At 41.5% G+C, this 57,671-nt stretch carries 44 protein-coding genes (1 of these 44 only partly in view); 22 read left to right on the forward strand and 22 right to left on the reverse strand.

The features are described 5' to 3' along the window. Positions 1–25: 25 nt before the first annotated feature. From uxuA to uxaC, 3 genes are all read left to right on the forward strand, one after another. Positions 26–1,213 (forward strand): mannonate dehydratase, encoded by a 1,188-nt coding sequence (gene uxuA, locus ACLPIE_RS13660; protein WP_430262348.1) that lies wholly within the window; start codon positions 26–28, stop codon positions 1,211–1,213. 64 nt (positions 1,214–1,277) lie between these two features. Next, a complete protein-coding gene (locus tag ACLPIE_RS13665) occupies positions 1,278–2,744 on the forward strand; it encodes a fructuronate reductase (protein WP_430262349.1) in 1,467 nt (488 codons plus the stop codon). A 13-nt stretch (positions 2,745–2,757) separates the two neighbouring features. Continuing rightward, positions 2,758–4,170, forward strand: coding sequence for a glucuronate isomerase (gene uxaC / locus ACLPIE_RS13670; protein WP_430262350.1), 1,413 nt, complete (start codon positions 2,758–2,760; stop codon positions 4,168–4,170). A 128-nt stretch (positions 4,171–4,298) separates the two neighbouring features. On the opposite strand, the gene fdoI is transcribed toward uxaC, so the two are convergent. From fdoI to fdnG, 3 genes are read right to left on the reverse strand one after another with little or no spacing between them, the layout of a single operon-like run. Next, positions 4,299–4,955, reverse strand: a complete 657-nt coding sequence (fdoI, locus tag ACLPIE_RS13675) for a formate dehydrogenase cytochrome b556 subunit (RefSeq protein ID WP_430262351.1) — start codon at positions 4,953–4,955, stop codon at positions 4,299–4,301. Next, positions 4,952–5,899 (reverse strand): formate dehydrogenase subunit beta, encoded by a 948-nt coding sequence (fdxH, locus tag ACLPIE_RS13680; protein WP_430262352.1) that lies wholly within the window; start codon positions 5,897–5,899, stop codon positions 4,952–4,954. The genes fdoI and fdxH overlap by 4 nt, the downstream gene beginning before the upstream one ends. Before the next feature lie 11 nt (positions 5,900–5,910). Further along, complete coding sequence (gene fdnG / locus ACLPIE_RS13685) at positions 5,911–8,958, reverse strand: formate dehydrogenase-N subunit alpha (RefSeq protein WP_430262353.1); 3,048 nt, start codon at positions 8,956–8,958, stop codon at positions 5,911–5,913. A gap of 174 nt (positions 8,959–9,132) precedes the next feature. On the opposite strand from fdnG, the gene fdhD reads away from it, so the two are divergent. Beyond that, complete coding sequence (fdhD, locus tag ACLPIE_RS13690; RefSeq protein ID WP_430262354.1) at positions 9,133–9,963, forward strand: formate dehydrogenase accessory sulfurtransferase FdhD; 831 nt, start codon at positions 9,133–9,135, stop codon at positions 9,961–9,963. A 127-nt stretch (positions 9,964–10,090) separates the two neighbouring features. On the opposite strand, the gene mnmE is transcribed toward fdhD, so the two are convergent. From mnmE to rpmH, 5 genes are all read right to left on the reverse strand, one after another. Then, positions 10,091–11,455 (reverse strand): tRNA uridine-5-carboxymethylaminomethyl(34) synthesis GTPase MnmE, encoded by a 1,365-nt coding sequence (gene mnmE, locus ACLPIE_RS13695; protein ID WP_430262355.1) that lies wholly within the window; start codon positions 11,453–11,455, stop codon positions 10,091–10,093. 126 nt (positions 11,456–11,581) lie between these two features. Continuing rightward, on the reverse strand, positions 11,582–13,231 hold the full coding sequence (gene yidC / locus ACLPIE_RS13700) for a membrane protein insertase YidC (protein WP_430262356.1): 1,650 nt from the start codon (positions 13,229–13,231) through the stop codon (positions 11,582–11,584). 2 nt (positions 13,232–13,233) lie between these two features. Then, positions 13,234–13,494 carry a membrane protein insertion efficiency factor YidD gene (gene yidD, locus ACLPIE_RS13705; RefSeq protein WP_036959180.1) on the reverse strand — a complete coding sequence of 87 codons (261 nt, stop codon included), beginning with the start codon at positions 13,492–13,494 and terminating at the stop codon, positions 13,234–13,236. Further along, entirely contained in the window at positions 13,458–13,817 is a 360-nt protein-coding gene (rnpA, locus tag ACLPIE_RS13710) for a ribonuclease P protein component (protein ID WP_004906229.1), read from the reverse strand. The genes yidD and rnpA overlap by 37 nt, the downstream gene beginning before the upstream one ends. A 21-nt stretch (positions 13,818–13,838) precedes the next feature. After that, positions 13,839–13,982 (reverse strand): 50S ribosomal protein L34, encoded by a 144-nt coding sequence (gene rpmH, locus ACLPIE_RS13715; RefSeq protein WP_004906236.1) that lies wholly within the window; start codon positions 13,980–13,982, stop codon positions 13,839–13,841. 771 nt (positions 13,983–14,753) lie between these two features. Here rpmH and dnaA point away from each other — a divergent pair. The 7 genes from dnaA (at position 14,754) to ACLPIE_RS13750 (ending at position 26,304) form a co-directional block, all read left to right on the forward strand. After that, positions 14,754–16,145 carry a chromosomal replication initiator protein DnaA gene (gene dnaA / locus ACLPIE_RS13720; protein WP_430262357.1) on the forward strand — a complete coding sequence of 464 codons (1,392 nt, stop codon included), beginning with the start codon at positions 14,754–14,756 and terminating at the stop codon, positions 16,143–16,145. A 5-nt stretch (positions 16,146–16,150) separates the two neighbouring features. After that, on the forward strand, positions 16,151–17,251 hold the full coding sequence (gene dnaN / locus ACLPIE_RS13725; RefSeq protein WP_430262358.1) for a DNA polymerase III subunit beta: 1,101 nt from the start codon (positions 16,151–16,153) through the stop codon (positions 17,249–17,251). A gap of 9 nt (positions 17,252–17,260) precedes the next feature. Then, the gene (recF, locus tag ACLPIE_RS13730) at positions 17,261–18,355 is read left to right on the forward strand and encodes a DNA replication/repair protein RecF (protein ID WP_430262359.1); all 1,095 of its coding nucleotides are present in this window, start codon (positions 17,261–17,263) and stop codon (positions 18,353–18,355) included. Between the two features lie 18 nt (positions 18,356–18,373). After that, complete coding sequence (gyrB, locus tag ACLPIE_RS13735; protein ID WP_430262360.1) at positions 18,374–20,788, forward strand: DNA topoisomerase (ATP-hydrolyzing) subunit B; 2,415 nt, start codon at positions 18,374–18,376, stop codon at positions 20,786–20,788. A 387-nt stretch (positions 20,789–21,175) separates the two neighbouring features. Beyond that, a complete protein-coding gene (locus ACLPIE_RS13740; protein WP_430262361.1) occupies positions 21,176–24,082 on the forward strand; it encodes an autotransporter domain-containing protein in 2,907 nt (968 codons plus the stop codon). Positions 24,083–24,301: 219 nt separating this feature from the next. After that, positions 24,302–25,888 (forward strand): phosphoethanolamine transferase, encoded by a 1,587-nt coding sequence (locus ACLPIE_RS13745; RefSeq protein WP_430262362.1) that lies wholly within the window; start codon positions 24,302–24,304, stop codon positions 25,886–25,888. Positions 25,889–25,956: 68 nt separating this feature from the next. Then, complete coding sequence (locus ACLPIE_RS13750; protein WP_430262363.1) at positions 25,957–26,304, forward strand: DUF1622 domain-containing protein; 348 nt, start codon at positions 25,957–25,959, stop codon at positions 26,302–26,304. Positions 26,305–26,371: 67 nt separating this feature from the next. Here ACLPIE_RS13750 and asd read toward each other — a convergent pair whose 3' ends face one another. From asd to ACLPIE_RS13770, 4 genes are all read right to left on the reverse strand, one after another. Next, positions 26,372–27,478 carry an aspartate-semialdehyde dehydrogenase gene (gene asd, locus ACLPIE_RS13755; RefSeq protein ID WP_430262364.1) on the reverse strand — a complete coding sequence of 369 codons (1,107 nt, stop codon included), beginning with the start codon at positions 27,476–27,478 and terminating at the stop codon, positions 26,372–26,374. A 341-nt stretch (positions 27,479–27,819) separates the two neighbouring features. Continuing rightward, a complete protein-coding gene (gene ykgO, locus ACLPIE_RS13760; protein WP_430262365.1) occupies positions 27,820–27,960 on the reverse strand; it encodes a type B 50S ribosomal protein L36 in 141 nt (46 codons plus the stop codon). Positions 27,961–27,962: 2 nt separating this feature from the next. After that, the gene (locus ACLPIE_RS13765) at positions 27,963–28,223 is read right to left on the reverse strand and encodes a type B 50S ribosomal protein L31 (RefSeq protein ID WP_430262366.1); all 261 of its coding nucleotides are present in this window, start codon (positions 28,221–28,223) and stop codon (positions 27,963–27,965) included. A gap of 162 nt (positions 28,224–28,385) precedes the next feature. Continuing rightward, positions 28,386–29,009, reverse strand: coding sequence for a YagU family protein (locus ACLPIE_RS13770; protein WP_430262367.1), 624 nt, complete (start codon positions 29,007–29,009; stop codon positions 28,386–28,388). Between the two features lie 268 nt (positions 29,010–29,277). Between ACLPIE_RS13770 and nagK the strand changes: the two genes are divergently transcribed. The 5 genes from nagK to ACLPIE_RS13795 all read left to right on the forward strand — a co-directional run bounded on the left by nagK (position 29,278) and on the right by ACLPIE_RS13795 (position 39,088). Then, positions 29,278–30,189 (forward strand): N-acetylglucosamine kinase, encoded by a 912-nt coding sequence (nagK, locus tag ACLPIE_RS13775; RefSeq protein WP_430262407.1) that lies wholly within the window; start codon positions 29,278–29,280, stop codon positions 30,187–30,189. Positions 30,190–30,588: 399 nt separating this feature from the next. Next, on the forward strand, positions 30,589–31,227 hold the full coding sequence (locus ACLPIE_RS13780; protein ID WP_430262368.1) for a ubiquinone biosynthesis protein UbiH: 639 nt from the start codon (positions 30,589–30,591) through the stop codon (positions 31,225–31,227). Between the two features lie 75 nt (positions 31,228–31,302). Then, positions 31,303–33,504 carry a flotillin family protein gene (locus ACLPIE_RS13785; RefSeq protein ID WP_430262369.1) on the forward strand — a complete coding sequence of 734 codons (2,202 nt, stop codon included), beginning with the start codon at positions 31,303–31,305 and terminating at the stop codon, positions 33,502–33,504. A gap of 73 nt (positions 33,505–33,577) precedes the next feature. Beyond that, positions 33,578–38,518, forward strand: a complete 4,941-nt coding sequence (locus ACLPIE_RS13790) for a DNA repair ATPase (RefSeq protein WP_430262370.1) — start codon at positions 33,578–33,580, stop codon at positions 38,516–38,518. Between the two features lie 3 nt (positions 38,519–38,521). Beyond that, positions 38,522–39,088, forward strand: coding sequence for a rhomboid family intramembrane serine protease (locus ACLPIE_RS13795; protein WP_430262371.1), 567 nt, complete (start codon positions 38,522–38,524; stop codon positions 39,086–39,088). 6 nt (positions 39,089–39,094) lie between these two features. On the opposite strand, the gene ACLPIE_RS13800 is transcribed toward ACLPIE_RS13795, so the two are convergent. After that, positions 39,095–39,757, reverse strand: coding sequence for a helix-turn-helix transcriptional regulator (locus tag ACLPIE_RS13800; protein WP_430262372.1), 663 nt, complete (start codon positions 39,755–39,757; stop codon positions 39,095–39,097). A 73-nt stretch (positions 39,758–39,830) separates the two neighbouring features. Here ACLPIE_RS13800 and ACLPIE_RS13805 point away from each other — a divergent pair, with 73 nt between their 5' ends. Then, positions 39,831–41,240: an MFS transporter gene (locus ACLPIE_RS13805; protein ID WP_430262373.1), complete on the forward strand. Its 1,410-nt coding sequence runs from the start codon at positions 39,831–39,833 to the stop codon at positions 41,238–41,240. 184 nt (positions 41,241–41,424) lie between these two features. Here ACLPIE_RS13805 and ACLPIE_RS13810 read toward each other — a convergent pair whose 3' ends face one another. Beyond that, positions 41,425–42,924, reverse strand: a complete 1,500-nt coding sequence (locus tag ACLPIE_RS13810) for an MFS transporter (protein WP_430262374.1) — start codon at positions 42,922–42,924, stop codon at positions 41,425–41,427. A gap of 94 nt (positions 42,925–43,018) precedes the next feature. On the opposite strand from ACLPIE_RS13810, the gene ACLPIE_RS13815 reads away from it, so the two are divergent. The 5 genes from ACLPIE_RS13815 (at position 43,019) to ACLPIE_RS13835 (ending at position 48,758) form a co-directional block, all read left to right on the forward strand. Next, the gene (locus ACLPIE_RS13815) at positions 43,019–43,564 is read left to right on the forward strand and encodes a TetR/AcrR family transcriptional regulator (protein WP_430262375.1); all 546 of its coding nucleotides are present in this window, start codon (positions 43,019–43,021) and stop codon (positions 43,562–43,564) included. 87 nt (positions 43,565–43,651) lie between these two features. Next, positions 43,652–44,494, forward strand: a complete 843-nt coding sequence (locus tag ACLPIE_RS13820; protein WP_430262376.1) for a helix-turn-helix domain-containing protein — start codon at positions 43,652–43,654, stop codon at positions 44,492–44,494. Positions 44,495–44,629: 135 nt separating this feature from the next. Beyond that, positions 44,630–46,774 (forward strand): TonB-dependent siderophore receptor, encoded by a 2,145-nt coding sequence (locus ACLPIE_RS13825; RefSeq protein WP_430262377.1) that lies wholly within the window; start codon positions 44,630–44,632, stop codon positions 46,772–46,774. 5 nt (positions 46,775–46,779) lie between these two features. Beyond that, on the forward strand, positions 46,780–47,649 hold the full coding sequence (locus tag ACLPIE_RS13830) for a PepSY-associated TM helix domain-containing protein (RefSeq protein WP_430262378.1): 870 nt from the start codon (positions 46,780–46,782) through the stop codon (positions 47,647–47,649). Beyond that, positions 47,649–48,758: an ABC transporter substrate-binding protein gene (locus tag ACLPIE_RS13835; RefSeq protein ID WP_430262379.1), complete on the forward strand. Its 1,110-nt coding sequence runs from the start codon at positions 47,649–47,651 to the stop codon at positions 48,756–48,758. Before ACLPIE_RS13830 ends, ACLPIE_RS13835 begins: the two co-directional genes overlap by 1 nt. A 194-nt stretch (positions 48,759–48,952) precedes the next feature. Here the strand turns inward: ACLPIE_RS13835 and glmS are convergent, their stop codons facing one another. The 8 genes from glmS to atpF form a co-directional block, all read right to left on the reverse strand. Next, a complete protein-coding gene (glmS, locus tag ACLPIE_RS13840) occupies positions 48,953–50,785 on the reverse strand; it encodes a glutamine--fructose-6-phosphate transaminase (isomerizing) (RefSeq protein ID WP_430262380.1) in 1,833 nt (610 codons plus the stop codon). Between the two features lie 210 nt (positions 50,786–50,995). Then, a complete protein-coding gene (gene glmU / locus ACLPIE_RS13845) occupies positions 50,996–52,369 on the reverse strand; it encodes a bifunctional UDP-N-acetylglucosamine diphosphorylase/glucosamine-1-phosphate N-acetyltransferase GlmU (protein WP_430262381.1) in 1,374 nt (457 codons plus the stop codon). A gap of 126 nt (positions 52,370–52,495) precedes the next feature. Beyond that, a complete protein-coding gene (locus ACLPIE_RS13850; RefSeq protein WP_430262382.1) occupies positions 52,496–52,921 on the reverse strand; it encodes a F0F1 ATP synthase subunit epsilon in 426 nt (141 codons plus the stop codon). A gap of 21 nt (positions 52,922–52,942) precedes the next feature. Continuing rightward, entirely contained in the window at positions 52,943–54,325 is a 1,383-nt protein-coding gene (gene atpD, locus ACLPIE_RS13855) for a F0F1 ATP synthase subunit beta (RefSeq protein ID WP_430262383.1), read from the reverse strand. Positions 54,326–54,359: 34 nt separating this feature from the next. After that, entirely contained in the window at positions 54,360–55,223 is an 864-nt protein-coding gene (gene atpG, locus ACLPIE_RS13860) for a F0F1 ATP synthase subunit gamma (RefSeq protein WP_430262384.1), read from the reverse strand. Positions 55,224–55,275: 52 nt separating this feature from the next. Beyond that, a complete protein-coding gene (atpA, locus tag ACLPIE_RS13865; protein ID WP_430262385.1) occupies positions 55,276–56,817 on the reverse strand; it encodes a F0F1 ATP synthase subunit alpha in 1,542 nt (513 codons plus the stop codon). Positions 56,818–56,831: 14 nt separating this feature from the next. Next, entirely contained in the window at positions 56,832–57,365 is a 534-nt protein-coding gene (atpH, locus tag ACLPIE_RS13870; protein ID WP_125893831.1) for a F0F1 ATP synthase subunit delta, read from the reverse strand. Between the two features lie 12 nt (positions 57,366–57,377). After that, positions 57,378–57,671 carry the 3' portion of a F0F1 ATP synthase subunit B gene (atpF, locus tag ACLPIE_RS13875; RefSeq protein WP_042846802.1) on the reverse strand. It continues 177 nt past the right edge of the window, so only the last 294 of its 471 coding nucleotides appear in the window; its start codon lies beyond the right edge, outside the window — the gene reads right to left on this strand; it ends in the stop codon at positions 57,378–57,380.

Here is a 57,671-nt window from a genome sequence, read left to right on the forward strand (position 1 = left end):
CAGTGAAATATAAACGAGGTTAAGTATGAAACAAACTTGGCGCTGGTATGGACCTACTGATCCGGTTTCTCTATCTGATATTCGTCAGGCAGGCGCAACAGGAATTGTTACGGCACTTCACCATATCCCAAATGGTGAGGTATGGAGTATTGACGAAATACAAAAACGCAAAGATTTAATTGAGGCCAACCAGTTAGAGTGGTCGGTAGTGGAAAGTATTCCTATTCATGAAGATATCAAAACACACACGGGTGACTATGATAAGTGGATAGCAAACTACCAGCAATCAATGCGCAATCTCGCAACCTGTGGTATCCACACTGTTTGTTATAACTTCATGCCAATACTTGATTGGACTCGTACTGACTTAGAATATGAGCTTCCAGATGGTTCAAAAGCATTACGCTTCGACCAAATCGCATTTGCTGTATTTGAGATTTACTTATTACAGCGAGAGAATGCCGAGCAAGATTATACGGCTGAAGAACAAGTTCAGGCAAAACAACGTTTTGAGTCCATGAGCGATGAAGCAAAGCAAAAACTTATCAATAATATCATTGCAGGTTTACCCGGCGCAGAAGAAGGGTATACCCTTGAGCAATTCCGCCAACACTTAAAGCGCTACGAAAATATAGATAGAAATCAATTACGTGAACATTTCGCTTATTTCCTAAAAAAAATAATTCCCATTGCTGAAGAAATTGGAATGAAAATGGCAGTTCACCCAGATGATCCGCCTCGACCAATTTTAGGTTTGCCCCGTATTGTCTCAACAATTGAAGATATGCAGTGGATGGCAAACACCGTTGATAGTGATGCAAACGGCTATACCATGTGTACAGGTTCTTACGGTGTAAGAGCAGACAACGATTTAGTGAATATGATCCGTGAATTTGGCCCACGCATTTATTTTCTGCATTTGCGCTCAACATTACGAGAAGAAAACCCAAATACATTCCACGAAGCGGCACATTTAGCTGGTGACGTTGATATGTATAATGTGATTTGTGCTGTTGCAGAAGAAGAACATCGCCGACTACAAAGCGGTTCAGGCGAATTGATCCCTATGCGTCCAGATCATGGGCACCAAATGCTCGATGACTTAAAAAAGAAAACAAATCCTGGTTACTCTGCGATTGGCCGCCTTAAAGGGCTGGCTGAACTTAGAGGGCTAGAATTAGGTATTCATCGCGCATTCTACCCAAAAAAATAATCCCTCACCATTGAACCTGACAGGCGGTCAACCAATCTTGACCGCCAGCTAACAGGGAGTCATCATGGAAAAGAATATCGTTACTACAGCAATCAATGCTACCCGTCCGAACTGGACAACTGACCGCCTAACTACCCGTATCGTTCACATTGGTTGTGGTGCATTCCACCGTGCACACCAAGCACTCTATACCCATCACGTATTAGAAAAAACAGACAGTGATTGGGGGTATTGTGAAGTTAATTTAATGTCTAAACAGAGTGCTACTTTGATAGACAACCTTAAACAACAATCCATGATTTATACGGTGGCTGAAAAAGGTGAAGCACATACCGAATTAAAAATTATTGGCTCAATGAAAGAGGCTTTACACCCTTTGATTGATGGCGTTGATGCCATTATTGAAAAAATGGCTTCGCCTTCTGTTAGCATTGTTTCTCTTACTATCACTGAAAAAGGCTATTGCACCGACCCTGCAACCGGAAAACTAGATAAAAATCATCCACTCATTAAGCAAGACTTGGCAACACCAAATACCCCTGCCTCAGCAATCGGTTACATCACAGCAGCGCTAAAACGAAGAGCTGAACGTCAATTACCCCCATTTACTGTGCTCTCTTGTGACAATGTTCGAGAAAATGGTCATGTGGCTCAAGAAGCCGTTTTAGGGTTAGCACAACTACAAAGTACCGAATTAGCCCAATGGATAGAGAACCATGTTACATTCCCCTGCACCATGGTTGACCGAATCGTTCCTGCTGCAACAGAAGAAACCTTAGCTGAAATCGCAGAACTCTTGGGCGTTAAGGACGACTGTGCCATTGCTTGTGAACCTTTCCGTCAATGGGTTATTGAAGACAATTTTGTGAATAGTCGGCCTGAATGGGATTGTGCAGGGGCACAATTTGTAAAAGACGTTGTGCCATTTGAGCTCATGAAATTAAGAATGTTAAACGGCAGCCACTCTTTCTTAGCTTACCTTGGTTACTTAGGTGGATATGCACATATTTCTGATACGATGACTAACCCCGATTACCGTCGTGCCGCACATGCATTAATGTTAAATGAGCAAGCACCAACTCTGATCATGCCAGAAGAGACTAACTTAACAGCCTACGCTGATAATTTAATCGACCGCTTTACAAATCCATCGTTAAAACACCAGACATGGCAAATCGCGATGGACGGTAGTCAAAAACTTCCACAACGTTTATTAGACCCTGTCGCATGGCATATCAAAAACCAATCTGATTATCGTCATTTGGCATTAGGTATTGCCGGCTGGATGCGTTATGTCGCGGGTAGTGATGAACAGGGGCAAAAAATTGATGTACGAGATCCTCTTGTTGATACTTATGCCGCCATTTATGCGAAACATGGGTTAACTGTTTCAGTTGTGGATGATTTGCTCGCCATTGACACTATTTTTGGCACTGACCTTCCTCAAAACCCACACTTTGTGGCAACCATTAAATCGGCCTATCAACAGTTACTTGATATCGGTGCTCGTCAAGCAGTTGCTAAGCTTTAAATTGGATACTGATATGAAAACATTTCTTTGTGAAGATTTTTTGCTAAATAATGAAATAGCTCGCCGCCTTTATCATGACTATGCTGCGGCAATGCCCATTTATGACTATCACTGTCACTTAAACCCTCGTGAAATTGCAGAGAATCGCCAATTTGAAAACCTCGGGCAAATATGGCTAGAAGGCGATCATTATAAATGGCGTGGAATGCGCTCAGCGGGGATCCCTGAGTCTCTCATTACAGGTAGTGAGACGGATCATTACGAAAAATATCAGGCTTGGGCAAAAACCGTTCCTATGACACTAGGTAACCCTCTGTATCATTGGACCCATCTTGAGCTCCGTCGACCTTTCGGAATTACGGGTAAGCTATTTTCTCCTGCCACTTCAGAAGCCATTTGGCACGAAGCAAATGAAAAATTGGCACAACCCCAATTTTCAGCTCGCGGAATTATGCAGCAAATGAACGTGCATATGGTAGGCACGACAGATGACCCAACGGACTCGTTAGAATATCATCAACAAATTGCCCAAGATGATACCTTCAAAATTGAGGTTCGCCCAAGCTGGCGTCCAGATAAAGCCTTTAAAATTGAACTTGATGGTTTCATCGATTACATGGATAAACTAGGGCAATCGGCAGATATTAAGATTAGTCGTTTTAGTGATCTGTTATCAGCCTTAGAGGTGCGCTTAAATCACTTTGATAAGCAAGGCTGTGTTGCCTCTGATCATGGCATTGAAATCTTACGTTATGCTCCAATTCCAGATGAAAGCATCTTAGATACTATTTTACAAAATAGGCTTAATGGTAAGTCAATCAATGAGTTATCTATCGCACAATTCTCTACTGCAGTGCTCGTTTGGCTAGGTAAACAATATGCTAAGAGAAACTGGGCTATGCAGTTACATATTGGTGCATTACGTAATAATAACAGCCGCATGTTTGCACTTCTAGGCCCAGACAGTGGATTTGACTCTATTGGTGATAACCCTATTGCTTATCCTCTTTCTCGCTTGTTAGATGAAATGGATAAAAGTAATGAGCTACCAAAAACTATTCTATATTGCTTAAATCCCCGCGATAATGAAGTATTAGCCACCATGATGGGTAATTTTCAAGGGGGTGGTATTGCCGGAAAAATTCAGTTCGGCTCAGGTTGGTGGTTTAACGACCAAAAAGACGGTATGTTACGTCAACTTGAACAACTTTCACAATTGGGCTTATTAAGCCAGTTTGTCGGTATGTTAACTGATTCACGTAGCTTCCTGTCTTATACTCGCCATGAATATTTCCGTCGTATTCTATGTAATATGTTAGGTACATGGGTAATCAATGGTGAAGCTCCCCATGATGAAGCTATGCTAGGCAAGCTTGTGCAAGATATCTGTTTTAATAACGCAGTTAATTATTTTTCCCACAAATAGTCCAAACCACGCTTTATTACTCAAACCTGATACACGCGCGTGTCAGGTTTTTTATTAGGGTTTTAGCCCTAAATAAAAAAGCCCATTTCACAATGTGGAATGGGCTTCTCAAACTGACTAAATAAAACTTAGTTTTTCTCTTGCTGCTGTTTTTCCTGCTTTTCTTTTTCAAGCAGTTGGCGGTACCACAGCGGATGGTGCTTTCTTGCCCAACCACGGGTTACCCAACCTTCAACCATCGCCCGTACTGAACCTTTCACCCAAATCGCTGCATAAGCGTGAACCACAATCATGATGATCAACGCAATTGCAGAGAGCGAATGAATAAGAATCGCCGCACGATAAACAGGAATAGGGAAGTAATCTGCGAAATAAGGACGCCACATAATCACTCCCGTGATCACCAACGCTAATAAGCAGATAGTGACCACCCAATACACCCCTTTTTGACCGAGGTTATATTGACCAACATCGCCAGCTTCTTCGTTTTTCAGCACTTTACCGATATTTTTCGCCCACTTAATATCTTCTTTATTAATGAAGTTATGGTGGAAATAGCGGAAGAACATAAACACGAACAGCAAGAACATTGCCGTACCCACAAATGGATGCAAAATTCGTGACAGTTGTGGTGTACCTAAAATGTTCATAAACCAATTTAGGGATGGGAAGAAAAACCCTAATCCACTGATTGCTGTGAATAAAAAGCAAATCACAACCGCCCAGTGATTGACTCTTTCAATCGGTTTATGGCGGATAATTTTGTCGTTATCATCTGGCATCATTTCTGATCCTCCCCTTCTTTTGATTTAGAAGCGTCATCAGATGACATTGCGTTATGCAAATCTTCTAAAGCCTCTTCTTCATCTTTTTTGGAGACGCGGTTTGGACCAATACCCACATAGTGGAAGATGGCCGCCGCAAATGTTGCAGCAAAACCAACCGCAGCTAACGGCTTCCAGATACCTTTCCAGAAAGTGACTGTTGGGCTGATTGTCGGGTTCTCCGGCAACCCGTGATACAACTGAGGTTTGTCAGCATGGTGCAGAACGTACATCACATGCGTACCGCCAACACCTTCAGGGTCGTATAAACCTGCGTTCGCATAACCACGGGTTTTCAGCTCATCAACACGCTCACCAGCCATGTTAATCATGTCTTCTTTGCTACCAAAATGGATAGCACCCGTCGGACACGTTTTCACACAAGCAGGCTCTTGACCGACTTCAACACGGTCAACACATAGCGTACATTTGTATGCACGGTTATCTTCTTTGTTGATGCGTGGTACGTTAAACGGGCAACCCGCAATACAGTAACCACAACCAATACAGTGTTCTGATTGGAAATCAACAATACCGTTTTTGTACTGAACTATCGCGCCTTCTGAAGGACACGCTTTCAAACAACCCGGATCAGCACAGTGCATACAGCCATCTTTACGGATCAGCCATTCAAATTTATCGTTCTCTTCAACTTCAGAGAAACGCATCACCGTCCATGACTTAGCGGTTAAATCTGTTGGGTTATCATATACCCCAACGTTAGTCCCGATTTTGTCACGAATATCGTTCCATTCGGAGCACGCGACCTGACAGGCTTTACAACCGATACAAGTCGTCACATCGATAAGCTTTGCAACTTCTTCCTTATAGTCCCGCACCTGAGGTGCGGGAGTCAGGGAATTGGTGGCAGAGCGACGAATAATGTCCTGAGATTGCATTGACATAATTTATCTCCTTACACCTTTTCCACATTGACAAGGAACGATTTAAATTCCGGTGTCTGAGTATTTGCATCGCCCACAAACGGCGTTAACGTATTAGCAATAAAACCTTTCACCGCTAAACCTTCAAAGCCCCAGTGAATTGGAATACCGATAGTATCGATATCTTTCCCTGCCACTTTCAGCGTATGAATACGTTTGGTCACCACAGCTTTCGCTTTGATGTAACCACGTTTAGAGCTGACTTTCACCGTATCACCTTGTTTGATACCTTTTTCATTCGCCAGACGTTCACCAATTTCAATGAATTGTTGTGGCTGAATGATGGCATTTAACAATGCGTGTTTTGTCCAATAGTGGAAATGTTCGGTCAAGCGATAAGTCGTTCCCACATAAGGGAATTCTGTCGCTTTACCCATCTGCGCCCAGTCATCTTTAAACACACGAGCAGCTGGGTTTGATACCACATTTGGATGCAATGGGTTAGTATCCAGCGGTGTTTCAATAGGCTCATAGTGCTCAGGGAATGGGCCTTCGGCCATTTTATCCAGTGCGAACAGGCGTCCCATACCTTCTGGTTGCATGATGAACGGCCCCACACCACTACCCGGTGCAGCATTGCTATAGTCAGGAATATCCATTCCTATCCATTTGCTGCCATTCCACTCAAGAATTTGGCGTTTTGGGTCCCAAGGTTTACCCATCGGGTCCGCAGATGCACGGTTATAAATTACACGGCGGTTCAGCGGCCACGCCCATGCCCAGCCCAATGTATTACCTAGTCCTGTTGGGTCAGAGTTATCACGGTTAGCCATTTGGTTGCCTTTTGGCGTCCAACTGCCGGTGAAAATCCAGCAACCACTTGATGTCGTTCCGTCGTCACGTAATTGAGCAAATGAGCTAAGCAGTTCACCTTTTTTCGCAATAACGTTGCCATCCGCATCTTTCAAGTCAACTAAAGCATAGCCATTGTTTTCTTGAGCAACTTCTTCTGGCGTTGGGTTATCACGGTCAAAGTAATTCCAAGTCATACTGAGAACTTGTTCAGGTACCGCACCGCCTTCAGAGGCATACAGTTGACGTAGACGATGGAAAATACCAGACAGAATTTCACCATCACTGATAGCCTCACCCGGGGCATCCGCACCTTTCCAATGCCACTGCAACCAACGTGCCGAGTTAACAATCGAGCCATTTTCTTCAGCAAAACAGCAAGATGGTAAACGGAATACCGTAGTTTGAATTTCTGCTGGATTTACATCATTCATTTCACCGTGGTTTTGCCAGAAATTCGACGTTTCGGTGTTCAGCGGGTCAACCGTGATTAAATATTTCAACTTGGAAAGCGATTTAATCACTTTGTTTTTATTCGGGAACGACGCGACAGGATTAAAGCCTTGGCAGATATAGCCATTCACTTCTCCTTTATCCATCATTTCGAAATAACGCAACACATCGTAGCCTTGATCCCATTTCGGTAATAAATCAAAGCCCCAGTTATTTTCTTTTTGCGCTTTATCACCATAAAACGTCTTCATTAAACTGACAAAGAATTTCGGGTAATTCCCCCAATAGTTCACTTGGCCTTCGACGGTCGCTTTTGGCGTATTTGCAGCTAAGTAACTTTCTAATGTAGTTTGTTTTTCTGATGGTAAGGTTAAATAACCAGGCAAGCTTTGAGATAACAAGCCTAAGTCAGTTAAACCTTGGATATTGGAGTGTCCGCGTAGTGCGTTAACACCACCACCTAACATCCCCATATTACCCAGAAGTAACTGGATCATCGCCATGGTACGGATGTTTTGCGCACCGATGGTATGTTGTGTCCAACCTAACGCATATAAGAATGATGCCGTTTTATCTTTAGCGCTCGTTTCTGCGAGGTACTCACAAACTTGCAAGAAATCTTTGATTGGCGTACCACAGATATTATTCACCACTTCAGGCGTATAACGGCTAACGTGCTCTTTCAACAAGTTCAAGACACAGCGTGGATGTTTGAGCGTAGGATCACGCAGCGCAAGGCCGTTTTCATCCATCTCATAGTTCCACGTGGTTTTGTCATATTGACGTTTTTCTTCGTCATAACCTGTAAACAAGCCATCATCAAAACCATAATCTTCACGGATAACCAGACTGGCGTTAGTGTACGCTTCTACGTATTCACGCTGAATTTTTTCATTATCCAGTAAATATTTGATAACACCTGATAAAAACGCGATATCAGTACCAGAACGAATAGGCGTATAAAAATCCGCCACTGCCGCAGTACGGGTAAAGCGTGGGTCAATAACAATTAATTTGGCTTTATTATGGATTTTAGCTTCCATCGCCCAGCGGAAACCAACTGGATGCGCTTCTGCCGCATTACCACCCATAACGACAACTAGGTTTGCATTTTTAATGTCAACCCAGTGATTGGTCATCGCACCGCGACCAAATGTTGGAGCAAGACTTGCTACCGTTGGTCCGTGTCAGACACGCGCTTGGTTATCGACGGCAAGCATGCCGAGAGCGCGGGTGAATTTTTGCGTTACAAATCCGCTTTCGTTACTACCAGCCGATGCACACAGCATACCGGTAGTCAGCCAACGGTTAACGGTCACACCGTCTTTATTTTTCTCAATAAAGTTTGCATCGCGGTCTTCTTTCATTAGCTTAGCGATACGATCAAACGCGTCATTCCAAGTGATACGTTTCCACTCATTGGTACCCGGCTCACGCACTTCAGGGTATTTTAAACGGCTTTCACTGTGGATGAAATCGATAAGTCCAGCACCTTTCGGACAAAGTGCACCACGGTTTACCGGATGATCCGGGTCCCCCTCAATATGGAAAATGCTTTCTTTTGCATTTTTCGCGCCATCACCTAGGCTGTACATTAACAGCCCACAGCCGACAGAACAGTAGGTACAGGTATTTCTGGTCTCTTTCGCACGCAGTAATTTATACTGGCGCGTTGACGCTAACGCAGTGGCAGGCGCAAAACCCAAAGCCGCTGCCGTCGTACCTGCCATACCGCCAGCGCAGATCTTAAAGAACTGCCTTCTGCTGACTTGCATGGGGATCTCCTCATTTACATTGCTCATGTTTACCTAACGCCAATTGTGATAATCAGGTAAACTGTTTTTATTCAACGTCTTCCTTACGTATCCAGGTTCATTGCCTGGCAAATGGTGTAAATTCTTTTTACCCATAATTAATATTATGTATCATTAATGCTAGGAATTCACCTAATGTATGAAACAAATACTACAAATACCCCCAAAATAATCAAAATGATTGGCTTAAACCACACAACAGTGCAACAAAAAAACAACCTGAATTCCCCCGTAACTGACTATGTTGCCGAAGAATATCCTGTCGCTTTAGTCTTCAATGGTATTTCCCATGTAGTCATGATGGCAACACCAAAAGATCTTGAGGATTTCGCTGTTGGGTTCGCTATTTCTGAAGGGATAATACAATCAGGTGCAGAAATTCGTGGAATTGATATCGTGGAAGGTTGTAACCGCGGAATTGAGGTACATGTTGAATTATCTAGCCGTCGGTTTATGGAGCTCAAGGAACGCCGTCGTAATTTAGCAGGGCGTACTGGGTGTGGTATTTGTGGTACTGAGCAGCTTGAAGAAATTTTCAAACCCATTGCACCATTACCTTTTACACAAACATTTTCCCTGTCTTATTTAGACAGCGCCTTGCACGAACTCAAAAAAGTACAAGAAATTGGTGCATTAACGGGCTGTACCCATGCTGCCGCATGGATATCACCAGAAGGGCAATTAGTCGGTGGATGTGAAGATGTCGGTCGCCATGTGGCTCTTGATAAGCTACTGGGTATGAAAAGCCGTAATCAATGGCAACAAGGTGCGGTACTAGTTTCCAGCCGTGCCAGCTATGAAATGGTGCAAAAAACCGCCAATTGTGGTGTAGAAATCCTATTGGCAGTCTCGGCAGCGACAGCACTTGCAATCGAAGTGGCGGAAAAAGCCAATTTAACCTTAGTCGGTTTTTGCCGACAGGGAAAAGCGACGGTATTTACTCATGGTAGCCGTATCACGAATTAACAATATTGTTGTACAGAATACGTTGTACAGAATACAAAGTGCTTAGCGTTAGATTAAGAAGATTAAGAAGATAAAAAAGACAGGAAACCTACACGTAAAACCGTGTAGGTTAACTATGGATACCGTATCACTTCCCGATACAGAAACTTGAGAAAATGCGGCCTAACAAATCATCAGAAGTAAATTCACCTGTGATTTCACTGAGTTCTTGCTGTGCTAAACGTAATTCTTCGGCCAGTAACTCACCGGAGCGAGCGTTCACTAACTGTTCATAGCCCTGTTCAAGATGAACTGCGGCCGCATTCAATGCTTGTAAATGGCGACTACGAGCAAGGAACCCCCCTTCGGTATTGCTGTTAAAACCAATCGTCTCTTTCAGATGATCGCGCAGCAAATCGATGCCTTTTTCTTCGCGAGCAGACAAGCGAATTAACGGATAACGAGTATTATCAATAAACTCAATAGGTTCGCCTGTCATATCTGCTTTATTACGAATTACGGTGACCGGAAGCGCATCTGGTAAGCGAGCCATAAATTCAGGCCAAATTTCTTGCGGCTCAGTGGCATTGGTTGTGGTGCTATCTACCATAAATAACACATGGTCAGCTTGTTCAATTTCTTTCCATGCGCGTTCAATACCAATACGTTCGACCTCATCACTGGCTTCACGCAAACCCGCGGTATCAATAATATGCAAAGGCATACCATCGATATGAATATGTTCACGCAATACATCACGTGTTGTACCCGCAATATCCGTTACAATCGCCGCTTCACGACCCGCCAATGCATTAAGCAAGCTCGATTTCCCCGCATTCGGACGGCCTGCAATCACAACTTTCATTCCCTCACGCAACAAGCTACCTTGACGCGCTTGGGAACGCACTTGTTCTAAATCGGCCACCACCTCATTGAGCTTAGCTTCAATTTTACCATCAGACAGAAAATCAATTTCTTCATCTGGGAAATCAATCGCCGCTTCCACATAGATGCGCAAGTGAGTGAGTGCTTCCACCAGTTGGTGAATATGGGAAGAAAAAGCCCCCTGTAACGAGTTCATTGCTGAACGTGCCGCTTGCTCTGAACTTGCATCAATTAAGTCAGCAATCGCCTCAGCTTGGGCTAAATCAAGCTTATCATTTAAAAATGCACGCTCAGAAAACTCTCCCGGATTGGCAATACGAATACCATCAATCGTCAATATTCTTCTTAACAATAAATCAAGAATGACAGGACCGCCGTGTCCTTGTAATTCAAGCACATCTTCACCAGTAAACGAATTTGGTCCCGGGAAATATAAAGCGATACCTTGGTCAAGAACAGAGCCTTCCTCATCACGAAAAGGAAGATAATCGGCATAACGCGGTTTTGGCAGCTTACCCAATACCGTTTCTGCAACGAATGCCGCTTTAGGGCCCGAGATTCGTAAAATACCGACACCACCACGACCGGGAGGTGTTGCCTGTGCGACGATAGTATCGTTGATTTGCATGATGTTTCTCTGTCTTTAACTTAAAAACTATTTTTTGAAAAGAATAAAGGCGACCGTGTTGGTCGCCTTTATACTACTATAGAATCCCGTTTTGTGAAGCCATTCTCAATTTACTGAGAAACGAGATTATTTTTTCTCTTTTTTATCGCGACTATGCAGACCACGTTTTTCCAGACCACGGTAAATCACTTGCTGCTGGATGATGGTCACTAAGTTACTCACGATATAGTACAGTACCAGACCAGATGGGAACCACAGGAAGAAGATAGTGAACACGACAGGCATGTAAGTCATAATCTTCTGCTGCATAGGGTCAGTCACTGCTGTTGGTGACATTTTCTGGATAACAAACATCGTCACACCCATCAACACTGGCAGGATGTAGTACGGGTCTTGTGCAGACAAGTCTTGTATCCAACCGAAGAACGGTGCGTGACGCAGCTCAACAGAACCCATCAACATATAGTAAAGTGCAAGGAAAATCGGCATTTGGATAAGCAGCGGTAAACAACCACCCAGTGGGTTTACTTTTTCTGCTTTATACAGTGCCATCATTTCTTGGCTCATGCGTTGTTTATCATCACCAATACGCTCACGCATTGCAGCCAGTTTCGGTTGCAGCAAACGCATTTTCGCCATCGAGGTGTACTGCGCTTTCGTTAGCGGGTACATAATACCACGAACGATAAAGGTAATAACGATGATGGCAATACCCCAGTTACCCACAAAACCGTGAATAAATTTCAGCAGTTTAAACAGCGGCTGAGAGATAAACCATAACCAACCATAATCAACGGTTAAGTCTAAATGCGGCGCAACGGCTGCCATTTCAGACTGAATTTCTGGACCAACCCATAACGTTGATGAATAAGTACCAGCACCATTAGCCGCGATAGTCATTGGTTCACTCTTATAACCAATGATGGCAGACTTTTTATCAAGATCGATAGTATAGAAGGTACTTTTTTCAGTGCTTCCCGGTATCCAAGCCGTTGCAAAATATTGTTGCAACATTGCAACCCAACCACCTTTTGTAGTTAGGCTAAGATTTTTGTCTTCGATGTCACCGAAACTATATTTTTTATAGTTATTTTCATCAGAAGAATACGCTGCACCACGATAGGTATGCAGTGCAAAATTACTGCTGCCTGTATCACGCTCTTTTGGCAGTTCAATCGTTTGTTTTAACTGACCGAAGAAAGCGAGACTCAATGGTTGGGCTGTTGGGTTTTGAATACTGTATTCAACTTCAACAGTATATTGGCCACGTTTAACAATATACGTTTTTTGATAAACAACACCGTTGTTATCCGTAAATGTCATTGGTACGCGTAAAACGTCTTGTCCATTCTCTAATGTAAAAGTTGCAGAATCTGCACTGTACAGCGGACGTTCGCCATTATTATTTGCTGGATTGTCTGGACCGTGAGGGCCAATCAAACCACTTTGTGCCTGGTAGACAAAGCCTGGGTTAGTTTCCAGTAAACGGAAGGGGTCTTCCGAATGAAGGGTCGCAGGATAGGCTAACAGGTCAGCCTCATCGATATCACCACCACGAGTATTGATGCGAATATCCAGTACATCAGTTTTGACTGTGATGAGCTTACCTTGCTCACTGCCAGTTACGGCCTGAGCATCACTGCTTGGCATATCCGCTTGTTGCGAAGTTTGAACAGTTTTAACGTCCTGAGCAACTTTATCGCTCTCCCAGGCCTGCCAAACTAAGAACGACACGAACAACAAAGCGATGAGTAGAAGATTGCGTTGCGAATCCATCGTTATAATTCTCTATTATCATCAGTTTTTCTGGGTGGGACAGGATCATCTCCACCAGCGTGTAAAGGGTGGCATTTTAATACGCGTTTCGCCGTTAACCAACTCCCTTTTAACATACCAAACCTGCGCAATGCCTCAATTCCGTAATTTGAACAAGTAGGATTGAAGCGACAACGAGGCCCTAACAACGGGCTAATCGCCAGTTGGTAGCCTCTGATCAGCATGATCAGGATTTTTGAGCCAAGCGACGGTGACGACGCCATAACTTATCCAATGCTTCCGTGATCTGTTGATTGTCGAGATTGGCAACCCCTTTCCTTACCAATACCACAAAGTCCATTGAAGGCAACTCGTGTTGATGCAGACGAAAGTATTCACGCGCTAATCGTTTAATCCGATTTCGCTCATGAGCTCGTTTAACATTTTTTTTGGCGATGGTAAGACCGATGCGGGGATGCCCCAGCTCGTTTAGGCGACCAAGGATTGTTATCTCTGGGGAACTCGCCCTCTGCGGCTGCTTAAAGACATTATCGAAATGCCTGGGAGTTAACAAACGTAACTCCCGGGTAAAAGCGAGCGTAACCACTGGAATAGAGGGCTAGCTTTATTACTTAGATGAAACGGTCAGACGAGCGCGGCCTTTAGCACGACGGCGAGCCAGAACCTGACGACCATTTTTAGTGGCCATACGAGCACGGAAACCGTGTGAACGGTTGCGCTTCAGTACGGACGGTTGAAAAGTGCGTTTCATAACGATTTCTACCTAACTTTAAAATTTATTACTGATTCAGTAAACGCGTTGGCAACCAGTGAAAACTGATTTACACCTGTGCCTCTATCGCAACAATATAGAAAGAGGCAGGATTGTAATAAAACATAGGGGGTCACGTCAATGAAATGACGCAATCAAACCACTTTTATTTATAGCCTGGCTGACCGGTTTGCCGACATATGTTGTGACAGCTCACTAATGATTTTATCTTCATACTCGCTGACAACCTGCTTTTTGCCCCTATTCTTTTTAACCTCAGCTTAAGTGCAGCGTTAAAATAGAGCAGAGTAACTCAACAAGTTTACCTCAGTTTTGTGTAAAAATCACATCAGTACTGTACACAGGGAGGAAGATTATACGGACTCCACCCCAAAGCGCAAGGATCTTCAAGAGATCTAAAAATATTTTTTGATCATGCGGAATGTTTTTGATAAATCGTCTAAAGTTATCCCCAGCATGTGGAAAAATAAAGTCAAATTAAGACAGCCCAGTCAACTTCTTCTTTATATAAGGTGCCTTATCACATATACCTGTGGATAAAAAGCATAAAAACTGTGTAAAAGAATGGAGATCTCTGGCTAATTTTGCGGTATGATCGCAGGTCTATTCTGATCCACGGATCGGCAATAGGCAGTGAGTAAAAGTTAATCTAAAATTTCTTTGGTTCTTTTTTCGAAAAATGATCCCGAGAAAATTCTTTGTTTGAATCCGTACATCTTGTTCCATTGACCTTGTTTAGGGGAGTCCAACGTGTCACTTTCGCTTTGGCAGCAATGTCTTGCCCGATTGCAGGATGAACTACCTGCCACAGAATTCAGTATGTGGATACGCCCCCTTCAGGCTGAATTAAACGATAATACACTGGCTCTTTATGCCCCGAATCGTTTCGTTCTTGACTGGGTTAGAGATAAATACATTAATAATATCAATGAATTATTAAATGATTTTTGTGGAGCTGACGCACCTGCACTACACTTTGAAGTAGGCAATAAACCAATGGCAGTCGCACCAGCAGCTACACAAGCACGTACGACTCATGAAGTACCTGCGTTTGCCATTCCGTCAGCCCCTGTAAAACCGAGTTGGGATAATTCAGCCAAAGTACAACCCGATGTCGCTTACCGTTCTAATGTGAACCCTAAGCACACTTTTGATAACTTTGTTGAAGGTAAATCGAACCAATTGGCTCGCGCCGCTGCGAGGCAAGTGGCAGAGAATCCAGGTGGGGCCTATAACCCTCTCTTCCTTTATGGTGGAACAGGTTTAGGTAAAACTCACTTACTACATGCTGTAGGCAACAGTATTATGCAGCATAAAGCCAACGCACGCGTGGTTTATATGCATTCTGAACGTTTTGTTCAAGATATGGTCAAAGCACTGCAGAACAATGCAATTGAAGAGTTCAAACGCTACTACCGTTCTGTTGATGCTTTACTCATTGATGATATTCAGTTTTTTGCCAACAAAGAGCGCTCACAAGAGGAATTTTTTCATACCTTTAATGCGCTACTTGAAGGTAATCAGCAAATTATTTTAACCTCCGACCGTTACCCAAAAGAGATTAACGGAGTGGAAGATCGCTTGAAATCACGTTTTGGCTGGGGTTTAACAGTCGCAATCGAGCCACCAGAATTAGAAACTCGCGTTGCAATCTTAATGAAAAAAGCGGATGAAAATGAAATCCAACTTCCCGGCGAAGTGGCCTTTTTCATCGCGAAGCGCCTACGTTCTAATGTTCGTGAATTAGAAGGGGCACTAAATCGTGTAATTGCCAATGCAAACTTTACTGGCCGTGCAATTACTATTGATTTTGTCAGAGAAGCATTGCGTGACCTATTAGCACTACAAGAAAAACTGGTAACTATTGATAATATTCAAAAAACTGTTGCTGAATATTATAAAATTAAGGTGGCGGATTTACTGTCCAAACGTCGTTCTCGCTCTGTCGCTCGTCCGCGCCAGATGGCAATGGCATTGGCAAAAGAACTGACTAACCATAGTTTACCTGAAATCGGGGATGCCTTTGGCGGTCGTGACCATACCACGGTATTGCACGCTTGTCGTAAAATTGAACAATTACGAGAAGAAAGCCATGACATCAAAGAAGATTTTTCTAATTTAATCAGAACATTATCATCTTAATTGCTATGAAATTTACTATAGAACGCGAGCAGTTATTAAAACCGTTACAACAGGTTAGTGGTCCTTTAGGTGGGCGTCCAACTCTACCTATTTTAGGTAACCTTTTATTACAGGTAAAAGAAGGAACCCTCCAACTCACTGGAACCGACCTTGAAATGGAGATGATGGCCAATGTTCCTCTGACGCAAGAACATGAAATTGGCGCAACGACGGTTCCTGCACGTAAATTTTTTGATATTTGGCGTGGCTTACCTGACGGTTCTGAAATTCAAGTAGAACTAAATGATGATAGGCTCCTCGTCCGTTCTGGTCGTAGTCGCTTTTCATTATCGACATTACCGGCCGCTGACTTTCCAAATTTGGATGATTGGCAAAGCGAAGTTGAGTTTTCTCTTCCTCAATCAATACTGAAACGTTTAATTGAAGCAACCCAGTTCTCAATGGCGCATCAAGATGTCCGTTATTACCTCAACGGAATGCTATTCGAAACAGAAGATCAAATGCTCAGAACCGTTTCCACTGACGGGCACAGACTTGCAGTTTGCGCGATGGATATTGGCCAGTCTCTCCCTTCCCATTCAGTGATAGTTCCCCGCAAAGGAGTGATTGAGCTGATGCGTTTGCTCGATGGAGGCGATACGCCATTACAATTGCAAATCGGCAGCAATAACATTCGAGCTCACGTTGGGGACTTTATTTTTACCTCGAAACTAGTGGATGGTCGTTTTCCTGACTACCGCCGCGTGTTACCCAAAAATCCAGACAAAACATTAGAAGCACGCTGTGACTTATTAAAACAGGCCTTCTCCCGCGCTGCGATTTTATCCAATGAAAAGTTCCGTGGCGTACGTTTATATTTTAGCGAAAACCAATTACGCATCACCGCCAATAACCCAGAGCAAGAAGAAGCAGAAGAAATTGTTGATGTGAATTACCAAGGTACTGAGATGGAAATAGGCTTTAACGTTAGCTACATCTTAGATGTCTTGAACGCACTAAAAAGTGAAAATGTGCAACTATTACTAACGGATGCAGTTTCCAGCGTGCAAATTGAAGACTCTGAAAGCAAAGCGGCTGTCTATGTCGTCATGCCAATGCGTTTGTAATCAGTATTTATGATCCTTTCGCGTTTATTGATTCGTGATTTTCGAAATATTGAAAATGCGGATCTCTCCCTTGCTAATGGGTTCAATTTCTTAATTGGCCCCAATGGGAGCGGCAAAACTAGCATATTAGAAGCGATATACACATTAGGTCATGGCCGTGCTTTTCGCAGCATTCAAGCGAACCGCGTTATCCGTCATGAACAAGAACAATTTATTCTTCATGGCAAACTGAGCCATTTAGATGAAGCACGAAATGACCTTTCATTAGGTTTAAGCAAAAACCGCGATGGTGATAGTAAAGTTAGGATAGACGGTACTGATGGCCATAAAATTGCTGAGCTTGCAAAATTATTGCCGATGCAATTAATTACCCCTGAAGGTTTCACCTTACTTAATGGTGGCCCAAAATATCGGCGTGCCTTTATTGACTGGGGTTGTTTTCACAGTGATCCATTGTTTTTTTCAGTGTGGTCAGATTTAAAACGGTTATTAAAACAGCGAAATGCTGCTTTACGGCAAGTCACCCGTTATGACCAAATTCGTCACTGGGATAAACAGCTAGCGCCACTTTCAGAGCAAATAAGCCAATGGCGTCATGATTATATTAGTGGTATTGCTGAAAATATAGAGCAAACTTGCCAACAATTTTTACCCGAATTTTCACTTTCTGTATCCTTTCAACGTGGATGGGATAAAGACATTGATTATTCAGAACAATTAGAGCGCCAATTTGAGCGCGATAGAGCACTAACCTATACCGCCTCAGGGCCACATAAAGCGGATTTGCGTATTCGTGCAAATGGAACACCAGTTGAAGATATGCTTTCACGGGGTCAATTAAAGCTACTTATGTGTGCATTAAGGTTAGCGCAGGGTGAGTTTTTCACCCGTCAGAACGGGCAACAATGCCTGTATCTGCTGGATGATTTTGCCTCCGAGCTGGATGCGAGTCGCCGTCAACTGTTGGCAGCTCGTCTCAAAGCGACGCAAGCACAAGTATTTGTCAGTGCCATTACACCTGAACAAGTTAATGATATGATAGATGCAAATAGCAAGATGTTTAGCGTAGAACATGGCAAAATAGAAGTTCAACCTCAGGAATAGAAAGAGCAGGAAACATTGATGTCGAATACATATGACTCCTCAAGTATCAAGGTATTAAAAGGACTGGATGCGGTGCGCAAGCGCCCGGGCATGTATATCGGTGATACAGACGATGGAACAGGTCTTCATCACATGGTTTTCGAGGTTGTCGACAACGCCATCGACGAAGCCCTCGCAGGCTTCTGTGACGATATTGTTATCACTATCCATGCCGATAACTCTATCTCCGTACAGGATGATGGACGAGGCATTCCAACGGGTATCCATGAAGAAGAAGGTGTCTCTGCCGCAGAAGTTATCATGACGGTTCTGCACGCAGGGGGTAAATTTGATGACAACTCCTATAAAGTCTCCGGTGGTTTGCACGGTGTTGGTGTCTCTGTTGTCAACGCCTTATCCGAAAAATTAGAATTAGTCATCCGCCGCGATGGAAAAGTCCACGAACAAATTTACAGACACGGTGAGCCACAAGGGCCTCTCAATGTGGTCGGTGAAACAGACCAAACAGGAACACGTGTTCGCTTTTGGCCAAGCATGGACACCTTTAAAGGCGTTACTGAATTCGAATATGATATTTTAGCGAAGCGTTTACGTGAATTATCATTCTTGAACTCAGGCGTTTCTATCAGACTCATTGATAAACGTGATGGAAAAGAAGATCACTTCCATTATGAAGGCGGTATCAAAGCCTTTGTTGAGTATTTAAGCCGTAACAAAACCCCTATCCACCCTTCCGTATTCTATTTCTCAACAGAAAAAGATGGTATTGGTGTTGAAGTTTCAATGCAGTGGAACGATGGGTTCCAAGAAAACGTATACTGCTTTACCAATAATATTCCTCAGCGTGATGGGGGTACCCACCTCGCTGGTTTCCGTGCAGCAATGACGCGTACATTGAATAACTACATGGAAAAAGAAGGCTACCAGAAGAAAAGCAAAGTCAACGCAACGGGTGACGATGCGCGTGAAGGCCTGATTGCAGTTATTTCAGTTAAAGTTCCCGATCCTAAATTCTCATCACAGACCAAAGAAAAATTGGTATCTTCCGAAGTGAAAACTGCGGTAGAAACAATGATGAACGAAAAACTCGTTGAATATTTACTGGAAAACCCGAACGATGCAAAAATCGTTGTGGGCAAAATCATTGATGCTGCACGTGCCCGTGAAGCGGCTCGTAAAGCTCGGGAAATGACACGCCGTAAAGGCGCATTAGATTTAGCAGGCCTACCCGGTAAGCTCGCTGATTGCCAAGAGCGCGACCCTGCATTATCTGAATTATACCTTGTGGAAGGGGACTCTGCGGGCGGCTCTGCAAAACAAGGCCGTAACCGTAAGAATCAAGCAATTTTGCCACTGAAAGGTAAAATTCTAAACGTGGAAAAAGCGCGTTTTGATAAAATGCTATCTTCACAAGAAGTTGCAACCCTGATCACCGCATTAGGCTGTGGTATTGGTCGCGATGAATATAACCCAGACAAACTGCGTTATCACAGCATCATTATCATGACGGATGCGGACGTCGACGGTTCGCACATTCGTACGCTATTATTAACCTTCTTCTACCGTCAAATGCCGGAAATCGTTGAACGTGGTCATATCTTCATCGCTCAGCCACCACTGTATAAAGTGAAACGTGGCAAACAAGAGCAATATATCAAAGATGATGATGCGATGGACGATTATCTGATTTCAATCGCTCTTGATGGCGCAGAGCTGCATTTAAGCGCAGAAGCACCCGCTATGAAAGGCGAGGAATTAGAAAAGCTGGTCGTCGAGTATAACGCCGCACACCGTATCATTCGTCGCCTTGAGCGCCTTTATCCACAAGCACTATTAAATAGCTTGGTATATCAGTCAACTTTAACCGAAGATGACTTAAAAACCGGCGAAAAAGTAGATGAATGGGCAAAAACTCTTGTTAAGCGCTTAGAAGACAACGAACAATTCGGTAGCACTTATAGTTACACCATTAACGAAAACCGTGAACGTCAATTATTCGAGCCGACTATTCGTATTCGCACCCATGGTGTTGATACTGACTATAACCTTGATTTTGACTTTGTACATGGTAGTGAATACCGCCGTATTACACATTTAGGTGATTTAATCAGTGGGCTGATCGAAGAAGGCGCATACATTCAACGTGGTGAGCGTCGTCAAGATATCAGTAACTTCGAAGAGGCTCTGGCTTGGTTAACTCGAGAATCTCGTCGTGGACTGTATGTACAGCGTTATAAAGGCCTTGGTGAAATGAACCCAGAACAACTTTGGGAGACGACTATGAACCCCGAAACTCGCCGTATGATGCGTGTTACAGTTAAAGACGCGATTGCAACCGACTTATTATTCACCACATTAATGGGTGATGCCGTTGAACCTCGCCGTGCATTTATTGAAGAGAATGCATTAAAAGCTGCAAATATTGATATTTAATTATCATATTCACTGTATCTATCAAACCCCATACACGAAAATGTATGGGGTTTTTTATTTAATTAAATATAGTACTAAGATTAAACTCACCATATTTAATCACTAGATTAAAACTAATAAACTTAGTCTTATTTTCATCTACACTCTTTCATTAATAAACAACTAACCTTTTAATAAATAAATAAAAACATAAAACAAAACATATCAATTAGTTACAAAACAAAAAAGCATTGTAAAATAATATAACTAATAAAAATATCGCTAAATCCATATTAAAAAAAAAGAAAATAATACTGTCATTTGTATTTTTTTGATCATAAAAAGATTGGGTTCTAAAAATAGAATATAGCTGATTTAAAATTAACTAGATAGGCCTATAGGAATATAATGAAAAACCCATTTAATTCAGTATCCATTATATTAGTATCTATATTTTATATTAATCCTTCATTTGCATTAAAAGGATATGAAGATGCAGAAAAACAAATTATAGATAAAAGGAATGATTGGCTTCAAGGCCTTAAAAATGAAGCAATTACACCACCACCACTTGAAAACTCAGTAGCAGCAAACAAAGATCGGGTTATTTATAACGAAAAAACGAAAATAACAGGGGAAAGAAAAACGCTTGCTGAAGCCGATAGAAATCAAAAATATGATTACTTATCAAATAGCTTTAGCAATCTCATTTTTGGCAAAAATAAATATAACATTGATTTAACCACGAATAGGCCCTTCAAAAAACTCCAGTCCTTATATAACCAAGGGCATTACGCTAAAACTACTCAGAAGCAACCTGAAAGGGCGATGGAATTTATTTTAAAAGACCATTTCCTGAGGGGCCGTCCAAAACAAGTTCTCAATAGCAATGGGGAATACCTTCCTGATTATACAAAAATAACAGGGTCATCTTATCCAAGTGGGCATACGTGGAATGCATTTAAACAGGCCGCAACCTTATCAATGATGTTCCCTGAAAAGATAAAAGAAATCTATGATCGAGCCTCAGAGTACGGTGAAAGTCGTATTATCGTTGGCGCTCATTTTCCAACCGATATTATCGCCTCTCGCGCAGGGAATTATTATTTGCTGGCTCAACACTTAGCCGATGACGAAATAGCCAAATCTTTTGCAACATTAGCTAAAGATGCACGTTCTGTCTTACCCATTCAATGTAAACACAAACCGCAATTGTGTTTTGCTTCATCGAAAAATGGCAATGCGAATTTATCAGATAATAGCCATACTGTACCGGAGTTATCACCCGATAAACTACCTAAGCTAGCCAGTAATTTGCTACGACTGCGTTTCCCTTACCTTAATGAAGAACAAAGGCTGAGTATTTTATCCAGTACCGCCTACCCCAGTGATTCTCTTTCGGGTTGGAATATAAAAAGCAATGATCCAAATACCTATTGGGGGGTGATAAATTTACCTGAAGCTTTTGATGGACCAACTTATTTTTATAACGATTTTATTGTTAACCATAACAAAAACGAATACAGCCTAGCGAGTTATTCAACTAGCGATGAATGGAAAAAAAATATTCATGGTCCTGGGCAATTAATCAAAAATGGTCCAGGCTCACTAAGTCTATCCGGTAACAACCGCTTTGCGGGGCTACAACTGAACCAAGGCACTCTGACTCTTTTAGGTGAAAATACTTACACAAAAAAATCTTCTGTCAATGGTGGCAAACTAACCATTGATGGAAGCTTGAATTCCCCCCTAGATATACATAAAGGACAGGTTATCAATAATGGAAAAATGCAGAATGTGACTATTCATAACGATGGATTATTAATAGGGACAGGAAAGCTTCGTAACTTAACCGTTAAGGCAGGTGGTACGATATCCCCCGGAAAAAATAAAGCGGCAACAATCGAAATTGCTGACTCTGTCACTTTTGAGCCTAATAGTCTGTATCCTGTTGAAATCACTGAAAATGGCGACAATGACAGGCTAAATAGCCAAGGATTAGCCGTGTTAAATGGTGGGACTGTTAATGTCACATTTCAAGGTAGTAAAAATGCACTCACTGCGGAACAACTTGTCCAATTATTGGATAAAAAATATACCATACTGAGTGCCAAAAAAGGTGTAAAAGGGCAGTTTGATACAGTATTACCGGGCTATACCTTTGTCAGGTCTCAACTCATTTACTCACCCAATGATGTTACCTTGAACTTTTCACGTAGTGACATTGCCTTTGCTTCTTTTGCCGAAACAAAAAACCAAAAAGTAGTCGCAGAAATACTTGATGAGTTACCTCAAAACCATGTTTTATATAAAAGCCTAATTTTGTCTGATGAAAACAACATTAAAGTCGCAATACATGAATTATCCAAACCCATTCATGCTCATGTGCTATCAAATCAAATAAATAGCACGCTCCAAATTAGAACAAAGCTACTGGAACATATTCGCAACTCCGAATCGTTAAACCAAACAAAAGGACGTTACGAAAATAAAGGAGATTTATGGGTTAGTACGTTATATCAGCAAGAAAATATACCAAATGATGATAACACCTCAGGCTATCATGCATCCGCCAATGGGATCTTCCTAGGTGCAAGCCAACGTTTTTATCATGATACCATTACAGCCGGTCTTGCCATTGGTGTTACCCAAGGTTCTCTATCCAGCGAAGATAATACTAATAAGAATATCAACTACCACATTGCGGCCTATGGTGGGGCACAAATAAAACCCATTGTTCTTCGTGGTGGCTTAGAATATAACCGAGGAGCTATCGACACAAAAAGGCCTGTGAACTACCAAATGTACGCTGATAGTAACACGTCTACTTATGACATAAATACAAGCCAAGCCTTTATTGAAATGGCCTACCCTATGGCCACCTCCATTGTAAATATTGAGCCCTTTACTAACTTTGCCTATATCAATACACGTAATAGGGCGATTAATGAAAATGGGGGTAAAACGGCACTTAGTGCAGATGAACAAAGCACTGTCACATTACTCTCTATGCTGGGGCTGCGTCTTGATAATAATTGGGCTCTAAATAAGCGCTATAAACTGGGCTTATACGGAGAGTTAGGTTGGCAACATCAATATGGTGACTTAATTCGTGAAATTAAATTAAAATTTCCACAAACTGGGTATGAGTTTATTTCGCAAGGTGTATCTGCTTCTCGAGACAACATTACCGCCAAAATTGGAGCTAACATTGATATAAACAATGAATACAAATTATTTATTGATTACAGTAAATTAAAATCTAATCATTTTGATAATGATAATATTAATGCCAAGCTTTCTGTCACTTTTTAATATTATCACTTAGCTTCCTCTAATAATTAAACTCATAATTGCTGGAGGAAGCTTTATGACTAAACCTAACATGCTTTTACAGTTTTTTACGTCACTATTTTGATTACCTTACATTTTTTTATGTTATAACCCCTTAATGCTATACGTTAATAAAATTTATTCATGGAAATGACTATTGATTCACCCAACAAGGTAAGGTTCTTTACGTAAAAAAGAATAATGATGATTCGTCAACTCGCTATCTTTGTTTGTTTTTTTATAATCTCAACTATCCCTACATTATTTACTTATAATATGGGGGCCATTAGCAATATAGCCATAATAATTTCTGGTACATTGATTATGGTGTTATGCGCCAGTATTTATAGGTTATTACTAGGCAAAATATTCACTGTTTTTATTGCAGGGCTCTGGGCACTTAATCTGTCAGTATCTTTTTTCTTCTACCAAAAACACGATACCCACTTTTCTTCCTCCATTGCGGAAACCTTTATTAATACTAATGGTAGTGAAACGATAGGCATGCTTTCTTATAATATCGGCTATGTGTTTTTCTATCTTATCGCCTTTATTTTCTATTTAGTTAGTATCCTCAAGTGCGCTAAGTATCTATCCTCTCGGATTATTTTTCTAAATTTACTCTTACTTGGTGGGTATTTAATTTCGGTTCCAATTTATTATTCATCACTACTCAATAAACCTGACAGTCACCTGCTAATGGGAGAAAAATACCTACAATATACCCCGTTTTATAATTCCGCAGCACTCCTGAAAAACTTGTATGAGAATCGTGAAATACAAAAAATATCATCGCAAGTTGTACCGTTTAACTATGAAAAAACAAATAGCCAACAACAAATTTATGTTTTAGTTATCGGTGAATCTTTGCGACGAGATCATATGAGCCTCTATGGTTATCGCCATGACACAACACCTGAGCTTAAACGCCATCAGTCACAAATGCTGGTTTTCACACACGCTTATTCTCCTGCTCCAGTCACCATATTGTCAGTACCTATCTCCTTGGCAAATATCCAATTTGACCAAATGCATAATAAAAAACATTATGCCGATAATATTATTTCTCTCGCTAATCATGCAGGATTCAAAACATATTGGTTAAGTAACCAAGGAAAAACGAATAAAAAAACTAGCGTTATTTCAGCTATCGCAAGTATGGCTCAACACAAAAAATGGAATGAATTTGTAGGTTATGACAATGAATTAATTGATGATTTTAATGATGCAGTCGATGATAAAACAACACAAAAAAAACTGATTGTCTTACATACCTACGGCAGCCATGAGCCTTCTTGTAACCGCTTTCCAGAAAAACAATTCAAAACATTCAGTGGGCAGGAAGACGATGATTGCTATGACAGCTCTATTGCTTATACCGATGCATTTATTGAAAAAATACGACAAAAAATTTCCGAAAAGCCAGCCACACTAATGTTCTTTGCAGACCATGCACTACAGCGCATTGGTGAAAACAACGATATCCACTATCACCATGGCGTAAATAAACCTCGAAAAGAAGCTTATGAAATCCCACTACTAATTTGGTATAGCAAAAACAGCAACAAACCAAATTTAAGTACGAAAAATTTACAAGCGCCTTATTCAACTGCGAATAATTATTGGCTAATCAGTGATTGGCTTGGTATACAACAACACTCACCACGGGCTTGTTTGTCTCCTTTACAAGAATGTTATCTGCCAAATAAAAATATACAGGTAATTGATGGTAACAGAAACATACTATCTATTAATCAGTTACTATCTGAAGCAATAGAACCACAATAAAACTCGATATTTTGCGAGTCTTTGCCCATAGTTAACAGAAGTAAATTATTCCTAATATCGAGGTTTTAATGTTTGATTTAGCCTTTTTACGTGAACTCTTAGTTTCTAGCGTTCATGTACTTCAGTTACTATTAGAAGCTATTTCAGTCATCTGCGTGGTTATTGGTTTAGTCAACACCCTAATTGTTTGGATAAAAACTCGGAAAGCACGCACAGCTCGCTATTGTTTTGGTGACTGGTTAGCAACTGCATTAGAGTTCCAATTAGCTGCTGATATTTTAGCAACAACCGTCGACCCTGATTTAGATAGCCTCATAAAATTAGGTATCATTGCCGTGATCCGAACTTTCTTGAACTACTTCTTGGCAAAAGAGTTAGAACACCAGCCAGCGCAGAATAAACCAACTCGGCATTAATTCTAGAAAAAAACCTGCACACTGTATTGTGCAGGTTTATATAAAATGGCTAATTACCGCTTAGAAACTATAGTAAGATCCGCAACATGCGACGAAGAGGCTCTGCCGCTCCCCATAACAATTGGTCGCCGACGGTAAATGCAGATAGGTACTCGGGGCCCATATTCAATTTACGTAAACGTCCAACTGGTGTGCTTAATGTACCCGTCACAGCAGCTGGTGTTAGTTCACGCATCGTAATTTCTCGGTCATTTGGTACCACTTTCACCCAATCATTATGAGACGCAAGTAGCTGCTCTACCTCTTTTAATGGAATATCTTTTTTCAGTTTTAAGGTGAAAGCTTGGCTATGGCAACGAAGTGCCCCAACCCGAACGCATAATCCATCAACTGGGATAATATTATTTCCCGTTGCTAGAATTTTGTTGGTTTCTGCTTGGCCTTTCCACTCTTCACGGCTTTGGCCATTTTCTAATGCTTTATCAATCCACGGGATCAGGCTACCCGCTAATGGTACTCCAAAAGCATCGGTAGGCATTGTGCCGCTACGAGTAAAGTCAGTAACTTTTTTCTCAATATCAAGGATAGCAGATGCTGGGTCTTGTAACTCTTTAGCAACTTGAGTGTGCAAAGACCCCATTTGAGCTAAAAGCTCACGCATATTACGAGCACCAGCCCCTGAAGCAGCTTGGTAAGTAGCAACAGACGCCCACTCAACTAAATCATTCGTAAATAAACCACCTAAGGACATGAGCATCAGGCTTACTGTACAGTTGCCGCCAACAAAGGTCTTAATTCCTTTATTCAAGCCATCTTGGATATGTTGGCTATTAACTGGATCAAGAATAATGATCGCATCATCTTTCATACGCAATGAAGAAGCAGCATCAATCCAATATCCTTCCCAACCCGACTCACGTAATTTAGGATAAACTTCGTGAGTATAATCCCCCCCCTGACAACTAATAATAATATCCAATGCTTTCAATGCATCGATATCAAAAGCATCTTGTAAAACGCTACGATGGCCACCATAAACTGGCGCTTCTGCACCATGTTGTGAGGTGGTAAAAAACACAGGATGGATCGCATCAAAATCGCGTTCTTCAACCATTCTCTGCATCAATACTGAGCCAACCATTCCTCGCCAGCCAACAAATCCTACACTTTTCATTTTAATTCACCCTGTTTGTTTAAACTTTTACCAAGAAATTTCCAGTTCCGACTCCACAAAGTGAATACCGTCATTTTTATCATTCATTCTGTATTCACTGAAATTGAAGCTAGAAATTTTTCGCATGTATTAAACCTGACAAAATATGCACCTATGTGCAAGTGAATTTCATCACTAATAGCAAGAAGATTAGTAATCAGACTAATAATCGAAGAAATGTACTGAGATATTTTTCCAAATTGTAAACTCGTCTTTCGCAATTCATTCCTAAAAAAGAGGGATGTATGAAGTATATCCATACATCCCAACTCTATAAAAACACAGGAAAGTAAAGTGTAGATTTAACGTTTTTTCTTACAACCTTGCACCGCTTTAAAGCGAGGATTCGTTTTACATATCACATAAACACGACCGCGACGGTGAACTACTTGACAATCGGGATGACGTGTTTTTGCCATTTTTAATGAACTCAAGACTTTCATCTTTACTTATCCTCTGCTTTCAAGAAACGACCAAAGCGCTTTTGGAACTGAGCCGTTTTACCTTCTTGAGAAATTAACTTCTGCTTACCAGTATAAAATGGGTGCGACTGTGAAGACACATCAAGAGTTACATAAGGGAAAACCTCCCCTTCATATTCAATCGTTTTTTCCGTTTTTATAGTCGAGCCAACTTTAAAATAAGCATCAGCACTTGTGTCATGAAAAACTACAGTACGGTATTGTGGGTGTATTCTTTGTTTCATAATAGCCACCAAAATGTAATGTTATAATATAACAATACATCATTAAAAATAATGGTGCAATTATTTTATTGAAAGGTATTTAAGCCTAAAAAATGAAGATAGGAACATATTTTCACACCAGAAATGCGAAATATAGCTCCTATCCATATGATTAATAAATATTTATCTATAGTATTGTGAAAGTGGAACTTCTGGGTCTGGCTCATGAGTAATCCGATTTCTTAAATCTCTACGGATAATTTCAATAGACCAAAACCAAATTAAATGGCCAAAGATTTCGGAGACATTCTCATACCAAGGTAAATCTAAAAGTGGCGGAGTTAATCCCATTAAAGGGAATGAAATCATATGAACAAATAACTGCGCTAATGCGCCAGCTAGCAAGCCTTGCCATAATTTAATTTTTGGAAATATTTCTGCAACAATACAATACCCAATAGCAAAAACGATAGAAAATATGATGTGGGTGACGCCAACCCAGTTAAAAACATGGCCTGCAAAAGTATAAACAACAGAGTTAGGATCAGCTATTCCTAGCCAATCCCTTAAAAAAATATAAGGTGGATTAAGAAAATTACGTGAACAATCAACTTGCTCAGCAACTCTGATCAGTGTTTCTGGTGAACACGCTGCATTAAACATGTCTGTAGGGCTTCTTGGCGGTAACGGTACTTCTGCCCCCCACTTCACAAATGCCGAAACAATCCCGCTGATAATCCCGATAAAAAAAGCAACACCATAACGGCGTCGTTGTTTTTCAGTTATATAAAAAAAACCTCTAGCCATAAACCACCTATATTTGACTTAAGTAAATTGAGGTTTATTTATTATCCTTTTAGGTTTATTGGTAAATGATATAAATCAAAGAATTAATATTCATTGAAAAATTATTATTCTCAATATCCATTTATTTTTGTATAAAAAATAAATTCGAAAACAATAATTTATCCTTTGGTGATATTTTGTATAATTAGATAATACAGTACCATCATTTATTATTTATCAAATAGATATGTAATTTCTTTGGTGAGTAAACCATTAGGGGAAAATGAAAATGTATTACGGCTTTGACATGGGTGGGACGAAAATTGAGCTTGCCGTCTTTGACAATGAGTTAAATCAAGTCTGGCAAAAACGCGTTCCTACCCCTAAAAATGACTATCAAGCACTGTTAAACGCTTTTTTGTTACTCACACAAGAAGCTGATAAAAAATTTAACAGCGAAGGAAAAATCGGTGTTGGAGTACCAGGCATTGTTAACCATGCTAAAGGTACCGTCTTTACAACCAATGTCCCTGCCGCACAGTACAAACCCTTAATTCATGATCTTGCTAATATCTTACAACGCCCAGTAAAAGTCGAAAATGACGCAAACTGCTTTGCTTTATCAGAGGCTTGGGCTCCTGAATTTAAACGTTACCCAACCGTTCTTGGTTTAATTTTAGGGACTGGTGTTGGCGGTGGCTTTATTATCAATGGCAAAGTATTATCTGGTAAAAATGGGATAGCGGGTGAAATTGGCCATATGAATCTTAGCGTACGTGGAGCCAAACTATTTGGTGATACCGTACCTGAAATTGTTTGTGGCTGTGGACAAACCGCCTGCTTCGAAACCTATCTTTCAGGCCCTGGTTTTGAGCGCATTTACTCATCATTTACAGGCCAAAAACGCTCTGCTATCGAAATTATCGAGTTATACAAGCAACGAGAGCCCGAAGCAATACAACATGTTGACCGCTACATGTCGTTATTAGCTATGTTTATGGGACAGGTAGTGACGGTATTTGACCCTGATTTAGTCGTTATTGGTGGTGGACTGTCACAATTTGACGATATCTACCAATACTTGCCCGAAATTTTACCACAATATCTTTATGGTATAGCGACAATGCCAGCTATTGAAAAAGCGCGCTATGGCGATTCTGGTGGTGCTCGTGGTGCAGCCTGTTTGAATTTAATAGACTAATGTGGCTTTTTATTACGCCTCATCCTAATTCTATAAGATGAGGCATGATTTATCACTTCTTCCATATCAATTTCCCTCATTTTATTCTCAAAAAAATCATTTTATAATTGATAACATTTATCATCTTCTTGTCTATTAGTGCTAAAATTATCACCAATCAATGACATCTCATTATGGATAATATTTTAAGAATAACTCTACAACATAATACTGGATATAAACACAGACCTATAAGAAACTATAAAATAACGATGTATTCTAGACGGCTTCTAGACTAGTCCGATACTGCAATGTATTAAAATATATATTATGACGCTATCTCATTTATAGTGGTCAATTAAACAAACTATCCCTACTTTCATATAGTAGGTAACACATTAAAAATAAAGAGAAAATATTATGAGTTTGTTTTTCCATAACAGTTTAATGTTTCCAACGATTCTTTTTAGCGGCTTGCTAATTATTGTTTTATTTTACTGGTTATGTGCTGCTTTTGGTTTATTAGACATTGATTTGCTCAATATCGATACTGAATTAGATACTGGTATTGATGCAACTGGCTTTGCTGGATGGTTAACTAAGTTAGGGTTAGCAGGTATCCCTGTTACTATTATACTCACTCTATTCACACTTTTTGGGTGGGTAATTAGCTATTTCTGCGTGTATGGATTCATTCGCTATATTGACTCAAATTTATTACGCTTCCTTGTTGGCTTCGCAGTGCTTGCCATCACATTATTTATCTCTCTTCATTTAACCGCTCTTTGTTTAAAGCCTGTACGTAAAAAATTGATTAGCCTAAATAAACCTAAAACAGTACACCAATTGATAGGGAAGTATGCCACTGTACGTTCAGGTACGGTCAATGAACAAAATGGTGAAGCCATATTAGAAGATGGTGGTGCGGGGTTAATTTTACAAATACGCGCCCCATCAAGTGAAAATTTAAAACGAGGCGATCGTGTCGTCATAATAAGCTATGACGCTGCATCTCACAGTTACCAAGTCGTGACCGAAAATGAATTTCGTCATGGCTAACTCATTTTACAGAAAATAATACCTTGCTTGCATAAATTGAAATGACGACATCGTCAGAACCTATGGAGAAGAAATATGGACTTGGCTGCTTTAATGCCCTTTTTAACTATTATCGGGGGGATCATCCTAGTTATTTTAGGGTTCTTTGGATTATTCAAAGCCTTCTATATCAAAGTTCCTCAAGGTACTGCTTTGATTGTTAACGATATGTCGTCACAACCTAAAGTGCATTTTACTGGGGCATTAGTATACCCAGTTATCTATAAAAAAGAATTTATGCGCATTTCATTGCTGACATTGGAAGTTGACCGCCGAGGTAAAGATGGACTTATATGTCATGATAACTTGCGTGCTGATATCACTGTAGCATTCTATTTACGCGTCAATGAAACCACAGAAGATGTACTGAAAGTGGCTAAAGCTATCGGCGTTGATCGTGCATCAGATCACCAAGCAGTCAGTGCATTGTTTAGCGCGAAGTTTTCTGAAGCACTGAAAACCGTTGGTAAACAACTTGATTTAGCAACGTTATTTGAAAATAGACAAGATTTCCGTGACCGTATCGTCGATGTCATCGGTAAAGACCTCAACGGATATGCCCTCGAGGATGTAGCAATTGACTATTTAGAGCAAACACCGAAGTCTGCTTTAGACCCAAACAATATCTTTGACTCTGAAGGTATTCGTAAAATTACTGAAATTACGGCAATTCATAATGTTGAAACTAACCAAAGAGAACGCGACCAAGAGCTCGCTATCCAAAAGAAAAATGTGGAAACCCGAGAAGCAAGCTTAGCATTAGAGCGCCAACAAGCCGATGCTGAAGCACGCCAAAAACGTGAAATTGATAATATTCGCTCACGTGAGCAAGCGGAAACTTTAAGAGTCCAAGAAGAAGAACGTCTAAAATCAGAACAAGCACGCATTCAAACTCAGCAAGAAATAGAAATTCGTGAAGAAAACCGCATGCGTGAGGTAGAAGTTGCTCAACAAAACCGTACTCGTGCCGTTGCTATTGAAGAGGAACGTGTTAGCCGTGCTCGTGAGCTTGAAATTGTTGCTCGTGAGCGCGAAGTTGAACTTCAACGTATCGAAAAAGAAAAAGCCCTTGAAGAAGAACGCAAAAATATTTCTAACGTGATCCGCGAGCGTGTAGCTGTTGAGAAAACTGTTGCACAAGAAGAAGAACGTATCAAAGAAGTACGAGAAGTGTCAGAAGCAGAACGTATGCGCCAAGTGACTATTATAAACGCACAAGCTGAAGCTGAAGAATCCTTAGTCCGCCAAGTGAAGAAAGCCGAAGCTGACGAGGCAAGTGCTAAACATCGTGCAGAAGAAATCAGCACAATGGCACAAGCTGAATTAGAAGCATCAGCCAAACAAGCTGAAGCTAAGAAACGCTTAGCGGAAGGTATTGAAGCAGAGCATGCTGCATTAGGCTTAGCAGAGGCCCGTGTTCGCCAAGCTACAGCGGAAGCCGAAGAAAAAGAAGGTTTAGTCCTTGCCAATATTACTGCTGAAAAACTGTTAGCCGAGGCCCGTGGGTTAAAAGAAAAAGGATTAACAGAAGCGCAAGTAATGGAAGCTAAAGCCAAAGCAGAGCAACAGCAAGGGTTTGCCGAGGCGAAAATTCTTGAAGAGAAACTCGCGGCTCAAGCTCGCGGTGAAGAACAACAAGCTAATGCAAAAGAAAAATTAGGCTTAGCAGATGCCAAAGTACTCGAAGAAAAACTGGCAGCCCAAGCTCGTGGTGAAGGCCAACTTGGCTCAGCTCAAGCTGAAGTTATTCGCCAGCGCTTAAAAGCTGAAGCCGATGGTTTAACTGATAAATTTAAATCAATGGATCACCTCAGCGACACAGCTCGTTCCCATGAAGAATTCCGTATGCGTCTTGAGAAAGAATTTGAGCAAGCAATGGCATCCATTGACGCCAATAAAGAAATTGCCCGTGAGCAAGCTGATGTGCTGGCTGCTGCACTTAGTAAAACCAATATTGAAATTGTGGGTGGTGATGGCAGCTTCTTCAATACGTTCTCCAAAGCCCTTAGTTTAGGAAAAGCGGTGGATGGTTTTATGGATAAAAGCAGTTTCGCAAAAGAGAATGTAGAGAAACTGATTAACCGCAGCAAGGAAGACAAAAAAATTGATATTGCCGCTTTATTGAAAAACCCTGAAGTACAGGATTTGATTAATGGTTTCATGGCAGCAAAAGGAGCAGGTCAACTGGCAAAAACCGTTACTGCAAAACCTATTCAGCCAAACGATGATCAACTTTAAGCCGTCTACGTTTTAGGGGTAAAACTTACCCCTAATCGTTTTTATTGTCTTAATTAAGGGAATTCGCTGCACAATGTCAGATATTCAGGGTACGGATCGCGAACAAGAAATACTCGATAGTGCTGTTGCTGAAGGCGGTGCTTATGAAATTTTACGTAAACGCCTAACCGAGCAAGGCCAGCAACTTCACCAAAAAGCTGTACAACTCAATGAAAAACGGCTAGAAGAATTTGGCCAAAGCCAGATGGATATCATTGGTCGTATCCGTATTCGTACTGAAAATAATTGCCAAGCAAGGGATATTGTCCGAGTTGGTGAGTGGCTTTTATTTGGCTATAACGTTTTTCTTGGCTTAAAAAAAGAAACACATCTTGAAGATGTTTTTTCATTATATCGGCTGATAGAAAATGAAGGCGAGTTTGATGTTGAAGCCGTTCCCTATGAAAACACATTCTTAAATGATAACCGCTTTATTCAAGACTTTACTGAGCTCTATACTTATTATAAAAACACTCAGTTGCTCCAATTAGTTGAACGAGAAGGCAAACTTCTCGCTAGTTTTCAAATTGGCGATCGCATAACGGATGTACGTGTTTTTCGTTGGTCTATTTCCAGTGATAAACGCCGAATTGAATACATAGATAATCGTGGTGAACGTGATATCGCTTTACCACCTGCTTACGACTTTGAATGGCACAAAACCACCCGAGAAGATACCGTTAATGGTCGCTACCCCCATATAAATATTCTCGATACTGTATTCATTGAAACTATCGGTGGTGATTTAACCATAAAGTGTGAGAATAACACAGAAGATGGCTTAGGCATTTATCGAGAAGTTGTAGTAGATAAAAATCAGTCCCTTGATGATGCACAAATCGAATATGCGCAAGCGGGCAGTTTAATTCTGTTAAAAGTTTTACCTTACCGTGAAGAAAATTGGCGTTATCTCGTTTACAACACTCTGACTCAATCAGTACAACGCATTGATACAATTGGACAAGCTTGCGTACAACTGCCTGAAGATCACGGAATTATTTTTCCTGGTGGCTATTATCTACAAAATGGTGACTATAAAACTTTTGAACAATCCATGGAGGATATGCGTTTTCGCCGCTTACGCCGTTCTCCAAATGGAGAAGATGTTCTATATGTTTTCTATTCACCAAATCAAGGCCGTATTGCCCTATTCAATTATAATCTAATTGAACGAACACTCTCAATTCCACTCATTGGGCATGGTTATGCCATGCTAGAAGATGGCAAAATGGTGCTCTTTGAAGGTGAAGGTGAAGAACCTACTCGCGTTCACCCTATGCAAGTTTGGCAAACACCATTCTATTCAGAAGAGTTTGCAGACCAGCAACCCACTCGTAACGGCTTTTTTGGTAGAATTGGTAATGCCGATTTAGTTCGCGGTATATCAGAAATCTTACATATATCTAAAGAAATAGAAGGTAACCAAGTTTCTATCGCTCGCTATGAACAACTTAGTCAACAGCCAAAAAATTTATTAGATATTTATTATTGGTTTAATGATGAACAATGCTTAGGCATTGGAAAGCTACTCAAAGATATCACCCAAACCAGTGAGCTGGTTCTTGATGAATATGAAAAAGTTGAGAGTATTCGTCAGCAGTCTGCTAAATCAATGAATGAAGCTATCAGCAGACAAAAATCGCTCCTTTCCCTAACATTACCTGAAAGCTGGGTAGATATTCAGCAATTCGTTGATGGATTGAACGCGCTTAGCGCACAACGTGGGCATTTGATTTCATTGCGTGAATTTCGTTATATGGATTTAGAACAGCTCAGCGCAATGGAAAATGAAATTATTGCCGCTCAGCAATCTGTTTCACAAGAAACCGCAACCTTCCTTGCCAGCGATAAGGCCTTATTGCCCTTTAAAGAACAGTTAATTACCTTCGAAGAACAAATAGAAAAATCGCAAAATAGTGCTCAGCTCGATGTTCCTATGAATAATATGGAAAAAATGTCAGCTGATTTAGATATGCTTTCCAACCTCATGGCATCACTCACTTTTAATGATGTGACGCAGCAGACGCACATTATTGATGCTATCTCTCAAATATATGCACAATTAAACCAGTCTCGGGCACGCTTACAGCAAAAACGAAAATCTCAAAGTAGCGTAGAAACTGTTGCTCAATTTGGCGCACAATTTCGCTTATTTAGCCAAGGGATAACCAATGCACTTTCCCTTGCTACTGATCCTGAGCGTTGTGATGATCAGCTATCAAGATTGCTGGTTCAACTAGAAGAACTGGAAAGTCAATTTAGCAGTCATGATGAGTTCCTAGATGACATTCTCGCTAAACGTGAAGAGCTACTCGAAACCTTTGAATCTCATAAACAAGTCCTTATTGATGACCGCCAGCGCCGAGCTCAAAATTTACTAACCGCCGCCGACCGTCTACTAGATAGCCTACAACGTAGAACTGTTCGTCTACAATCTCAAGATGAACTCAATGCGTTCTTTGCATCTGACCCTCTCGCCTTAAAAACCCGTGAAATTATTGAAAAATTAAGGGAAATTAACGATAACGTTAAAGCCGATGATATCGATGCACGCTTAAAAGCTTCGCGGGATCAAGCAATACGTATTTTGCGAGATAAAACCGACATTTTTGAAGATGGCGGAAATATCATTAAATTAGGCCCTCGTCACCGCTTTAGCGTAAACACCCAAGAGCTCGATCTCACTATTTTGCCTAAAAATAATCAATTGTGGGTTTATCTGACGGGGACCGATTTCCAAGAGCCAATTGAAAATGAAGAACTATCACTGCTACAGCCTTATTGGACTGCGTCATTAGAGTCTGAGTCCGATACTGTCTATCGTGCAGAGTATCTTGCTTATTCAATTATTTATGCAGCAACAAAACGCCAAGAAGGCTTAGATTTTACTATCCTAAAAAATGCGCTCACATCCACAGAAAAGCTAGAAAAAATAGTTCGGGATTTTGCAAGCCCTCGTTATAAAGAGGGCTACGAGAAAGGTATTCATGATCATGACGCGATGGCGATACTGAAAAAATTGCTACCTATTGGTGAACAAGCCGATCTTCTACGCTATAGCCCAACAGCCCGAGCAATTGCTGCCATTTATTGGGAAATAGCACAGCAACAAGAGATTCCTGCGCTTTGGCCTGAACGCGCCAGAACCGCTATGAATATCCACCAGCTATTCCATAATGATAATGCATTACTTGATTTACAAGCCGAAATTGAAGCCAATATTAGCTTGTTTTTACAAGATAACCCTATCCAATGCCAAGCGTATGAACAAACCCAAGCAGCTGAATACTTAAGTTTTGTCTTAGCAAGAACCCCTATAGAATTAGTCTATAGTAAATATGCAAGAGAACTTGTATTAGCCTTACAAAGCCGGTTGGAAGAAGCCCACATGTGGATTGACTTCAATCGCTCACAGCAAAACTTGGGGACACGTTATGCACAGCGATGGTCATTAATTCAAAACTGGCTACAAGGGCTATGTTCTGTGCCGGAATTCTCTCACCTTGTTCCTTATATACCCGGAGCAATTGCCATTATCATTTTAGATAAAGTGAGCTCTGCACGTTATAGCGAAGCTGATCTTTACTTTAAGGTATCCGGGCTACTTGGTGAACACCCGACAATTGAAAACCAAACCTTGTCACTGAGCCTCGATAATTACTTTAGTCGTATGCGAGGTCAAAGAAAACGCTTTATACCTGAGTTTCGCCAATACCAAGCACTGCGCCAAAACCTTGTTGCTAAAGAACGTGAACGCTTAAAGCTTCATGAATTCAAAGCAAAACCGTTAAGCTCTTTTGTTCGTAATAAACTGATTAATGATGTTTATTTACCTATTATTGGTGACAATATGGCGAAACAAATCGGCGCTTTGGGTGAAGGAAAACGTACAGACCTCATGGGGCTGTTGCTGATGATTTCCCCTCCAGGTTACGGTAAAACGACCCTAATGGAGTATGCAGCAGATCGCCTAGGGCTAATCTTTATGAAGATCAACGGTCCAGCTCTTGGCCATAATGTTCTTTCCCTTGACCCAGAACAAGCGCCTAATGCAACGGCAAAACAAGAACTAGAAAAATTAAACTTAGCCCTTGAAATGGGGAACAACGTGATGCTCTATGTCGATGATATCCAGCACACACACCCCGAATTCTTACAAAAATTTATTTCTCTTTGTGATGGAACAAGACGTATTGAAGGGGTTTGGAAAGGACAAACAAAAACATATGATATGCGCGGTAAAAAATTCTGCGTCGTCATGGCTGGTAACCCATATACCGAATCAGGTGAAGTATTCCGCATCCCTGACATGCTAGCAAACCGTGCTGATATCTATAACCTAGGGGAAGTTTTAGGCGGTATGGATGAAGCATTTGCGTTAAGCTATATCGAAAATAGTTTAACCTCTAACCCTGTCTTAGCACCTTTGGCACTAAGAGATCTCAATGACCTCTATGTATTTGTCGATCAAGCTATGGGGAAATCTGTTTCAACCAGTACTCTTAGCTACCCATACTCTGATGCCGAAATAAATGAAATAATCAATGTAATTAAAAAGCTAATTAAATTACGTGACGTCGTATTAAAAGTGAACCAACAATATATCGCCAGCGCAGCACAATCAGATAAATACCGAACTGAACCGGCTTTCCGCTTGCAAGGTAGTTATCGTAATATGAATAAGTTAAGCGAAAAAGTTGCCGCTGTCATGAACGATGACGAGCTGGAAAGGTTACTGGATGACCATTACCTTGGTGAAGCGCAGCTTTTAACTACTGGAGCTGAAGAAAATCTCTTAAAACTTGCAGAGTTACGTGGAACTCTCTCTGCAAAAGATAAGGAACGTTGGCAACAAATTAAGAAAGACTTTATGCGTAATAAAGCTCTTGGTGGTGATAATACTGATATTGGTGATCGGGTTGTAGGTCAGTTAGCTTCATTAGTTGAAAGCGTTCAAGCACTAAGTAGCCACTAACTAATGAAATCTTTACAAAGGTATCCTCGCGTTAAGCTATTAGCCTCGGTTGTTGCAATCTTTATTATTGTCCAACTAGTTAATAGCTTAACCGCAGGACGGCTTATTCAGTTTGGGCTCATCCCCCGCACTGAAGCTGGTTTATTGGGTATATTTTTTTCACCATTTATCCATGGAAGCTGGGAACACTTAATCAGTAACTTACCCCCATTTATCATCTTAAGTGCATTATTACTTTATCGCACTATTAAAGCTTACTTATTGGCGTCACTGTTTATCATTATTGTTGGGGGTTTAGCTGTTTGGTTATTTGGCCGAAATGCAATTCATATTGGTGCAAGCGGGTGGGTGTTCGGTTTATGGGGCTTGTTAATTGCACAAGGCTTTTTCCGCCGAAATTGGATTGATATTACCATCGCCCTATTAGTATTATTTTATTTTGGTACTATGGCGAGTGGGTTATTACCCGTCAATCCATATATTTCGACGGAATCCCATATTGCAGGAGCAATTGCAGGAATTGTGTATGCATGGCTAAGCAAGAAACGCCATTTAACCTCTCCCAAATAACTTTAATTAACTATTAACTTTTACGCGATACACGCAGCGCCCTGCGCCATCAAGTAAATATTGTTCTCGTTCAACATAGCCATCATCACCAACCACCTCTTTGAACAATGTGAGTTCAGAACGGCAAAAATTTTGGCACGCTGTGGCCGCAGCACAAATTGGGCAATGGTTCTCGATGAATAACCAACTGTCATTATCTTGTTCAACCTTTGCCATATAACCTTCTTCGCTACGAACTTCGGCTAATACCTCTAGCCGCTCAGCTAAAGGCAATCCCTTACAACGGGCAAAATATTTTTCTCGGCTCTCCATTTCCCTTTGGCTAATAAGCTTCTCTAACCCCTCATCGCCAAAAATAGTACGAACCGAATCAATTAATTGCAAAGCGAGTTGTGCATGAGTATCAGGAAAACGCTGATGCCCTAATTCAGTTAATATCCAATTTTGCCTAGGCCGCCCTACTCCCGTTTGTGACAGACATTGAGCTCCTTCCACTAATCCTAAAGTCGAAAGCTTTTGAATATGCTGTCTGGCAGCTTCTCCCGTCATATTTAAATCTTTCGCAATCACCGCTGTAGAAATCGGCCCCTTTGTTTTAATACAAAAAAGAACTTTATCTACGGCTTGAGTAAGATTTAAATTATCCAAGTAATTACTTGCATTAATCATTATGTGACTCTATTATCCAAGCTATTACTTGGATAATACCTTGTTTTCGACTATTCCGTCTAGCGGGTCTTCTATGAGCAATGAAACATCAAATGTATCTCAGGCCAAATGGGCTGATTTACTCAGTGGTACCAATGCGTTACTCACTATAGCCCTGACAGGGGGCGTAGCCTTGCATGCTATCAATATTTATATCGTGACAACCATATTGCCTAGTGTTGTTAATGATATTGGTGGACTTGAATATTACGCATGGAATACGACTATCTTTGTCGCAACATCCATCGTGGGTTCAGCCCTTTCCAGTAAAATTTTAGATAATTTTGGCCCCAAATTTGCGTACCTAATTGCTCTTACTATATTCGCTTTAGGCTCTATTTGGTGCGCAGCTTCCCCATCAATGCTGATATTACTGGGTGGCCGTGCACTACAAGGCTTTGGTGGTGGTATTTTATTTGCTCTTAGCTATGCGCTGATCCGTATTGTCTTCACAGAAAACTTGTGGTCACGAGCGATGGGAGTGGTTTCTGGCATGTGGGGGATAGCAACCTTATGTGGCCCTGCAATAGGGGGGATTTTCGCAGAAAGTGGACATTGGCGCTGGGCATTTTGGGCTTTACTACCCGTTGCTGTTTTTCTCGCGTTAATCGTCCTTGGGCAGCTCCCAAGAAAACAAACTCAATCACCTCAAGTCTCAAAAATCCCTTTCTTAGCAATTTCATTGCTAGTTATCTCTGTGCTCACTATTTCGGTCGGTAGCTTATCGGAAAGCTTGGTAATAAACCTAATTAGCCTACTTATTAGCATCGCTATTATTGTTATCATTGCGTTTTTAGATGGGAAAAATGGAAAGCGTTTATTACCGAGTGGAGCCTATTCGTTAAAAAATCCGCTTGGGGTGATTTTTTTAACCATGTGCTTACTTGTCGGTGGTATGACAACAGAGATTTACGTGCCTTATTTTTTACAAACCATTCATCATTTCTCACCCTTATCTGCCGGATATTTAACGGCTATCATGGCCGCAGGGTGGACTATTGGTGCATTATTTAGCGCAAACAAGACAGGCTCTATCGTGCTAAAAATCATTCGAACTGGTCCGGTCATCATATTTATTTCTCTTATTATACTTGCTATTTTGACTCACAATCAGAAACTTACGGATTCTGTCCTATTATTGATTATTTACTTGGTCGCAATGATGGGAGTAGGACTGGGGATTGGGATCTGTTGGCCTCACCTTGTTTTGCGCGTGTTTAATAGTGCGCCGAAGGGCGAAGAAAACCTAGCATCATCATCTATCATTACCATTCAGCTGTATGCCACCGCATTTTCAGCCGCTTTTGTTGGCGTTGTGGTGAATAATAGCGGGTTAATGAATCCAGGAGGAATGATTGGAGCACAGCAAGCCTCAATTTGGCTTTTTGCGCTGTTTTCACTCAGTCCATTACTAGCTATCATTTTGATCCGCAAAGTGAAATAAAAAAGGAGCGCTATGCTCCCCAGACTGCTGCCAAACATATTATGTTTGGCAGCAAGTCATATAGGTTTTGAAAATAAGCTAGGAAAATCAATTCATTGATTTTCGGCTGATAACACAAAGCGGGAAAAACCACGCTTTTATCCCGCTTTGTCAACAACCTCAGGAGCTCTATGCTCCCTTTCCATTAATAAGCCGATAAAACCTTCTTTGACCGCAAGAAAACAGGTAACACGATGATACTGATTAACAAGACAACGATAGTTGCGATCATGACCGCTAAAAATGCATGATCAAAAGCAATATTCGCCTGATTAACCAATAAGCCAGCGCTATCTTGCGGTAATTTTTCCGCAATTAATAAAGCCTCATCTAGACTGTCATACACGGTATCACTAACCGTTATATTTTCAGGTAAAGAGAGTTTTAACGTATAAATCGCGCTCATTAATCCCCCCATGAATGTCACACCAAGTACACTACCGATTTCATAGGCGATCTCTTCAATTGAGGCTGCCATCCCCGCTTTTTCATCAGGGGCATTTAACATCACCGTGGTTGAAGCTGTTGTAAAAATAGCACCTAAACCAAAACCTATCAAAAAGAGGAATGAAAGTAACAAAATACCTGTCGAAGCTTGGTATATCATTGTTAAACCGACGACCCCAATTAATGTACAAGCAAACCCGAAAATAGTGAGTATTACCTCCCCAAATTTGTGAAGATACATACCTGCTAATGGCGCAGCTATTACCGAAGCTAATGGGATTGGAATAATATATAACGCAGCTTCAAACGGGGTATAACCTAAAACTAGCTGTAGCCGTTGGCTGAGCAATAATTCAACACCAACGATAACCACGATAGACAAAATCGCCATCATGATACCTGCATTAAATTTAGGGTTTTTCAATAAGGCAAAATCAATCATTGGCGACGCTGATGCCATTTGACGGCGTTTAAATACAACCAAAAAGAAAACCCCAATAGCTGCTGGAACCAGCACACTCATCCAATCAGTGTATGGCTTGCCGAGTTCTTTCAGTGCATAAATAACACCAATCAAACCAATCAAAACGAGAATTGAACCTAAAACATCGATTTTTTTATTACTTTGCCCACCACATTGCGGGATCAAGTAATAAGCAAAAGGAATAACCAACAACACAACGGGAACATTAATGAGAAAGACAGAGCCCCACCAGAAGTGATTAAGTAATATTCCACCAATTAAAGGGCCGATTGCCGCCCCACCAGATGCGACTGCAGACCATATCCCAATTGCCAATGCTCTTTCTTTTGGGTCTAAAAAAACGTGCCTGACAATCGCTAGGGTTGCAGGCATACTCACAGCAGCACCAACGGCAAGAAAACCGCGTGATAAAATTAAACTCATCGCAGAAGGTGAAAACGCAGCGCACAGAGAAGCTAATCCAAATAATGGCAGCCCCAATAAAAACATTCGTTTATGACCAGCTTTATCGCTTAACATACCCGCTGCTGGTAATAGCCCAGCAACAACTAGCGGGTACGCATTCATAATCCATAATTTTTCAGATGATGTAGCCCCTAAATCATGCGTTAACTTGGGTAATGCGGTATAAAGCACCGTGACATCGATAACAATAAGAAACAAAACGCTTGAAACTAACAGAAGCACTATCCAGCGCCTATAATCGGCTAACATAAAATTCTCTCAATGAGTTTAATTGGTTATTCTTTATTGGTGGTCGTGCTACAATATAAATCCATACGTACGTATTGAAAAGAGGTTTTTTTAAATGGGACGTCAACGAACAATCGATAGAGAAAAGCTACTTGATGCGGCTGAAGATATCGTAATTCAACAAGGAGCCTCAGCTTTAACCATTGATTCTGTCGCAAAAGCAATGGGTATTTCCAAAGGCGGCGTTCAATACTGTTTTGGTAATAAAGATGCGTTAATTGATGCGATGTTTGACCGCTGGGGACAGTCTTATGATGAAGTATTCAGCCGAAGCCTTGAACAAGATAATAGCCCTGAAGGGGAAGTTTTAGCTCACCTAAAAGCGACCCATCAACATGATAAAGTCGCCATGGCTAAAGGAGCAGCCTTGATGGCATCATTACTGCAAACGCCTGAATATCTTGAAGGTACACGAACTTGGTATCGTGAACGCCTTGCTCGCCTTGATGTTTCAACAGAACGAGGCAAACTGGCAAGATTAGTCTTTCTGGCCGTCGAAGGCGCATTTATGTTGCGTTATATGGGATTCATGGAAATTGATGATAATGAATGGCAATCTATATTTATTGATCTTGAAAATTTGTTAAAAGGTCAGTATTGATCTATTTTTTGATACCTATATTTACCATCACTTAAACACTTAAACACTTAAACACTTAAACACTTAAACACTTAAAGGTTGGGTACCATGCAGCATAACCAAATGACAACATTATTACCCAACAATAATTCCGTCTTTTTGCGAGGAAGAATGACCCCAGAAGCTGGGAAATGGATGAGTGAACCTCTGTGGAAAGGCATAAAATTAGTTTTAATGATGAATGGTGAACTTGAATGCCAACCAGATAATAAAAAAACCGTTTCTCTTTCTGGTACCTCACTGTGCGTTATAGCCAACCAACATGAACAGGAAAGTCAGCAACGATTTTTACAAACTGAAGATATACGCTATGTCTCCGTTTGTTTATCTGAACAACTTCTCGACTCTTTCCAAATCAAACAACCTGAATTGTTCTTGACGAGCAAAAATAACGGGCCTCAACTTATTGCTAAGCATGCAGGTAGTGTGCTCACGGCATTAGGAAATCAAATTCTCAACTGCCCACTCAGTGGCACACTTGGAGATATGTATCTAACAGGTAAAATACTCGAATTTTGCGCCTACTCATTTGAACATATTCAACAAAACCATCAATCTATTCACCATCCCAAACTGAGTAGTCAGGATATAAACAAACTCAATGAAGCTAAAAGACTGATCCTGACTAACTTAGCTAATCCTCCTAGTTTGTACCAACTAAGTCGCCTATCTGGGTTGAATATTCGCAAACTCAACTTTGGCTTTAAACAGCTGTTTGGTTCCTCTATTGCGCCTTTTATCCAAGAACAACGGCTACAGCTAGCTTACCGACTGCTTTCCACAGGTGCCGAACAGGTTTCCACCGTTGCATGGAAAGTCGGTTACTCTCCCGCCCACCTTTCAACTGCTTTTCGTAAGCGTTTTGGCTTTTCACCTAAAACCCTCTGTTAATTATTCATTATCTAAATCAATAAGATATTTATATCTACAAATAAATAGTCTTTATAGCTAAAGCGATGGCTACACCGCAAAAATGTAAATGAGATACATTCTCGTTTTATGTTTATTGCTAGGGCTCGCATTTCAATGAAAAATACGACTTACTCTCCAATTTATCTTACTGTTATTTCAATGATTTTTTCGTCTATTGCCTATGGCAAAGAAAATAACCAAACACAACACGAAAAGATTATCGTTACCGCAACACCTGAACAATCTCCTGTTGGCAAGGTTGATGGCTATGTGGCAACACGCAGTACCAGCGCGACAAAAACCAATACGGCACTAATAGAAACACCTCAAGCCATCAGTGTCATCACTCGTGATGAAATCACCGCTCACAATGCTCAATCCGTTGCAGAAGCGCTACGTTATACCTCTGGCGTACAACAAACCAATGGTGCGGCTTCTTCTCGTTTTGATAGCTTAAACATTCGGGGCTTCAATGCCTCAAGTACAGGGATGTTAAGAGATGGCTTACGTAGCACAACCGCGCAAGCATGGCCAAAAGTTGAACCTTATGGCTTAGAACGGGTTGATGTTATTCGTGGCCCTTCGTCTGTGTTATATGGCCAAAACTCTCCCGGCGGGATCATCAATCAAGTCACTAAACGGCCGCTATACCAACCTTTACATGAAATTGAAGTTCAAGGCGGAAACTTTGATCGTCGCCAGTTACAAGGAGACTTCAGTGGCCCCATTGATGGCAGTGAGAAATATTTTTATCGTTTGACGGGATTGATTCGTAAAAGTGATACGCAAATTAAGCACATCAAAGATGATAAGGTTTATATCGCTCCAGCCTTTACTTGGCTACCGAATGACAATACCACCTTCACGATATTAGCCGATTACAGCCATGATAAATTTGGTGCACCACGTCCTTTCCTACCATTAAATGGAACTTTATTGCCCAACCCAAATGGCAAAGTTAACCCTAATGTGTTCCTAGATGAACCTGGATTAAAAAATGATCGTACGCAAGCTTCCCTAGGCTATCAATTAGATACAGATTTAAACGACACGTTTTCTGCCCACTCAGGTGCTCGCTTTAGTCATACCGATTTAAATACCAATATTGCGCAAGGCATGTACCTTTCCCCTGATATGAAAACGTTAAACCGAGTCGCTTATCATTTTCGTATTAAAGGTGATGTTCTTAGCTTAGACAATAAATTACAAGCTAATTGGTGGGTAAATAATGTCGAAATGACCTCTTTAGCAGGTGTTGACTATCGCCATACCCGTGAAGACTATATTTTGATGTCCGGAAAAGCTAGCGCTATCGATATCTATAACCCTAGCTATGGCGGTGATTATGGCCCCGTTAACAACATGATGTCCAATACACTGCAAACCAGTGACCAAGTGGGCATCTATGTTCAGCAACAAGCCAAAATGGATAATGGATTAATCTTTGTTCTCAGTGGGCGAGAAGATTGGTCAAACAGTAAAACGCGCAACCGCAAAAGTGACACATCAACTGACCAGCGAGACAGTAAATTTACCTATCGTACTGCTGCAATGTATGTCACCGATTTTGGGATTGCACCTTATGTCAGTTATTCCACCTCTTTTAACCCCCAACTTGGCGTGAACTTTTATGGTAATAACTATAAACCCATCACAGCTAAACAAATAGAAGCAGGGCTTAAATACCAGCCTGACGGGGGTAACACCAATCTGACATTAGCAATCTTTGAATTAAAACAACAAAATATGTTAACTCCTGACCCTGATAATAATTTAAATAGCTTACAAACAGGGGAAGTTCGTTCAAGAGGGGTCGAGCTCCAAGGCGTCTACTCACCGTTAGATGGATTAAATCTTACCGCGGCTTATACCTATAACCAGCTAGAAAACACCAAAACCAATAATATTGCAGAGAAAGGAAAACGACCAACAGGTTTACCTGAACATACCGCTTCTGCATGGGCGGATTACACTTTGCCAAGTGGTCAATTACAGGGTTTAGGGTTCGGTGCTGGAGTTCGTTATACTGGCTCATCACCTGTAAACAATGATGATACCCTTTCAAACCCATCAAATACGCTATTCGATGCCGCTGCACATTATGATTTAGGTGGTATTAATTCTAATCTGAATAACTGGCGTTTAGGTGTGAATGTCAACAATATCACGAATAAACAATACTATACCAGCTGCTCTATGGGTGGGTGCTCCGTTGGTTTTGATAGAACGGTAATCGCTTCCCTGCGTTATCGTTGGTGATCATGATGGCAAAGCATTCTTCACGTAAATACTGGCTCAAAATTCATTTATGGCTAGGTTTAGTGATCGGCTTTTTTATTGCCATTTTAGGTATATCGGGCTCTTTATTATTGCTAAAAAAACCTATTTTAGAGTGGGAAATAGGCCAAAGTACTTTATACGCAACAATAAAGCCCCATGAAAACCTGTTACCACCTGAAGTTTGGCGGCAGCAGGCACAAAAAAACTACCCTCAGCTAAGTAAAGTCATGGGTGCAGCAGCACCCAATACAGGCTTTATTCCAGCAACAAATGCGATGGTTTTTGGCCCTGTTTCCCCATCAAATAAACTTGGAATAGCATTTATTGACCCAGTTAATGGTAACGCCAAAGGCTTTGTTATTTTTGATGATTTAGTTTTTGCAAAAATTGTTTCCTTACACCGTTTGCTACTTTTACCATCAAATATAGGAAGTTGGCTGGTATTTTCCTGTGGAATTGTATTGATCATATCAATATTAAGCGGGGCTGTTTTATGGTGGCCTAGGAAAAATTTTATATCCACTTTAGTAAGTTGGAAAAAAGGATTGCAAAATGGTGCGAAATGGCGGCAATGGCATTATTTTTTGGCCATTTATTTTACTGTTCCTCTTCTGATCATCGCCGCCAGCGGCATTTTGCTATCCCGTCCCGACTTGTTCAATGAATTGATTTCAGCCCAAGAAACCAAACGTTTTATTTCAACTCTCCATAGCGAAATAGGGCTTAGTTTCTTTGGGCTTTTCCTCGTGTTTTTTTCCGGTTTTTTATTACCGTTTCTGTATGTCAGTGGCGTGGTGATTTGGTGGAAAAAACGACGTCATTCACGTAAATTATCTACTAATAGGAAAGTATAATGAAACACTTACTCTCTCTGCTTTCGGTAATACTGCTATTCACATCCCTTATGAGCCAAGCGGTGACTATCACTGATATTACTGGCCGCCAAGTACAAGTCCCCTCTCAGGTAAAGCGTATCTTATTAGGTGAAGGACGGATGATTTACCCCCTCTCAATCCTAGAAAAAGAGGCACCTTTTGAACGTATTGTTGGCTGGCAAGGGGATTTTCGTGATTTAGATGTACAAGGCTATGCCGCATACAAAGCGGTTTTTCCACAAATAGATAAAATTCCAACCGTTGGCGGGGGATCAGAAGATACATTCAGCATCGAAAAAGCATTAGCGCTACAACCTGACCTCGTAATTTTACCCTTAACAGGGGGGCATGGCCCCGGTGCAGGCAGTGAAGCCGCTCGCTTACTCGAGTCTGCGGGTATCGCGGTGATCCACGTTGATTTTAGCCAACATCCGATCAAACATACTCAACTCAGTATGAAAATATTAGGGCAAGCAATAGGTAAAGAACAACAAGCAAAGGAATTCAATGCTTACTACCAACAAAAAATGGATGAGGTTATTGCCCGTATCCCAACTAATATCAAGCCTGAAAACAAACCCACTATTTTTGTTGATTACCTTCCTGGCTTACAAGAATGTTGCGGGTCTCCGGGTAAAGGGAGTATGACGGATATGATTAACCTTGCTGGTGGCACCGCGATTGGTGAAAAAATCATTCCAGGGGCAATTGGGAAGCTAAACCCTGAATTTATCCTAAGTAGCCAACCCGATGTTTATGTTGCCACAGGGGTTTTCCCAGAAGGAAAAGCAGGGGTAACTGTCGGATATTCAGCAACGGAGCAAGCCGCGCAATCGAGTTTAAAATTAATTTCACAGCGAAAGCCTATTGGGCAACTCCACGCTGTCGAACAAGGTCGAGTCCACGGTTTATGGCATATTTTCTATGACTCACCTGAAAATATTATTGCTTTTCAATCGCTAGCGAAATGGTTACACCCTGATTTATTTTCCGACATCGACCCAGAGGCCACCCGCAAGGAAATGTATCAACGTTTTATGCCAATCCCTGCTACAGGAGTGTTTTCACTGACACTACAATCATTTTAGTGTAGAGGATAATTTAATTAATTGTTCGATTTTACTTTTATTCACTGCGCGTTCTAAGTTAATCATTTGATAGCAACTTGAACTTAGTTCCCAGTAAATCTGAATATATAAAGGAACAATAGAATATATACAGTTGATATAAAACAGTAAATCCGGTTATATATAGCCGGATTTACTTTTACTTATTTAATTAATTACTCAACCGTTACCGATTTAGCCAAGTTACGTGGTTGGTCAACATCAGTACCTTTGATTAGCGCAACATGATAAGACAACAGTTGCAAAGGTACGGTATAGAAAATAGGTGCGATTAGCTCTTCAACATGAGGCAGAGAAACAATTTTCATGTTTTCACTCGCTTCAAAGCCCGCATCTTGGTCAGCAAATACATACAATAAACCACCGCGTGCACGCACTTCCTCAATATTTGATTTGAGTTTTTCTAACAGTTCATTGTTAGGTGCAACGATGATAACTGGCATGTCTGCATCAATTAACGCGAGTGGGCCATGTTTTAATTCACCAGCCGCATAAGCTTCTGCATGAATATATGAAATTTCTTTTAATTTCAGCGCCCCTTCAACTGCGATAGGGAATTGATCACCGCGACCTAAGAATAATGCATGGTGCTTATCAGAGAAATCTTCAGCCAGTGCTTCGATAACTTTATCTTGCGATAACATGCTTTCAATACGAGCAGGAAGCGCATGTAATGCATGGGAAATACGTTCTTCCAGCTCAGGATCAGCCCCTTTCAAGCGCCCCATATACGCAACTAGCATCAGTAAAACGGTTAATTGTGTAGTAAACGCTTTGGTTGACGCTACACCAATCTCTGCACCTGCTTTTGTCATCAGTGCAAACTCAGATTCGCGTACTAAGGAAGAACCGGCAACATTACAAATGGCTAAAGAAGTTAGATAGCCTAATTCTTTTGATAAACGCAGAGCCGCTAGTGTATCCGCTGTTTCACCTGATTGGGACAACGTTATCATTAAGCTGTTTTTACGGTGCGCAGGGTTACGATAGCGGTACTCTGAAGCGATTTCCACATCACACGGAATCCCCGCCAAAGATTCAAACCAATAGCGAGCAACCATTCCAGCATTGTAAGATGTTCCACACGCGACGATTTGGATATGCTCAACTTGAGACAGAATTTCATTGGCTCTAGGGCCTAATTCGCTCAAATCGATACCATTATCTTTGTCAAAACGCCCTTCAAGGGTGTTCTTAATTGCCATCGGCTGTTCATAAATTTCTTTTTGCATGTAATGACGATACACGCCTTTATCACCTGCATCATATTGAACATTCGATTCAATTTGCTCGCGATCAACGGCTTCACCACTTTCATCAAAAATGCGAACCGTGCGACGAGTTATTTCAGCCACATCCCCTTCTTCAAGGTAGATAAAGCGACGAGTCACAGGTAATAGCGCTAATTGGTCTGAAGCTAAGAAATTCTCGCCGACACCTAAACCAATAACCAATGGGCTACCAGAACGTGCAGCAACTAATAATTCAGGAATACGGCTATCCATGATCACAGTACCGTAAGCACCGCGTAATTGTGGAATAACGCGTTGAACTACTTCCACCAGCGAACCGCCTTTTTGCTGTTCATGATGAACAAGGTGTGCAATCACTTCAGTGTCAGTTTCTGAACTAAAAACATAGCCGAGTTTTTTCAGCTCATCTTTCAGCTCTAAATAGTTTTCAATAATACCGTTGTGAACAACCGCAATATAACCAGATGTATGCGGGTGAGCATTACGTTCACTTGGAATACCATGAGTCGCCCAACGTGTGTGTGCAATCCCCGTTCCACCCGATACCGGGTTTTTCTCCGCTTCTTCCGCCAACATTTGCACTTTTCCCACTTCACGTAAGCGTTGCAAATGGCCTTCGTGATCAACAACTGCCATACCCGCAGAGTCATAACCACGATATTCAAGGCGACGAAGCCCCTCTAACAGAATTTCTGCGATATCTCGTTGTGCGACAGCACCTACAATTCCACACATATTTTTTTGATTCCTAGACAAAAGGTTTCTTTCTTCAGAAACCTTCATTTGTCGTAACCTAATTGTTGTACAGCTTTCACTGCTCCCCAAGCCTTGTAGAAAATGGGGAATTTATTTTTATATTGCTACCTTAGGCAGCTATTTTAATTTCGCTATTTAATTAGCGTTTTTATCATAGGAAAGATATCGCTATCTCTCCCCAATATTTATTTACTTATTTTTCTTAACTGGACGTTGCCAATTTTTAATATGCATTTGCTTTACACGGCTAACAACGAGTTCATCTTCATTGACATCACGAGTTACCGTAGTACCCGCACCAATCGTTGCGCCTTTAGCCACAGAAACTGGAGCAACTAATTGTGTATCTGAACCGACAAAGACATCATCACCAATAATGGTTTTGTGCTTATTCGCACCATCATAATTACAAGTGATAGTACCTGCACCAATATTGACGTTATCACCGATTTGAGCATCACCTAGGTAACTTAAATGGCCGGCTTTAGAACCTAAACCTAAAGTGGCATTTTTCATTTCGACGAAATTACCAACGTGCGCTTTGGCTGCTAATTTAGCACCTGGACGTAAACGAGCAAAAGGACCAACTGTACATTCAGCGGATAATTCAGAGTTTTCTATCACTGAATATGGGCTGATAACTGAGTTATCACCGATCACACAGTCTTTTAAAATACAGCCAGATTGAATATGTACGTTATTGCCCAATGTGACATTACCTTCAATAATCACATTGGTATCAATAATAATGTCACGACCATGAGTCAGTGTTCCACGCAGGTCAAAACGCGCAGGGTCAATTAACATCACACCTGCTAATAACAGTTTTTCAGCTTGTTCTTTCTGATAAACCCTTTCTAACGCAGCTAATTGTAGGCGGTTATTCACCCCTTCCATCTCACTTAAGTGACTTGGATGAACTGTCGCTATCTTATTACCTTCTTTATGTGCCAATGCAATAATATCGGTAATATAGTATTCACCTTGTGCGTTATCATTGTTCAGCTGCGCCAACCAACGTTTAAAATCTTTACCGCTGGCAACCATAATCCCTGTATTGATTTCTTGGATTTTGCGCTGCTCTTCGCTAGCATCTTTTTGTTCGATAATACCAACAACTTCGTTATTTTCACGAATGATGCGCCCATAACCCGTTGGGTTATCTAAGATAACAGTCAACAAACCAATACCACCTTGCGGCTTGACTTCAATCAGCCTATCCAAGGTATCTTTAGCGATTAACGGCACGTCACCATAAAGCATGACAATGTCTTCATCATCTTGGAAGCTAGGTGCAGCTTGTTGCATTGCATGACCTGTACCGAGTTGCTCGGCTTGCAATACCCAATTGAGGTTTTGCTCACCCAGTTTTTCTTTCAGTAAATCACCGCCATGTCCGTATACCAGATGAATATCTGATGCACCGATCGATTTTGCTGTATCTATAACATGCTGAACCATCGGTTTGCCTGCAAGTAAATGCAAAACTTTAGGTAGCTCTGAATACATCCGTGTGCCTTTACCGGCAGCTAAAATCACGACACTTTTTCTTTGCACAGTCATTTTTTCCTGAAACTCCAAACTTAGGGATGAAAGTAAACCTATTTCCTTTATAAATTACTACATATTTCGCTCAAATAAAAAAGCCAGTTAGGATTAACCAACTGGCTTTTTTCTATACTGCTATCATTACATTAGCTTTTTAGTTAATTCGATTACTCGAAGTTTAGCTATTGCTTTTGCAAGTTCTGCCGATGCCTGAGCATAATCAACATCGCCGTGAGCTTTACGGACGTGTTCTTCCGCTTTGCGTTTAGATTCCACTGCACGAGCTTCGTCTAAATCTTTACCACGGATCGCTGTATCAGCGAGTACGATAACACCTGTTGGTTGTACTTCTAAAATACCGCCGGAGAGGTAAATTAGCTCTTCTTCACCAAACTGCTTGGTAATACGTACCATGCCCGGTTTTATGGCAGTCAGCAGCGGGGTATGCTGTGGGTAAATCCCCAGCTCACCTTCACTACCTGTCACCTGAATTTTCTGTACTAGGCCTTCAAACATTTGTTTTTCAGCACTAACAACAGTCAGGTGGTATGTCATTGCAGCTACCATATCAACCTCCTGTCAGCTGGATTAAAGCTTTTTCGCTTTTTCCACAGCTTCTTCAATGGTACCAACCATATAGAACGCTTGTTCTGGCAGGTGGTCGTAATCACCGTTCAGGATTCCACTGAAGCCACGGATAGTGTCTTTCAGAGAAACGAACTTACCAGGTGAACCGGTAAATACTTCAGCAACGAAGAATGGTTGAGACAGGAAGCGCTGGATCTTACGAGCACGAGCAACAACCAGTTTGTCTTCTTCAGACAGTTCATCCATACCTAAGATAGCAATGATATCTTTCAGCTCTTGGTAACGTTGCAAAATAGACTGAACGCCACGAGCAACATCATAGTGCTCTTGACCAACAACCAGTGGGTCAAGCTGACGGCTAGTCGAATCCAGAGGGTCAACCGCAGGGTAGATACCCAGTGATGCGATTTGACGGCTCAGAACGACTGTTGCGTCTAAGTGAGCAAAGGTAGTTGCTGGTGATGGGTCAGTTAAGTCATCCGCTGGAACGTAAACCGCTTGAACAGATGTGATAGAACCCGTTTGAGTTGAGGTAATACGTTCTTGTAGAACACCCATCTCTTCCGCCAGCGTTGGCTGGTAACCTACCGCTGAAGGCATACGACCTAACAGAGCTGATACCTCAGTACCTGCCAATGTATAACGGTAGATGTTGTCAACGAACAGTAGTACGTCACGACCTTCGTCACGGAACTTCTCAGCCATAGTCAGACCGGTTAACGCAACGCGCAGACGGTTTCCTGGTGGCTCATTCATCTGGCCATAAACCAGTGATACTTTATCCAGAACGTTTGAGTCGGTCATTTCATGATAGAAGTCGTTCCCTTCACGAGTACGCTCACCAACACCTGCGAATACTGAGTAACCTGAGTGCTCAATCGCGATGTTACGAATAAGTTCCATCATGTTTACTGTTTTACCAACACCCGCACCACCGAACAGACCAACTTTACCACCTTTCGCGAATGGACAGATTAAGTCCATTACTTTGATACCAGTTTCCAGCAGTTCTGTTGAGTTAGCTAGCTCTTCGTAGCTAGGTGCTGCACGGTGAATTGACCAGCGCTCTTCTTCGCCGATATCACCTTTCATATCAATAGGCTGACCTAGAACGTTCATGATACGTCCTAAAGTTGCTTTACCTACTGGTACTTCAATTGGGTGATCTAAGTTTACAACTTCTAAACCACGGCTCAGGCCATCTGATGTCCCCATTGCAATACAACGGACAACACCACCGCCTAACTGTTGCTGAACTTCCAGCACCAGTTTTTCTTTACCGTTAACAACCTCAAGAGCGTCGTACACTTTTGGTACGCCATCTTGAGGGAACTCGACGTCCACAACGGCGCCGATTACCTGGATAATCTTTCCAGTAGCCATCTTGAATCCTCTACGTAATTCGTAAACCTAGCTGTTAAACCGCGGAAGCACCCGAAACGATTTCGGTAAGCTCCTGAGTAATGCTGGCCTGACGAGCTTTGTTGTAAACCAACTGCAACTCTTTGATCAGGTTTCCACCATTATCAGTAGCGGCTTTCATCGCTACCATTCGTGCGGCCTGCTCACTAGCCAGGTTTTCAACGACGCCCTGATAAACCTGCGACTCGATATAACGACGTAGCAGGGTATCCAGCAACGCCTTAGGATCGGGTTCGTAAATATAATCCCAAGACTTCTTCTTCAGTGTTTCGTCATTGCTTGCAGGCAATGGCAACAATTGAAGAATAATTGGCTCCTGAGACATTGTATTGATGAACTTATTCGCCACCACATACAGTTTATCCAAACGCCCTTCATCATAGGCTTGTAGCATAGTGTTAACTGGACCAATCAAATCCGAAAGGGTTGGGTTATCCCCCATTCCAGTTACTTGAGTGACGACATTGCCGCCTACAGAACTGAAGAATGAAACCGCTTTAGAACCGATTAAAGCCAAATCAACCTGAACGTTTTTTTCAGACCATAACTTCATATCTGCTAACAGTTTTTTGAACAAGTTAATGTTCAAACCACCACACAGACCACGGTCTGTTGAAACAACCAGATACCCGACACGCTTAACTTCACGTTCTTCGAGATATGGATGTTTATATTCCAGATTACCTAACGCTAGGTGACCAATCACACTGCGCATGGTTTCTGCATAAGGACGGCTGGCCGCCATGCGTTCCTGCGTTTTACGCATTTTGGACGCAGCGACCATTTCCATCGCTTTAGTGATCTTTTGTGTATTTTGTACACTTCCGATCTTGGAACGTATCTCTTTTGCGCCGGCCATTTCTGCTTCTCCTTATTAACCAGACGGCCCTAGAAATTCGGGCCGAATAGTATTACCAGGACTGAGTTGCTTTAAATGATTCGAGCAGTTTTTTCAACTTGCCTTCGATATCATCGTTATAGCTACCAGCCGGGCCAATTTCGTTCATAAGGTCAGCATGCTCGCGCTGTGCAAAAGAAACTAAAGCAGCTTCAAACGCACCAATTTTCGCTAACTCAACATCATCCAAGAATCCACGTTCTGCCGCAAACAGAGACAATGCCTGCTCTGCTACTGACATAGGTGCATACTGTTTCTGTTTCAGCAGTTCAGTTACTTTCTGACCATGACTTAACTGTTTACGAGTCGCGTCATCGAGGTCGGAAGCAAACTGAGCAAACGCTGCCAGTTCACGATATTGAGCAAGTGCGGTACGGATACCACCAGACAATTTCTTGATAATTTTAGTCTGAGCAGCACCACCAACACGAGATACTGAAATACCTGGGTTAACTGCTGGACGAATACCAGAGTTAAACAGGTTAGATTCCAGGAAGATCTGACCATCTGTAATCGAAATTACGTTTGTTGGTACGAATGCAGAAACGTCACCGGCTTGAGTTTCAATGATAGGCAGAGCTGTCAATGAACCTGTTTTGCCTTTAACTTCACCTTTAGTAAAGTTTTCTACGTATTCAGCGTTAACACGAGCAGCACGCTCCAGTAAACGTGAGTGCAGATAGAAAACGTCACCTGGGTAAGCTTCACGTCCTGGTGGACGACGCAGCAACAGTGAAATTTGACGGTATGCTACAGCCTGTTTAGACAGGTCATCGTATACGATCAGTGCATCTTCACCACGGTCACGGAAATATTCACCCATCGCGCAACCAGCATATGGTGCTAAGTATTGCAGAGCAGCTGATTCAGATGCTGTAGCAACAACAACGATAGTGTTTTGCAGTGCGCCGTGTTCTTCCAATTTACGAACTACGTTAGAAACAGTAGACGCTTTCTGGCCGATAGCCACGTACACACATTTGATGCCTGAGTCGCGTTGGTTGATGATTGCATCGATAGCCAAAGCAGTTTTACCTGTTTGACGGTCACCGATAACAAGCTCACGCTGACCACGACCGATAGGGATCATGGCATCGACTGATTTATAACCAGTTTGTACAGGTTGGTCAACAGATTGACGGTCGATAACACCTGGTGCAATAACTTCTACAGGAGAGAAGCCATCGTTATCTACAGGGCCTTTACCATCAATTGGTTCACCCAGTGTATTCACTACACGTCCTAACAGGCCACGGCCTACTGGAACTTCAAGAATACGACCAGTACATTTAACTTTCATGCCTTCTGCCAAATCGGCATAAGGACCCATAACAACCGCACCAACAGAGTCTCGCTCTAAGTTCAATGCGATTGCGTAACGGCTGCCAGGCAGTGCGATCATTTCACCCTGCATGACTTCGGCTAAACCGTGAATACGAATGATACCGTCATTAACGGATACAATCGTACCTTCATTGTGAGCTTCACTCACAACATCGAACTGAGCAATACGCTGTTTGATCAGTTCGCTGATTTCGGTGGAATTCAGTTGCATATGCTCCAGTCCCCTTAAGACTGCAAGACGTCAGTTAAACGCTCTAAGCGACCACGGATACTCCCGTCGATGACGAGGTCTCCTGCACGAATGATCACTCCAGCAATAACAGACTTATCAATTTTGCAATTCAGCTTAACTTTGCGTGACAGACGTTTTTCCATCGCTGCAGAAATTTTAGCTGACTGCTGTTCACTCAGTTCGTTCGCCGACAAAACATCAACTTCAATCGTTGATTCCAGAGAATCGCGCAATTGGATAAATTGCGTTAATACTTCTGGCAGCGTTGTTAAACGCCCGTTGTCCGCCATAACACGAATCAGATTCTGAACATGCTCGTCAATTTCATCTCCACAAACAGAGATAAACGTTTTAGCTAATGTTTCTGGTGCAATAGAACCAGAAAGCAGCTCACCAACCTGTTCATTGCGCGTCACCTCAGCGGTGAAGGCCAGCATTTCCTGCCATTTAGCAACAGCTTGGTTTTCCACAGCAAAGTCAAAAGCTGCTTTGGCGTAGGGGCGAGCTACAGTAGCGATTTCAGACATGCCCCTCCCTCCTTACAGTTCAGCGACTAGTTTATCAACGATGTCGCTGTTAGCAGCTTCATCCACGGAACGTTCGATGATCTTCTCGGCACCTGCGATAGCAAGCATCGCAACCTGTTTACGTAACTCTTCACGTGCACGTTTGCGCTCAGCATCAATTTCAGCTTGCGCTTGTGCGACGATTTTTGCACGTTCTGCTTCTGCTTCCGCTTTTGCTTCATCAATCATTTGAGTACGTTGTTTATTCGCTTGCTCAATGATGACTTGTGCTTCAGCTTTCGCTTTTTTCAGTCGGTCGGTTGCGTC

This window comes from Providencia sp. Me31A (genome assembly GCF_050487165.1).
Taxonomy (GTDB): domain Bacteria; phylum Pseudomonadota; class Gammaproteobacteria; order Enterobacterales; family Enterobacteriaceae; genus Providencia.

What these genes read in the sequence shown, in the direction of transcription:
- uxuA (WP_430262348.1), top strand. Translation starts at nt 26, where the DNA reads ATGAAACAAACTTGGCGCTGGTATGGACCTACTGATCCGGTTTCTCTA.
- ACLPIE_RS13665 (WP_430262349.1), top strand. Translation starts at nt 1,278, where the DNA reads ATGGAAAAGAATATCGTTACTACAGCAATCAATGCTACCCGTCCGAAC.
- uxaC (WP_430262350.1), top strand. Translation starts at nt 2,758, where the DNA reads ATGAAAACATTTCTTTGTGAAGATTTTTTGCTAAATAATGAAATAGCT.
- fdoI (WP_430262351.1), bottom strand. Translation starts at nt 4,955, where the DNA reads ATGATGCCAGATGATAACGACAAAATTATCCGCCATAAACCGATTGAA.
- fdxH (WP_430262352.1), bottom strand. Translation starts at nt 5,899, where the DNA reads ATGTCAATGCAATCTCAGGACATTATTCGTCGCTCTGCCACCAATTCC.
- fdhD (WP_430262354.1), top strand. Translation starts at nt 9,133, where the DNA reads ATGTATGAAACAAATACTACAAATACCCCCAAAATAATCAAAATGATT.
- mnmE (WP_430262355.1), bottom strand. Translation starts at nt 11,455, where the DNA reads ATGCAAATCAACGATACTATCGTCGCACAGGCAACACCTCCCGGTCGT.
- yidC (WP_430262356.1), bottom strand. Translation starts at nt 13,231, where the DNA reads ATGGATTCGCAACGCAATCTTCTACTCATCGCTTTGTTGTTCGTGTCG.
- yidD (WP_036959180.1), bottom strand. Translation starts at nt 13,494, where the DNA reads ATGGCGTCGTCACCGTCGCTTGGCTCAAAAATCCTGATCATGCTGATC.
- rpmH (WP_004906236.1), bottom strand. Translation starts at nt 13,982, where the DNA reads ATGAAACGCACTTTTCAACCGTCCGTACTGAAGCGCAACCGTTCACAC.
- dnaN (WP_430262358.1), top strand. Translation starts at nt 16,151, where the DNA reads ATGAAATTTACTATAGAACGCGAGCAGTTATTAAAACCGTTACAACAG.
- recF (WP_430262359.1), top strand. Translation starts at nt 17,261, where the DNA reads ATGATCCTTTCGCGTTTATTGATTCGTGATTTTCGAAATATTGAAAAT.
- gyrB (WP_430262360.1), top strand. Translation starts at nt 18,374, where the DNA reads ATGTCGAATACATATGACTCCTCAAGTATCAAGGTATTAAAAGGACTG.
- ACLPIE_RS13740 (WP_430262361.1), top strand. Translation starts at nt 21,176, where the DNA reads ATGAAAAACCCATTTAATTCAGTATCCATTATATTAGTATCTATATTT.
- ACLPIE_RS13745 (WP_430262362.1), top strand. Translation starts at nt 24,302, where the DNA reads ATGATGATTCGTCAACTCGCTATCTTTGTTTGTTTTTTTATAATCTCA.
- ACLPIE_RS13750 (WP_430262363.1), top strand. Translation starts at nt 25,957, where the DNA reads ATGTTTGATTTAGCCTTTTTACGTGAACTCTTAGTTTCTAGCGTTCAT.
- asd (WP_430262364.1), bottom strand. Translation starts at nt 27,478, where the DNA reads ATGAAAAGTGTAGGATTTGTTGGCTGGCGAGGAATGGTTGGCTCAGTA.
- ykgO (WP_430262365.1), bottom strand. Translation starts at nt 27,960, where the DNA reads ATGAAAGTCTTGAGTTCATTAAAAATGGCAAAAACACGTCATCCCGAT.
- ACLPIE_RS13765 (WP_430262366.1), bottom strand. Translation starts at nt 28,223, where the DNA reads ATGAAACAAAGAATACACCCACAATACCGTACTGTAGTTTTTCATGAC.
- ACLPIE_RS13770 (WP_430262367.1), bottom strand. Translation starts at nt 29,009, where the DNA reads ATGGCTAGAGGTTTTTTTTATATAACTGAAAAACAACGACGCCGTTAT.
- nagK (WP_430262407.1), top strand. Translation starts at nt 29,278, where the DNA reads ATGTATTACGGCTTTGACATGGGTGGGACGAAAATTGAGCTTGCCGTC.
- ACLPIE_RS13780 (WP_430262368.1), top strand. Translation starts at nt 30,589, where the DNA reads ATGAGTTTGTTTTTCCATAACAGTTTAATGTTTCCAACGATTCTTTTT.
- ACLPIE_RS13785 (WP_430262369.1), top strand. Translation starts at nt 31,303, where the DNA reads ATGGACTTGGCTGCTTTAATGCCCTTTTTAACTATTATCGGGGGGATC.
- ACLPIE_RS13790 (WP_430262370.1), top strand. Translation starts at nt 33,578, where the DNA reads ATGTCAGATATTCAGGGTACGGATCGCGAACAAGAAATACTCGATAGT.
- ACLPIE_RS13795 (WP_430262371.1), top strand. Translation starts at nt 38,522, where the DNA reads ATGAAATCTTTACAAAGGTATCCTCGCGTTAAGCTATTAGCCTCGGTT.
- ACLPIE_RS13800 (WP_430262372.1), bottom strand. Translation starts at nt 39,757, where the DNA reads ATGATTAATGCAAGTAATTACTTGGATAATTTAAATCTTACTCAAGCC.
- ACLPIE_RS13805 (WP_430262373.1), top strand. Translation starts at nt 39,831, where the DNA reads ATGAGCAATGAAACATCAAATGTATCTCAGGCCAAATGGGCTGATTTA.
- ACLPIE_RS13810 (WP_430262374.1), bottom strand. Translation starts at nt 42,924, where the DNA reads ATGTTAGCCGATTATAGGCGCTGGATAGTGCTTCTGTTAGTTTCAAGC.
- ACLPIE_RS13815 (WP_430262375.1), top strand. Translation starts at nt 43,019, where the DNA reads ATGGGACGTCAACGAACAATCGATAGAGAAAAGCTACTTGATGCGGCT.
- ACLPIE_RS13820 (WP_430262376.1), top strand. Translation starts at nt 43,652, where the DNA reads ATGCAGCATAACCAAATGACAACATTATTACCCAACAATAATTCCGTC.
- ACLPIE_RS13825 (WP_430262377.1), top strand. Translation starts at nt 44,630, where the DNA reads ATGAAAAATACGACTTACTCTCCAATTTATCTTACTGTTATTTCAATG.
- ACLPIE_RS13830 (WP_430262378.1), top strand. Translation starts at nt 46,780, where the DNA reads ATGGCAAAGCATTCTTCACGTAAATACTGGCTCAAAATTCATTTATGG.
- ACLPIE_RS13835 (WP_430262379.1), top strand. Translation starts at nt 47,649, where the DNA reads ATGAAACACTTACTCTCTCTGCTTTCGGTAATACTGCTATTCACATCC.
- glmS (WP_430262380.1), bottom strand. Translation starts at nt 50,785, where the DNA reads ATGTGTGGAATTGTAGGTGCTGTCGCACAACGAGATATCGCAGAAATT.
- glmU (WP_430262381.1), bottom strand. Translation starts at nt 52,369, where the DNA reads ATGACTGTGCAAAGAAAAAGTGTCGTGATTTTAGCTGCCGGTAAAGGC.
- ACLPIE_RS13850 (WP_430262382.1), bottom strand. Translation starts at nt 52,921, where the DNA reads ATGGTAGCTGCAATGACATACCACCTGACTGTTGTTAGTGCTGAAAAA.
- atpD (WP_430262383.1), bottom strand. Translation starts at nt 54,325, where the DNA reads ATGGCTACTGGAAAGATTATCCAGGTAATCGGCGCCGTTGTGGACGTC.
- atpG (WP_430262384.1), bottom strand. Translation starts at nt 55,223, where the DNA reads ATGGCCGGCGCAAAAGAGATACGTTCCAAGATCGGAAGTGTACAAAAT.
- atpA (WP_430262385.1), bottom strand. Translation starts at nt 56,817, where the DNA reads ATGCAACTGAATTCCACCGAAATCAGCGAACTGATCAAACAGCGTATT.
- atpH (WP_125893831.1), bottom strand. Translation starts at nt 57,365, where the DNA reads ATGTCTGAAATCGCTACTGTAGCTCGCCCCTACGCCAAAGCAGCTTTT.